This is a genomic window from Streptomyces sp. JLBG701 (genome assembly GCF_058544905.1).
This window is the reverse complement of sequence record NZ_CM178588.1, coordinates 9524723-9582393: the sequence shown is the minus strand read 5'-3', so window position 1 is coordinate 9582393 and position 57671 is coordinate 9524723. Positions and strand designations below refer to the sequence as shown.

General features: G+C 70.0%; 48 protein-coding genes and 1 pseudogene (2 of these 49 running past the window's edge). 23 read left to right on the top strand and 26 right to left on the bottom strand.

Annotated features, from left to right (window positions below):
* The 8 genes from AC5DRG_RS43840 to AC5DRG_RS43805 form a co-directional block, all read right to left on the bottom strand.
* On the bottom strand, positions 1-612 hold the 5' portion of the coding sequence (locus tag AC5DRG_RS43840; protein ID WP_491805484.1) for a carbohydrate ABC transporter permease. The gene continues 249 nt to the left of window position 1, outside the view; only the first 612 of its 861 coding nucleotides appear in the window; the start codon lies at positions 610-612; the stop codon falls past the left edge of the window.
* Positions 609-1562 (bottom strand): carbohydrate ABC transporter permease, encoded by a 954-nt coding sequence (locus AC5DRG_RS43835; protein WP_491805482.1) that lies wholly within the window; start codon positions 1560-1562, stop codon positions 609-611. The genes AC5DRG_RS43840 and AC5DRG_RS43835 overlap by 4 nt, the downstream gene beginning before the upstream one ends.
* A 6-nt stretch (positions 1563-1568) precedes the next feature.
* Positions 1569-2918, bottom strand: a complete 1350-nt coding sequence (locus AC5DRG_RS43830; RefSeq protein WP_491805480.1) for an ABC transporter substrate-binding protein — start codon at positions 2916-2918, stop codon at positions 1569-1571.
* Between the two features lie 137 nt (positions 2919-3055).
* Positions 3056-4054: a LacI family DNA-binding transcriptional regulator gene (locus AC5DRG_RS43825; RefSeq protein WP_491805478.1), complete on the bottom strand. Its 999-nt coding sequence runs from the start codon at positions 4052-4054 to the stop codon at positions 3056-3058.
* A 53-nt stretch (positions 4055-4107) separates the two neighbouring features.
* Positions 4108-4923, bottom strand: coding sequence for an ABC transporter permease (locus AC5DRG_RS43820; RefSeq protein WP_491805476.1), 816 nt, complete (start codon positions 4921-4923; stop codon positions 4108-4110).
* A gap of 10 nt (positions 4924-4933) precedes the next feature.
* Positions 4934-5797: an ABC transporter permease gene (locus tag AC5DRG_RS43815; RefSeq protein WP_491805475.1), complete on the bottom strand. Its 864-nt coding sequence runs from the start codon at positions 5795-5797 to the stop codon at positions 4934-4936.
* Between the two features lie 3 nt (positions 5798-5800).
* Positions 5801-7003, bottom strand: coding sequence for an ABC transporter substrate-binding protein (locus AC5DRG_RS43810; protein ID WP_491805473.1), 1203 nt, complete (start codon positions 7001-7003; stop codon positions 5801-5803).
* Between the two features lie 63 nt (positions 7004-7066).
* Positions 7067-8104: an ABC transporter ATP-binding protein gene (locus AC5DRG_RS43805; protein WP_491805471.1), complete on the bottom strand. Its 1038-nt coding sequence runs from the start codon at positions 8102-8104 to the stop codon at positions 7067-7069.
* Between the two features lie 125 nt (positions 8105-8229).
* On the opposite strand from AC5DRG_RS43805, the gene AC5DRG_RS43800 reads away from it, so the two are divergent.
* Positions 8230-8964, top strand: coding sequence for a FadR/GntR family transcriptional regulator (locus AC5DRG_RS43800; protein ID WP_491813320.1), 735 nt, complete (start codon positions 8230-8232; stop codon positions 8962-8964).
* Between the two features lie 40 nt (positions 8965-9004).
* On the top strand, positions 9005-9835 hold the full coding sequence (locus AC5DRG_RS43795) for a cache domain-containing protein (protein WP_491805470.1): 831 nt from the start codon (positions 9005-9007) through the stop codon (positions 9833-9835).
* 66 nt (positions 9836-9901) lie between these two features.
* On the opposite strand, the gene AC5DRG_RS43790 is transcribed toward AC5DRG_RS43795, so the two are convergent.
* Positions 9902-10582, bottom strand: coding sequence for an MmyB family transcriptional regulator (locus AC5DRG_RS43790; protein ID WP_491805468.1), 681 nt, complete (start codon positions 10580-10582; stop codon positions 9902-9904).
* 286 nt (positions 10583-10868) lie between these two features.
* Between AC5DRG_RS43790 and AC5DRG_RS43785 the strand changes: the two genes are divergently transcribed.
* On the top strand, positions 10869-11531 hold the full coding sequence (locus tag AC5DRG_RS43785) for a helix-turn-helix domain-containing protein (protein WP_491805466.1): 663 nt from the start codon (positions 10869-10871) through the stop codon (positions 11529-11531).
* Between the two features lie 334 nt (positions 11532-11865).
* Here AC5DRG_RS43785 and AC5DRG_RS43780 read toward each other — a convergent pair whose 3' ends face one another.
* On the bottom strand, positions 11866-12909 hold the full coding sequence (locus AC5DRG_RS43780; RefSeq protein ID WP_491805464.1) for an alpha/beta fold hydrolase: 1044 nt from the start codon (positions 12907-12909) through the stop codon (positions 11866-11868).
* Positions 12910-13139: 230 nt separating this feature from the next.
* On the opposite strand from AC5DRG_RS43780, the gene AC5DRG_RS43775 reads away from it, so the two are divergent.
* Positions 13140-13382 carry a hypothetical protein gene (locus AC5DRG_RS43775; RefSeq protein WP_491813319.1) on the top strand — a complete coding sequence of 81 codons (243 nt, stop codon included), beginning with the start codon at positions 13140-13142 and terminating at the stop codon, positions 13380-13382.
* A 37-nt stretch (positions 13383-13419) separates the two neighbouring features.
* Here AC5DRG_RS43775 and AC5DRG_RS43770 read toward each other — a convergent pair whose 3' ends face one another.
* Together AC5DRG_RS43770 and AC5DRG_RS43765 are read right to left on the bottom strand one after the other, a co-directional pair.
* Positions 13420-14121, bottom strand: coding sequence for a 4'-phosphopantetheinyl transferase family protein (locus AC5DRG_RS43770; protein ID WP_491805462.1), 702 nt, complete (start codon positions 14119-14121; stop codon positions 13420-13422).
* Positions 14118-14978 carry a metallophosphoesterase family protein gene (locus tag AC5DRG_RS43765; RefSeq protein ID WP_491805460.1) on the bottom strand — a complete coding sequence of 287 codons (861 nt, stop codon included), beginning with the start codon at positions 14976-14978 and terminating at the stop codon, positions 14118-14120. Before AC5DRG_RS43765 ends, AC5DRG_RS43770 begins: the two co-directional genes overlap by 4 nt.
* Before the next feature lie 312 nt (positions 14979-15290).
* Between AC5DRG_RS43765 and AC5DRG_RS43760 the strand changes: the two genes are divergently transcribed.
* Positions 15291-16457 (top strand): ATP-grasp domain-containing protein, encoded by a 1167-nt coding sequence (locus AC5DRG_RS43760; protein ID WP_491805458.1) that lies wholly within the window; start codon positions 15291-15293, stop codon positions 16455-16457.
* Between the two features lie 449 nt (positions 16458-16906).
* A pseudogene (locus AC5DRG_RS43755) lies at positions 16907-18250 on the top strand (fibronectin type III domain-containing protein); the annotation flags it as partial.
* Positions 18251-18280: 30 nt separating this feature from the next.
* Here the strand turns inward: AC5DRG_RS43755 and AC5DRG_RS43750 are convergent.
* The 5 genes from AC5DRG_RS43750 to AC5DRG_RS43730 all read right to left on the bottom strand — a co-directional run bounded on the left by AC5DRG_RS43750 (position 18281) and on the right by AC5DRG_RS43730 (position 25907).
* Positions 18281-19147: a sulfotransferase family protein gene (locus AC5DRG_RS43750; RefSeq protein ID WP_491805456.1), complete on the bottom strand. Its 867-nt coding sequence runs from the start codon at positions 19145-19147 to the stop codon at positions 18281-18283.
* A 170-nt stretch (positions 19148-19317) separates the two neighbouring features.
* Positions 19318-20568, bottom strand: coding sequence for an alpha-L-fucosidase (locus AC5DRG_RS43745; protein WP_491805454.1), 1251 nt, complete (start codon positions 20566-20568; stop codon positions 19318-19320).
* A 160-nt stretch (positions 20569-20728) separates the two neighbouring features.
* Positions 20729-23776: an alpha-mannosidase gene (locus AC5DRG_RS43740; RefSeq protein WP_491805452.1), complete on the bottom strand. Its 3048-nt coding sequence runs from the start codon at positions 23774-23776 to the stop codon at positions 20729-20731.
* Positions 23777-23808: 32 nt separating this feature from the next.
* On the bottom strand, positions 23809-25146 hold the full coding sequence (locus AC5DRG_RS43735) for a 6-phospho-beta-glucosidase (protein WP_491805450.1): 1338 nt from the start codon (positions 25144-25146) through the stop codon (positions 23809-23811).
* A complete protein-coding gene (locus tag AC5DRG_RS43730; RefSeq protein WP_491813318.1) occupies positions 25143-25907 on the bottom strand; it encodes a DeoR/GlpR family DNA-binding transcription regulator in 765 nt (254 codons plus the stop codon). The genes AC5DRG_RS43735 and AC5DRG_RS43730 overlap by 4 nt, the downstream gene beginning before the upstream one ends.
* Before the next feature lie 127 nt (positions 25908-26034).
* Between AC5DRG_RS43730 and AC5DRG_RS43725 the strand changes: the two genes are divergently transcribed.
* The 10 genes from AC5DRG_RS43725 to AC5DRG_RS43680 all read left to right on the top strand — a co-directional run bounded on the left by AC5DRG_RS43725 (position 26035) and on the right by AC5DRG_RS43680 (position 39518).
* Positions 26035-27054: a carbohydrate kinase family protein gene (locus tag AC5DRG_RS43725; protein ID WP_491813317.1), complete on the top strand. Its 1020-nt coding sequence runs from the start codon at positions 26035-26037 to the stop codon at positions 27052-27054.
* A gap of 55 nt (positions 27055-27109) precedes the next feature.
* On the top strand, positions 27110-28390 hold the full coding sequence (locus tag AC5DRG_RS43720) for an ABC transporter substrate-binding protein (RefSeq protein WP_491805448.1): 1281 nt from the start codon (positions 27110-27112) through the stop codon (positions 28388-28390).
* 124 nt (positions 28391-28514) lie between these two features.
* On the top strand, positions 28515-29399 hold the full coding sequence (locus tag AC5DRG_RS43715; RefSeq protein ID WP_491813316.1) for a carbohydrate ABC transporter permease: 885 nt from the start codon (positions 28515-28517) through the stop codon (positions 29397-29399).
* Positions 29396-30265 (top strand): carbohydrate ABC transporter permease, encoded by an 870-nt coding sequence (locus AC5DRG_RS43710; RefSeq protein WP_491805446.1) that lies wholly within the window; start codon positions 29396-29398, stop codon positions 30263-30265. The genes AC5DRG_RS43715 and AC5DRG_RS43710 overlap by 4 nt, the downstream gene beginning before the upstream one ends.
* 23 nt (positions 30266-30288) lie before the next feature.
* Complete coding sequence (locus AC5DRG_RS43705) at positions 30289-31275, top strand: alkaline phosphatase family protein (RefSeq protein WP_491805444.1); 987 nt, start codon at positions 30289-30291, stop codon at positions 31273-31275.
* A complete protein-coding gene (locus AC5DRG_RS43700) occupies positions 31272-34205 on the top strand; it encodes a glycoside hydrolase family 2 TIM barrel-domain containing protein (protein WP_491805442.1) in 2934 nt (977 codons plus the stop codon). The genes AC5DRG_RS43705 and AC5DRG_RS43700 overlap by 4 nt, the downstream gene beginning before the upstream one ends.
* Positions 34206-34273: 68 nt before the next feature.
* Entirely contained in the window at positions 34274-36118 is a 1845-nt protein-coding gene (locus AC5DRG_RS43695; protein WP_491805440.1) for a LamG-like jellyroll fold domain-containing protein, read from the top strand.
* Between the two features lie 17 nt (positions 36119-36135).
* On the top strand, positions 36136-37803 hold the full coding sequence (locus AC5DRG_RS43690) for a PHP domain-containing protein (RefSeq protein ID WP_491805438.1): 1668 nt from the start codon (positions 36136-36138) through the stop codon (positions 37801-37803).
* Entirely contained in the window at positions 37803-38654 is an 852-nt protein-coding gene (locus AC5DRG_RS43685; protein ID WP_491805436.1) for a hypothetical protein, read from the top strand. Before AC5DRG_RS43690 ends, AC5DRG_RS43685 begins: the two co-directional genes overlap by 1 nt.
* A gap of 33 nt (positions 38655-38687) precedes the next feature.
* Positions 38688-39518, top strand: a complete 831-nt coding sequence (locus tag AC5DRG_RS43680) for a PaaX family transcriptional regulator (RefSeq protein WP_491805434.1) — start codon at positions 38688-38690, stop codon at positions 39516-39518.
* Here the strand turns inward: AC5DRG_RS43680 and AC5DRG_RS43675 are convergent.
* The 4 genes from AC5DRG_RS43675 to AC5DRG_RS43660 are packed head-to-tail and all read right to left on the bottom strand — an operon-like array spanning position 39509 to position 43319.
* Positions 39509-39964: a MaoC family dehydratase gene (locus AC5DRG_RS43675; RefSeq protein ID WP_491805432.1), complete on the bottom strand. Its 456-nt coding sequence runs from the start codon at positions 39962-39964 to the stop codon at positions 39509-39511. The genes AC5DRG_RS43680 and AC5DRG_RS43675 overlap by 10 nt on opposite strands.
* Before the next feature lie 14 nt (positions 39965-39978).
* Positions 39979-41487 carry an o-succinylbenzoate--CoA ligase gene (gene menE, locus AC5DRG_RS43670; RefSeq protein WP_491805430.1) on the bottom strand — a complete coding sequence of 503 codons (1509 nt, stop codon included), beginning with the start codon at positions 41485-41487 and terminating at the stop codon, positions 39979-39981.
* A gap of 27 nt (positions 41488-41514) precedes the next feature.
* On the bottom strand, positions 41515-42390 hold the full coding sequence (locus AC5DRG_RS43665; protein WP_491813315.1) for an amidohydrolase family protein: 876 nt from the start codon (positions 42388-42390) through the stop codon (positions 41515-41517).
* 11 nt (positions 42391-42401) lie between these two features.
* Entirely contained in the window at positions 42402-43319 is a 918-nt protein-coding gene (locus AC5DRG_RS43660; protein WP_491805428.1) for an SDR family NAD(P)-dependent oxidoreductase, read from the bottom strand.
* Positions 43320-43437: 118 nt separating this feature from the next.
* On the opposite strand from AC5DRG_RS43660, the gene AC5DRG_RS43655 reads away from it, so the two are divergent.
* The 4 genes from AC5DRG_RS43655 to AC5DRG_RS43640 all read left to right on the top strand — a co-directional run bounded on the left by AC5DRG_RS43655 (position 43438) and on the right by AC5DRG_RS43640 (position 47520).
* Positions 43438-43956: a MarR family winged helix-turn-helix transcriptional regulator gene (locus tag AC5DRG_RS43655; protein ID WP_491805426.1), complete on the top strand. Its 519-nt coding sequence runs from the start codon at positions 43438-43440 to the stop codon at positions 43954-43956.
* Positions 43957-44036: 80 nt separating this feature from the next.
* Positions 44037-45392 carry an MFS transporter gene (locus AC5DRG_RS43650; protein WP_491805424.1) on the top strand — a complete coding sequence of 452 codons (1356 nt, stop codon included), beginning with the start codon at positions 44037-44039 and terminating at the stop codon, positions 45390-45392.
* Complete coding sequence (locus AC5DRG_RS43645) at positions 45389-46771, top strand: prolyl oligopeptidase family serine peptidase (RefSeq protein WP_491805422.1); 1383 nt, start codon at positions 45389-45391, stop codon at positions 46769-46771. Before AC5DRG_RS43650 ends, AC5DRG_RS43645 begins: the two co-directional genes overlap by 4 nt.
* Positions 46768-47520: an IclR family transcriptional regulator gene (locus AC5DRG_RS43640; RefSeq protein WP_491805421.1), complete on the top strand. Its 753-nt coding sequence runs from the start codon at positions 46768-46770 to the stop codon at positions 47518-47520. The genes AC5DRG_RS43645 and AC5DRG_RS43640 overlap by 4 nt, the downstream gene beginning before the upstream one ends.
* 93 nt (positions 47521-47613) lie before the next feature.
* Here AC5DRG_RS43640 and AC5DRG_RS43635 read toward each other — a convergent pair whose 3' ends face one another.
* Entirely contained in the window at positions 47614-49401 is a 1788-nt protein-coding gene (locus tag AC5DRG_RS43635; RefSeq protein WP_491805419.1) for a sulfatase-like hydrolase/transferase, read from the bottom strand.
* Positions 49402-49666: 265 nt separating this feature from the next.
* On the opposite strand from AC5DRG_RS43635, the gene AC5DRG_RS43630 reads away from it, so the two are divergent.
* The 3 genes from AC5DRG_RS43630 to AC5DRG_RS43620 all read left to right on the top strand — a co-directional run bounded on the left by AC5DRG_RS43630 (position 49667) and on the right by AC5DRG_RS43620 (position 53755).
* Complete coding sequence (locus AC5DRG_RS43630) at positions 49667-50860, top strand: sensor histidine kinase (RefSeq protein WP_491805417.1); 1194 nt, start codon at positions 49667-49669, stop codon at positions 50858-50860.
* Positions 50857-51525 (top strand): response regulator, encoded by a 669-nt coding sequence (locus AC5DRG_RS43625; RefSeq protein ID WP_491805415.1) that lies wholly within the window; start codon positions 50857-50859, stop codon positions 51523-51525. Before AC5DRG_RS43630 ends, AC5DRG_RS43625 begins: the two co-directional genes overlap by 4 nt.
* Before the next feature lie 133 nt (positions 51526-51658).
* Positions 51659-53755, top strand: coding sequence for an MMPL family transporter (locus AC5DRG_RS43620; protein WP_491805413.1), 2097 nt, complete (start codon positions 51659-51661; stop codon positions 53753-53755).
* Here AC5DRG_RS43620 and AC5DRG_RS43615 read toward each other — a convergent pair.
* From AC5DRG_RS43615 to AC5DRG_RS43600, 4 genes are all read right to left on the bottom strand, one after another.
* On the bottom strand, positions 53742-54632 hold the full coding sequence (locus AC5DRG_RS43615) for an RNA polymerase sigma-70 factor (protein WP_491805412.1): 891 nt from the start codon (positions 54630-54632) through the stop codon (positions 53742-53744). The genes AC5DRG_RS43620 and AC5DRG_RS43615 overlap by 14 nt on opposite strands.
* A 22-nt stretch (positions 54633-54654) precedes the next feature.
* Positions 54655-55038 (bottom strand): DoxX family protein, encoded by a 384-nt coding sequence (locus tag AC5DRG_RS43610; RefSeq protein ID WP_491805410.1) that lies wholly within the window; start codon positions 55036-55038, stop codon positions 54655-54657.
* Positions 55039-55056: 18 nt separating this feature from the next.
* Complete coding sequence (locus tag AC5DRG_RS43605; RefSeq protein ID WP_491805408.1) at positions 55057-56256, bottom strand: NAD(P)/FAD-dependent oxidoreductase; 1200 nt, start codon at positions 56254-56256, stop codon at positions 55057-55059.
* Between the two features lie 105 nt (positions 56257-56361).
* On the bottom strand, positions 56362-57671 hold the final stretch of the coding sequence (locus tag AC5DRG_RS43600) for an FAD/NAD(P)-binding protein (protein ID WP_491805406.1). The gene runs 1534 nt beyond the window's last position; 1310 of the gene's 2844 nt are visible here — the last part of the coding sequence; the start codon falls outside the window, past its right edge; the stop codon is at positions 56362-56364.

Sequence of the window (57671 nt, the reverse complement as noted above, 5' to 3'; positions counted from 1 at the left end):
CCGCGACATGGGCAGCACGATCGACCACAGGATCCGCAGTTTTCCGGCCCCGTCGATCTCGGCGGCCTCCAGCACATCGCGCGGTATCTGGTCGAAGAACCGCTTGAGCAGGTAGAGGTTGAAGGCGTTGGCGACGGCCGGCAGCCAGATCGCCAGGGGGTCGTTGAGCAGTCCCAGGTCGGCCACGGTCAGGTATTTCGGTACGACCAGGGCCTGGGCCGGGACCATCAGCGTGGCGAGGATCCCGCCGAGGATCACCTTGCCGAAGACGGGTTTCAGTCGGGACAGGGCGTAGGCGGCGGCCGTGCACAGAACCAGCTGGAACAGCCAGGCACCGGCCGCCTGGACCACCGTGTTCCACAGGTGCTGCGGCAGCTGCATCAGGTCCCAGGCGTCGGTGTAGCCGTCGAGGTGCCACTGCTCGGGGACCAGGGTCGGGGGTGTCCGCGTCACCTCGTCCGGCGACTTCATCGCGCCGGTCACCATCCAGTAGACCGGGAAGAGGAAGGCGAGGGCGAAGAGCACGACGACGGTGGTGAAGACGCTCCAGTAGACGGCCCTGCCGCGCGGGCGGGCGAGTGCCGCCGGGGAGAGAAGGGTGCGGGTGCTCACGCGAAGTCCTCTCCGGATCGGGTGAGGCGCAGATATACGGCGGAGAAGGCGCCCAGCAGCACCAGGAGCATCACGCTGAGCGCGCAGGCGCCGCCGAAGTCGTTGTAGAGGAAGGCGTATTTGTAGATCAGGTAGAGGACGGTGACCGTGGCGTTCTCGGGGCCGCCGCCCGTGATCACGAACGGTTCGGTGAAGACCTGCATGGTCGCGATGATCTGAAGGAGCATCAGCATGAGGATGACGAACCGGGTCTGAGGGATCGTCACATGTCGGACGCGCTGGAGCAGGTTCGCGCCGTCCAGTTCGGCGGCCTCGTAAAGCTCGCCCGGGATGGACTGGAGTGCGGCGAGATAGATCAGGACCGTGCCGCCCATGTTGGCCCAAGTCGCCACGATGACAAGGGAGATGAGTGCCGTGTCGGCGCCGTTGGACCAGTTCGAGGTGGGCAGGTGGAGGAAGCGGAGTGCCTCGTTGGCGAGGCCGGCGCCGGGGTCGTAGAACCACTTCCACAACAGGGCGGTGACCACCGGCGGGATCATCACCGGCAGGTAGACCACGACCCTGAAGAAGGCCTTGGCGTGCCGGAGTTCGTTGAGGACGAGGGCCATCACGAAGGGGATCGCGAAGCCGATGAGCAGGGCGAGCAGCGTGAACGTGAGGGTGTTGCGCCAGGCTGCGGTGAACTCGGGGTCGTGCCAGACGCGGGTGAAGTTGGCGGTGCCGACCCACTCGGGGTCCGAGCCCGGTGTGTACTTCTGGAAGGCGATCACGATCGCGCGGATCGCCGGGTACCAGGAGAACAGGGCGAAGCAGATCAGGCCGCCGAGGAGGAATCCGTAGGCGCGGGCCTGGTCGGTGAGGCGGCGCCGCCTCCGGTCCCCTTCCGGGGGCGGCGCCTGGACCGGGCGTACGTCGATGGTCTCGACGGGGCGCGCGGTGGTCTTCGTCATCTTCGGTCAGCCCCGGGCGAGGATGCCGTCGATCTTGCCGGAGGCGTCTTGAAGGAGCTGGTCGATGTCGGCGTCCTTCTTGGTGAGGACGGCGGAGACGGCCGAGTCTAGGACGGAGTAGATCTGCTGGGCGCTCGGCGGCTCGATCTTCATCTTCAGGCTCTGGTTGCCGTCGAGGAAGGCCTGGTAGTTCTCCACGGGCACATTGGCGTTGGCCTGCTTGACCTGCTGGTCCTTGGCGTCTGCGGCGCCGGTGAACAGGCGCGGTTCGGGCAGGCCGACGGGTGCGTCGTTCTTCTTGGCGCGGGCGTAGTCGCCGAGGAAGCCGTCACCGGGCGTGAGGAACATGGAGTCGAGCCACTTCAGTCCGGCGCGGATCTGCTCGGGGCTCGCCTTCTTGTTGAACATGTAGCCGTCGCCGCCGATGAGCGTGCCCTCGCCGCCGGGCATGGGGGCGAGCGCGAGGTCCTTGTAGTTGCCGCCCTTCTCCTTGACGAGGATCGGGATGTTGTCGGGGGCGGAGAGGTACATGCCGAGCTTGCCCGAACCCATCAGCTGCTGGACGTCGTTGATGACGAGGAGTTGCTTGCTGCCCATCGAGTTGTCACTCCAGCGCATGTCGTGCAGGTTCTGCAGGACGGCGTGGCCTTGCGGGGTGTCAATGGTGGCGTTCTTGCCGTCGGCGCTGACGACGTCGCCGCCCTGGGAGTAGAGCTCGGCGGTGAAGTGCCAACCTCCTTGGTTCTGGGCGCTGTAGTCGGCGTAGCCGATGGTGCCGTCGCCGAGTGCGGTGATCTTCTTGGCGGCGGCGCGGAGTTCGTCCCAGGTGGCCGGGGGCTGGTCGGGGTTCAGGCCCGCCTTCTCGAAGAGCGCGCGGTTGTAGATGAGGCCCATCGAGTAGCCGGTGCGCGGGATGCCGTAGATCTTGCCGTCCACGGTGTAGATGTCCCGAAGCTGCTGCTGGATGGTGTCGTAGCTCTTCAACTCCTTGACGTACGGGGTGAGATCGGCCGCCTGGTTGATGTCGACGACGTGCTTGGCGTCGGTGAAGTACGTGTAGAAGACGTCCTCCATCTGCCCGCCGGCGAGCTTGGCGTCGAAGGTCTTGGGGTCCTGGCAGGGGAAGGCGTCGTGCGCGACGACGTCGATGTCCGGGTTGGCCTTCTCGAAGGAGGCGATGTCCTGCTCGAAGAACGAGCGGTCGACCTTGGCGCTCTTGGGCGGCATGCAGTTGACGGTGATACGGGTCTTGCCACTCCCCGAGTCGTCGGAGTCGCCGTTCGACCCGCAGGCGGTGAGGGCAAGGGAGCAGGCGCTGAGCGCGACAAGGGTGCGGCGGAACCCGGTGCTTCTCATCGGTGGACCCCTCTGGGCAGGAGCGGTGGGCGCCGCACACTCAAGCACCGGCGATATGGGTCCGCAAGATGTCGCGCAGAGTTTGTAATTATTCGACAGCAGGATGGATCTACCGGATCTGCTGGACCTGCTGGACCTCAGGCGCGCGGCGCTTGCGCCGTCGACCCCCTCACCACCAGCTCCGGCTCGAACAGCAACTCGTCCGCGGGTACGGCCGAGCCCCCGATCTGCGCGTTCAGCAGCTCGACCGCCGCCCGTCCCATGGCCTCGATGGGCTGGCGGACGGTGGTGAGCGGGGGCTCGGTGCAGTTCATGAACGCCGAGTCGTCGTAGCCGACGACCGAGATCTGCGAGGGGACGCCGAGTCCCTTGCGGCGGGCCGCTCTGATCGCGCCCAGGGCCAGGGGGTCGCTGGCGCAGATGAAGCCGGTGACGCCCCGCTCGATCAGCCGGGAGGCCGCCGCGTGTCCGCCCTCGATCGAGAAGATGGCCCGGGCGACGAACTCGTCCGGCAACTCCCCCGCGACCGCCCGCGCGGCTGCCAGCTTGCGCGCCGACGGCATGTGGTCCGCGGGCCCGAGCACCAGCCCGATCCGCTCGTGCCCGAGGGAGGCGAGGTGCCGCCAGGCCTGCTCCACGGCCACGGCGTCGTCGCAGGAGACACCTGGGAAGCCCAGGTGCTCGATGGCCGCGTTGACGAGGACGACCGGGATGTTGCGGTCGGCGAGCAGCCGGTAGTGGTCGTGGGGTGCGTCGGCCTGCGCGTACAGCCCGCCGGCGAAGACGACCCCGGAGACCTGCTGTTGGAGCAGCAGTGCCACATAGTCGGCCTCGGAGACGCCGCCCTTGGTCTGCGTGCACAGCACGGGGGTCAGCCCGAGCTGTGCGAGCGCCCCGCCGATCACCTCGGCGAACGCCGGGAAGATGGGGTTCTGCAGTTCGGGGAGGACGAGCCCGACGAGCCGGGCCCGCTCACCGCGCAGCTGCGTGGGACGTTCGTAGCCGAGGACGTCCAGGGCGGACAGCACCGCCTGCCGGGTGGGTTCGGAGACTCCCGGCTTGCCGTTGAGCACCCGGCTGACCGTGGCCTCACTGACCCCGACCTTCTTCGCCACCTCGGCAAGCCGTCGCGTCATGCGCGCAAGAATAGCGCAAGTTATGCAAGCCGTTTGCGTAAATGGGGTCCGGCTTACACCCGGCTTCCGGTGGCCGTGTCGGCGGACAGTCGCTGGGCGGCGTAGATCGGCAGGACGGACAGCAGGACGAGTACCGCCGCCACCACGTTGACCACGGGCGCCTGTTGGGGGCGGGTCATGTTGTTGAAGATCCAGATGGGCAGGGTCTCGACGCCCGGTCCCGCCGTGAACGTCGTCACGACGATCTCGTCGAAGGAGAGCGCGAAGGCGAGCAGTCCGCCCGCGAGCAGGGCCGAGCGGATCAGTGGGAAGGTGACGTCCGCGAAGGCGCGGAAGGTGTTCGCGCCGAGGTCCATCGCGGCCTCCTCGTACGAGCCGGAGGTGCGGCGCAGCCGGGCGACGACGTTGTTGAAGACGATGACGATGCAGAAGGTGGCGTGTCCGACGACCACGGTGAACAGGCTCAGGCCCACGCCGAGCGGCTCAAGTACCGTGCTGAACGCCGAGTTGAGGGCGATGCCGGTGACGATGCCGGGCAGCGCGATCGGCAGGACGACCACGAAGGACACGGCGTCGCGGCCGAAGAAGCGGTGCCGGGCCACCGCGAACGCGATCAGCGTGCCGAGCACGAGCGCGATCGCGGTGGCGCCGAGGCCCGCCTTCACCGAGACCCACAGCGCCTCGCGGGCACCCTCGTTCTCCCAGGCCACCGACCACCAGTGGAGGGTCAGCCCGGGCGGCGGCCAGCTCGCGCTGCGCTCCGGGTTCAGCGAGTTGACGAGCACGAGCAGCAGCGGGACGTAGATCACCGCGAAGCCGAACCCGGCGGCGACACGCAGCGCGATGCGCGCGGAACGGGAGAGTTGCACGGCGGACTCCTCAGAGACTGCTCAACGCGCCGGTACGGCGCATCGCCAGCAGGTACAGCACGATGACGACGACCGGGACCGTGCCGAGCGCGGCGGCCATGGGCAGGTTGAGCTCGATGTTGGAGTAGACGAGGTTGCCGATCAGCTGGGTCTTGCCGCCGACGATCTGCACGGTGATGTAGTCGCCGAGACTGAGCGAGAAGGTGAAGACCGACCCGGCGGCGACGGACGGCAGCACCATCGGCAGCACGACAGCGCGGAAGGTGCGCCCGGCCCGCGCCCCCAAGTCGGCTGACGCGTCAAGGAGGTTGGCGGGCAGCTGCTCCAGCGCGGTGTGGATCGGCAGGATCATGTACGGCAGCCAGAGGTACGTCAGTGTGATGACCGCCGCCGGCAGTCCGAACCCCGGCCCGTCGAGCCCGAACGGCTTCAGCATCCAGTCGGCGAGCCCGCCCTCGGAGAGGATCAGCCGCCAGGCGTACACCTTGACCAGGTAACTCGCCCACAGCGGGGTGAGGATGGCGACCACGAGCAACGGGCGCCACGTCGGCTTCGCGATACGGGCCGTGTAGAAGGCGACCGGGAAGGCGATCACCGCGCACAGGGCGGTGACCGCCAGCGCGACACCGACGCTCCGCAGGATCACCTGCCGGAACACGGGTGTCGTGAACAGGGCGTGGAAGTTGTCGGTCGACCAGACCTTCACCACCTCGGAGGTGAACGAGTTCGTCGTCCAAAACGCCGAGACGAACAGCACGCTCAACGAACCGAGATACAGCACGGCCAGCCACAGCAGCGGTGCGGTCAGCAGCAGGGACAGCCGGAGGCGAGGGCGACGGTGCAGCGCCCCCGCGGTCCGGTTCAGTACGGTCACGCGTCAGCCCTTGATCTCGGTCCAGGCCTGGACCCACTTGGCGTACGGCACGCACTTGACGTCACTGCGGCCGTCCAGGCACTGCTCGATGGGCGTGTTCCAGAAGGCGATGTTCTTCCAGTAGCTCTCGTCGGCGGCGTGGTACGTGGTGCAGAAGTTCTTGTCGCTGGTCAGGTCACAGGCCTTGGCGTTGGCGGGTGCCTCGCCGAAGTACTCGGCGACCTGGGCGTTGACCTCCGGGGAGACGATCCAGTCGAGCCACTTGTAGGCACAGTTGGGGTGCTCGGCCTTCGCGGAGATCATCCAGGTGTCGGACCAGCCCGTCGAACCCTCCTTCGGCACAATGGCCTTGACCTTGGCGCCCTCGTCGGTGGCGAGGTTGGCGATGACCTGCCAGGTGGTGCCGACGACGGAGTCGCCGCTCTTGAAGGCGGAGATCTCCTTGAGATAGTCGCTCCAGTACTCGCCGATGTTGGCGTTCTGCTGCTTCAGCAGGTCCACGGCGGCGTCGAACTGCTCCTGGTCGAGCGCGTACGGATCCTCGATCTTCAACTCCGGCTTGGTCGCCTTGAGATACAGGGCGGCGTCGGCGATGTAGATCGGCGAGTCGTACGCGGTGACGTGCCCCTTGTAGGTGGACGCGTCGTCGAAGACGGCGGACCAGGACGTCGGAGCGGGCGTGACCTTCTCGGTGTCGTACATCAGGAGGTTGGCGCCCCGGCCGTGCGGGATGCCGTACATCTGGCCGTCCACGGAGTTCCAGTCGCCGTCCTTGAGGCCGCTGACGATGTTCTTGTAGTTGGGCACCAGGTCGGTGTTGACGGGGACCGCGTCGCCGGAGGCTATGAGGCGCAGGGACGCGTCGCCGGAGGCGGAGACGGCGTCGTACTGGCCGGTCTTCATCAGCTTGACCATCTCGTCGGAGCTGGCAGCGGTCTTGGAGTTGACCTGACAGCCCGTCTGCTTCTCGAAATCGCTGACCCAGTCGACGGACGGGTCGTTGGACCCGTCCTCGACATAGCCGGCCCAGGCGATCAGGTTGACCTCGCCCTCGGTCTTGCCGAGCTTCGACTGCGCCTTGAGATCAGGGGGGTTGAGGCCGGTGGCCGAGGAGCCGGTGGTCGAGTCGGAGGAGCCGCAGGCGGTGGCGGCGGCCAGCAGCAGGGCGGCGGCGGAGGCGGCCTGGAGGGTTCGGGTGAGGCGCACGACGTTCTCCAAGAGTGAGGGAGCTCTGGCGTGGGGGACGGGTTGTTCAGTGGGGCAGGTGGTTCAGCTGGTGGCGGGGACCTGGACCGTGTGGCGGTGGTGCCACTGAAGGCGGACCCTGGTGCCGCGGTAGGCGGCGACGTCCTCGGCGGAGGTCTCCAGGTTCTGCTGGAGCGCGGTGAGTCGGCCGCCCGCGTCGAGGTCGACCAGGAAGCGGGTCGCGTCCCCCAGGTAGACGACCTCGGCGACGGTGCCGACGGCGGTGGCGTGCTCGGGTTCGTCCGCGATGGCGGACTCCTTGAGGACGCGGATCTTCTCGGGGCGGATGCTGTAGACGCCGGCCGTGCCGACGACCCGCTGAGCCGACTCGCCCTCCAGCAGGTTGGAGGTGCCGACGAAGGACGCGACGAACGGGGTCGCGGGGCGTTCGTAGATCTCGGCCGGGGTGCCGACCTGTTCGATGCGGCCCTGGTTGAAGACGGCGATGCGGTCGCTCATCGTCAGGGCCTCCTCCTGGTCGTGGGTGACGAACACGAAGGTGATGCCGACCTCGCGCTGGAGCGCCTTGAGCTCGATCTGCATCTCCTCGCGGAGCTTGAGGTCGAGGGCGCCGAGCGGTTCGTCGAGCAGCAGGACGCGGGGCCTGCCGACCAGGGCCCGGGCGAGGGCGACGCGCTGACGCTGGCCGCCGGAGAGCTGGGCGGGTCGGCGCCCGCCGTAGCCGTCGAGGCGCACCTCGGAGAGCGCCTTGCGGGCTCGCACGAGGCGCTGCGCCTTCGGCACCTTGCGGACCTTCAGCGGGTAGGCGACGTTCTGCTCGACGGTCATGTGCGGGAACAGCGCGTAGTCCTGGAAGACGGTGTGGACGTCCCGCTCGAACGGGGCGAGGCCCGTGACGTCCTGCCCGGCGAGCTCGATCCGGCCTCCGGTGGGGCTCTCGAACCCGGCGATCATGCGGAGCACGGTCGTCTTGCCCGAGCCCGAGGGGCCGAGCATCGAGAAGAACTCCCCGTCCGCGATCTCCAGGTCGACCCCGGCCACGGCGGTCGTCTCCCCGAACGACTTCCGCAGATCCGCTAGCCGGATCGCAATTCCCTCCATGGACGGGAACCTTTCTGGCGTTCTCTTACGTTGGCCTGAAACATATGAAGTCATAGTTCAAATCTCAAGACCCCCTTAGGGTAAAGCTTGAGTCAACGTGCAAGGTGGTGGCCGTGAAGCAAGACATGCGAGACATGGACGGCGGCGCCCGCAAGGCCGTCTTCGCCCCGGTGGACAACCGGGCCCGCGTCGACGCGGTGGTCCGCAGACTCGGCGACGCCATCGAGCTGGGGCTGCTCGCCGACGGGGAGCAACTGCCGGGCGAGAGCGAGCTCGCCGGGCAGCTCGGCGTATCCACGGTGACCCTGCGGGAGGCGCTCATGGCGCTGCGCCAGCAGGGCCTGGTCACCACCCGCCGGGGCCGCGGCGGCGGCAGCTTCGTGTCACTCCCCGAGGCCCCCGGCGAGGACCGGCTCAAGGTCCGGCTGCGCGGCTGGAGCACCGAGGAACTGCGCGACCTCGGCGACCACTGGGCCGCATTGTCCGGCGCCTCGGCCCGGCTCGCGGCCCAGCGCACGGAGCCGGAGGACTTGGTCCAACTGCGTCGCACGACCGAGGAGTTGAGGCGAGCAGAGGATGTGGGTGCGCGTAGTCGTGTCTACGGCCGCTTCCACGTCGAGCTCGCCGCGGCGGCCCAGTCCGCCCGCCTCACCCGGGAACAGGTCGCCCTCCAGACCGAAGTCGGGGCGCTGCTCTGCCTCGTGCTCGGCGACGACGAATATCGTGAAGAAGTCGCAGACCGTCACCACTCCGTAATCTCGGCCGTGCAAGATGGGGCCCACGAATCGGCCGGAACGCTGGCCGAAAGGTGCGTCCGCGAGTCGACGGCACGGCTCATCGCCGTACGCCTCACGCTCTAGACGCAGACCTCGGTCCGGTCCCTGTCCGCTGGAGGGCGCCATGAGCAGAAGTCTCGTCGGCGCGGCGGCCGCGACGCTGGACGCGTCCGCCGAGGAGCGCGTCGCGGCACGGGTGGGCCGCGCGCTGGAGTCCGTCTTCGACGCGGTGGCGGAAACCCGTGACGATACGGCTGCGCTGCTGGCCCGGGTCACGGCGCAGGGCCGCCGGCCCGCCACCGCGGACCTCGCGGCGCTGCGTCCTGGACTGCATCTGCGGCTGGCCCGGCAGGAGTTGGTGTCCGGCGTCGGCTTCGTGGCCGCACCAGGGCTGCTGACGGACGTACCGGCCTGGCTGGAGTGGTGGCAGACCACCGCCGAGGGAGACGTACGGCCGCTGCTGCCGGCCCTCGATCCCGACCGCTCGGCCTACTCGGACTACACCCACTGGGACTGGTTCGCGCTGCCCCGGGACAGCGGGCAACGGGCTGTGGCCGGGCCGTATGTGGACTATCTGTGCTCCGACGAGTACAGCCTGACGCTTTCGGCGCCGGTGGAGTTGGCGGGGCGGTTCGTGGGGGTGGCTGCTGCTGATGTTTATCTGCGGCACTTCGAGGCTGCTGCGCTGCCGTTGCTGCGGCAACTGGACGGGCCTGCGCATCTGGTGAATGCGCGGGGGCGGGTTGCGGCTTCTGCGGATCCCGCGCACCTGGCGGGGTCGCTTACCAAGGGGCCGGACTTTGGGGGCGTGTTGGAGGGGGGCCGGGGCGGAGGCGGGGGCGGGGGTTCGGAAGGGGCCCGGCCCGGGGGTTTCGAGTACGGCGGGATGCGGCTCTTTCCGTGCCGTGGGATTCCGCTCGTTCTCGTTGTGTCCGGGGGGCCGGGCAGGCGTTGATCCGTCGTCTTGCTTACGTTCACTGACCGAGGCGCCGTCGGCGACCTGAACGCCGGCGGTGCCCGGTCAGGCCTCGGGGGTCGGCACCACGCTGAGATGGCTCGCGGTGCGCCTTGCCCGGCGCGGGCCGGGCAGGGCGGGTGCCGGGGGTACCGGGCGGCGGGTTTCGCGCAGGAGCAGCGTCAAGCGCGTATAACCCATGCCCTGAAGGGTCTTGGGGGTCTCACCGACGATACGGCAGTCGGTGGCACCCCAACGCGGGTCGGGGTGCAGCAGCGGGCGGATCGCACCGTCGTGCTCGACGGCCTCCTCGCCGACCGAGCTGATCCAGTGCGGCAGGCCCTGCCGGTAGGCGGCCTCCATGATCGGATCCAGGGCGATGTCACGCCGGATCGCCTGGAGCCCGTGGTCGTGCCCGTACCGCTCCACTGCGGCCGCGAAGTGCGCCAGCATCGGCAGACACCAGCTCGACTCGTGCTCCCCCAGGACCGTGCCCGCGTCCGGGTGGAACAGCACGAAACGGAGGAAGTTGTCGTAGGGCATGGCCGTCGGATGCGGGCTCATGCCGCGGAAGAGTGACTCGAAAGCGGTGTTGGAAAGGACGACGTCCCAGCGGTGGTCGAGGACGACGGACGGAAAGGGGACTGCCTCCAGGAGGGTGGCGTAGTCCTGCAGATACGCCTGGGCCTCGGGACTCTCGGGGATGGGCCGCGGCGCCGGCCGCTGCCCTCCTGCCTGAAATGCCATCGGGAGGTCACCCCTCTTGCCTATGCGGCCTTCACGCGGCGCCTTGATCCTGCTGCCCCGATGCGAGTCGTGTCAACTATCGTGGCATTTCATGCCTGTTGACGGCTGAAATTGGCCACAGTTGTGGCGAGACCTGGATGTGAGTTCGAACCAACCGCTACTCTCCGGGAAGTTCACGGCAACCGCTTGTGAGAAGCCTGTGCGTAGAGACACTTGCTTAGAGACGCATTCGTAGAGATACGTGCGTAGAGACACACAAGACGCAAGAGACGTAGGAGATCTGTCGGTGACGGATGGCTTCGAGGTTCCGGGCGCCGCGGCGACGGTTCTGCTGCCGGCCGTCGTCGCACGCGTTACCGCGCTCGCCGACCGGCTGGATGTGTCGCACGGTGAGGTCTTCGACACTGGGCGGTTGTCTGTCGCTTCCGGGGTTCCCGAGCCTGTCGTCAAGACGCTGTTGAGCGGCTGCCCCGCGGGCGAGCCTGATGTTCAGGCTCGGTTTCTGCAACGGCTCGATCTTCTGCGCCGTACCCGGGTCAAGCCCAACGGGCGCAAGTACACGCAGCAAGAGATCGCGGACGGTGCGGGTATGTCGCGGCAGCAGGCCGGTGCCCTTATCAATGGCGACCGGCGGCCCACCATGGAGCACTGCGACGCCATCCAGCGGTTCTTCCGTGTGCACGCCGGGTTTCTTACCGCGGAGGATCCGGAGGCGCTGGCGGGGGCCCTGCAGCGGACCGAGGGGGAGCTTCTGCAGAAGCTTGCCGATCGGGAGCGGGAAGCGGCTGCGGGGGGCGGGGATAGGGATCCGCTGGAGCGGCTGCTGATGGACCATGGGGTTCGGGGTATTGCTTGGCGGGCGGCGCAGTTGCCTACTGATCAGCATCGGGACAAGGTTGCTGAGTGGCTGGACATGTTGTTGGAGAGTGTTAAGCGGCCTGAGGATTGAGTGTGGGGGCTGGGCTTGGGGCTGGGGCTTGTTGAGTGGCTGGCCGCTCGCGTGACGCTTATTGGGAGGCTGGCCTCCCGTGTGGGCGCTTGTTGAGAAGGCACCCTCGCGCGCGTGTTTGATGGGTCGGTCGCCTTCGGGGGCGCTTTGTGCCGGTGTCGAGAGGCCGATCGTGCTCAGCGCTTCGCGCCTCCGCGCGTTCGGCCTCTCGACACCGGCGCGCCCCCTGCGGCTCCCTCCCGGCCGGCGCGTGGGGACAGGCCTCCTGGGACGGCCCGCAACCTCCGTCTGTGTGGGCAGGGATGGCTGTCAGGCGCTTGTTTGAGGCGTCAGATTACGTGGCGCTTCTTTCACTTGCTTCTCTTAGGTCTCTCTCCATCGCGCGGTTGCGGGTGCTGTCGGGGTGTTCCGGTGACGTTCCCGGGGTGCCCTCGCAGAGGAGGTCACGCCAGTGGTCCCGGCTCCAGTTCGCCGGTTGTGTTGTGCCGGTGAACTCCTCTACCAGGGACAGGAAGCGGGCCGGGTCTGTGTGGAACGGGAAGTGGCCGGCGCCCTTGAAGATCTCCAGGCGGCTGCCGGGCATTGCCTCGTGGGCGCCGTAGGCGTGGCGGACCGGGACTACGCTGTCGCGGTCGCCCCAGAGGAGCATCGTTGGCATGCCCTCGGTGAGGTAGCAGCGGTCGAGCATCGTCACTACCTGGCCGCGCCAGTCGACCACCGCGCGCAGGGTGCGGATGAAGGCGTTGCGTGACGTGTCGTCGGGCAAGGCATCGACCAGGTTCAGCAAGTCCGGGGCGTCCTGGCCCAGGTCCGTGTTCAGGAGCTTCATCAGCTGGACTGCCAGGCCTACTTGGAGGCGCATGCCTGGCAGGCGTAGGGCTGAGAGGGCTAGGTATGAGCCGGGGAGGGTGACGGCGCGGAGTACCGGGTTGACCTCGCGGCCAACGCCTCCCGCGCTGACCAGGATGAGTCGTTCGGTGCGCTCGGGGAACTGGTAGGCGAACTGCATCGCCACTCCCCCGCCCAGCGAGTGGCCGACCAGCGTCGCGGACTCGATGCCCAGGGTTGTCAGCAGGTCTCGTACGCCGTTCGCGTACGCGGCCACCGAGTAGTCGGCGCGCGGTTTGTCGGAGGCACCGTGGCCCAGGAGGTCGGGGGCGATGACGGTGTGGTTGCGGGCCAGGTCGGGGATCAGTTCGGCCCAGGTCGCCGAGGAGTCCCCGATGCCGTGGATGAGGACCAGCGCGGGTCCCTCGCCGGCCATGCGGAAGGCACGCCGGTAGCCGTGCACGACCCGGTACTGCACCTCCAGTTCGCCGTCGCCCACCGGACGCAGCCGTACCGCGCGCGCCGGGCGTCGGCGTGGAACGTCGACCACGCACTCGCCTCCCGTTCCCGTGGCCGCCATGTGACGGCCGAAAGCCCTTCACACCAGCGTAGAGCGGCTGTCTTACAGGGGATTTCCGCGACGTTTCGCCTCCGCTAAGCGGGCGAACCCGGGCGTAGCCGAAGTGGATTGTCAGTGGGGGGCGGCAAGCTGGGAGTGCGCACCGCTGTGGTGGGGCGCGTGACCTACGACGCCGACGCGGGGAGAGCCGACCGATGCCGATGCACACCGCTGTGATGACCGACCGCGAGCGCGCCGCCGTACAGGCTTATCTGCGGCTGCTGCATACGGTGCGTGCCGCCTTCGGGGACACAGACACAGACGGTCCTCCGGGCGGTGGGCGGCCAACCGTCGTTCCGCCCTCGGTACTCGCCGAGGCGGAGGAGGCTCTCGCGGCCGCGGGACTGGCCGGCAACGAGGAGGCGTTCTTCCGGCTCCTGCAGAGCTGGTGCCCAGACGTGTAGGGAGGGGAGGGGGATGGAGCGGGCAGTAGGGCGCGCGTCAGGGGTGCTCTACCGTCACCGCCGTTGCCACCAAACCCCGCTGGACCGTCCATCTGCCCTCGAAGTGGTCCAGCCGGTGGCCGTCCACCAGCGGGCCTGGTACGAGGAGTTCGGCTCGGAAGGCGCCATGCAGGGGGGTGTCGGGGTTCACGGAGATCTCGATGTCGGCCTCCGTGAAGTCCAGCCATAGGCCAGTCAGCGGGAACCACGCCTTGTAGACCGACTCCTTGGCGCTGAACAGGAGGCGGTCCCAGTGGATCGTGGGGTGGTCGGTGGACAGGCGGCGCAGGCGTTCCGCCTCCGTGGGGAGGGAGACTGCGGCGAGGACGCCCTCGGGGAGCGGGAGGTGGGGTTCGGCGTCGATGCCGATCGACGCCAGGTCGGTCGCGCGGACCAGGGCGGCGGCGCTGTAGCCGTCGCAGTGGGTCATGCTGCCGACCAGGCCGGACGGCCAGCGGGGGGCGCCGCGCTCGCCGGGGAGGATGGGCTGCGGGGGCACGCCCAGCTTCTCCATGGCGCGGCGGGCGCAGGCGCGTACCGTGGCGAACTCGCGGCGGCGCTTGGCCACCGCCTGGGCCACGATCACCTCTTCCTCCGGGTACAGATCCGGGTAGAGGGAAGTGTCCCCCTCGCCCTCGACGCCCTCGGTGCCGTGGGCCTCCACGGCCACCACCGAGGCGGGGAGCAGCTCCTCGATCAAAGGATTCCGACCTCCATCGGCAGAATGCGCCGCAGTCTTCCCGGCGGCCCGGGGCGCTTGCTCCACTCGCGGGGGTATCCCACCGACACCTCTTCGAAGCGGACGCCCTCGTGCCAGGTGGTCCGCGGGATGTGCAGGTGCCCGTAGACCATGGTGGCGACGCGGAAGCGGCGGTGCCAGTCGGCGGTCAGGGTCGTGCCGCACCACATGGCGAACTCGGGGTGCCACAGGACGTCCGTGGGGTGGCGGTCCAGGGGGTAGTGGTTGACGAGGATCGTGGGCAGGTTGGTGGGGAGTGCGGTGAGGCGGCGCTCTGTTTCGGCTACCCGGGCCCTGCACCAGGCCTCGCGGGTCGGGTACGGGTCGGGGTGGAGGAGGTACTCGTCGTTGCAGACGATGCCCGTTTTGTACGCGTACTCCAGGCCCTGTTCCTTGGTGGTGCAGCCCGTGGGGAGGAATGAGTAGTCGTAGAGGACGAAGAGGGGCGCGACCGCTACCGGGCCTCCTTGGCCCTCCCATACGGGGTACGGGTCCTCCGGCGTCGTGACGTCCAGCTCTCGGCACATCTCGACCAGGTGCTCGTAGCGGGCTACGCCTCGCAGGGTGACCGGGTCCCTGGGGTGTGTCCACAGTTCGTGGTTGCCGGGGGACCAGATCAGCTTGCGGAAGCGGGCCGCGAGTGTCTTCAGGGTCCAGTGGATGTCGGCCACGGACTCCGAGACGTCGCCGGCCACCAGGAGCCAGTCCTCGTCCGTTTCGGGGTGCATCCGCTCGACCAGGGCGCGGTTCTCGGCGTAGCCGATGTGCAGGTCGCTGATGGCCAGCAGCTGTCCGGGTCCGCCGGCCCTCGAGTCCACCCGTTGCCCCCTCCGAGCGCGCGAATGGCACCACAAGAGCACACCCGGGGTTCGCGGGACAAGGGCGCGCCTCACAGGGGGGCAGGGGGTGTCACGCAGGTGGGCTGGCAGGCTCCGGCGAGGCGGGTGGGCGCGGTCGGAAAATCCGTAACATGCATGTTGCACGCCGGGCCCATGGAAAGCCGTATGATCGCCCCAACACCACCGCCACGAACTTCCCTTCACGCAGGGCAGTTTGGTGTTCCCTCCCATAACCCTGCCCGGGCACGGCTTGCTCCGCCGTGCCTGTGAACCGTGAAAGGACGGCCCTGCATGGTCTCTCGCGTACGCGTCTGGCTCAACCGCACGTACGCGGAGAACGTGTTCTTCATGGATCAGCTGCGGAGAAATCCCAGCGACCGCGCGGTCGAGATCCATGCGACGCACGGTGACGCCGACTCCCCCGTGCTGGCCGCCGCCGACACCGCCGACCTGGAGCCCGAGGGCCTGTCCCCGGCCGCCTACGTCGAGTTCGCCCTCGACCAGTGCGCTCGTCGCAACATCGACGTGTTCGTGCCGCGCCTGCACCAGACCGCGATCGTCGCGCACCGCGCCGACTTCGAGGCCGTCGGTACGGCGCTCCTCGCGCCCCCTCCCGAGGCCGTGGCCGTCTTCCACGACAAGGTGATCGCCTACGAGGCGGTCCAGGCGATCGGCGTACCGGTGCCACCGTGGTGGCGGGTGCGTACGGCCGATGAACTCGTCGCGGCTGTCGAGGAGTTGGAGGCTGGCGGGCATAAAGCGTGCTTCAAGCCCGCGTCGGGTGCGGGTGGGGTGGGCTTCCGTGTCATCACTCGTACTCCCTTCTCGCTCATGCACCTGAACGGCTTCCCGAGCCCGTATGTGCCGCTGGATGTCGTCGTCGAGGCGGTGCAGAAGGCCGATCATCCAGTCGACTGGCTGGTGATGCCGCGGCTGGAGCAGCCGGAGGTGTCCGTCGACTGCCTCACCGGACCCGACAACCGGATCCGGATGGCCGTGGGGCGCACGAAGAACGGCCGTCGTCGGGGCTTCACGCTGCAGGAGCAGTGGCTGGAGCCGGCGCGGATGATCGCTGAGGGCTTCGGGCTGCACTATCTGTCCAACATCCAGTTCCGGATGTTCGGCGACAAGCCGGTCCTGATGGACGTCAACACGCGTCCGGCGGGCGGCCTGCACCAGCTGTCGCTGTGCGGCGTCAACGCCCCTTGGGCGGCAGTGCAGTTGGCGCTCGGCGAGGACCCGGGCGAGGTGCACCCGCCGTTCCTGGGCCAGGACTACACGGTGGTTTCCGGGCCTCGTCCTCTACGCGCGGTGTCCCTCCCCCACCAGCGGCTCGACGAGACCGAGCAGCCCCTGCTGCCGACCGTTCCGGCGGCCGCGCCCGAGACAGTCGACTCCGTCGAGACTGTCGACACGGTCTCTTCGGAGAGTGGGGCCACCGCCACCGCTCCGGCCTAGACCCGCAGCTTTCCTGCCGGTGTGGACCAATCATGGCTGCGGCCCTGGCACCCATGATTGGTCCACACCGGCGCGGTTGCGCATCTCTGCACTCCCGAACAACCGTTCCTGAGCAGTTGGCGAGACCGAACCCGTCCACTGGCACGCCCCGAACGGTCTTGGGCGCACTGGTCACCGGCGTACTCGACCCCGGGGCGGCGACACGGATCCTGTCCGTGGTCCGAGCCCGGGAGGCCAGCTCCCTGTACGACCTGGCCATGTGAGCGCGGCCAAAGGCGACAGGGAGGCCCTGAACCATCACTCTGGCGGAGCAGGGGCCCTGCACGCTGGCACCGCACTCGGCGTCCCAGATCGCACGGCAACGTTAACCCGAACAGCCCAACATACGGCAAGCCCCAACGCCGACGATCACACGATCGAGCTAACCGCCGGCACCAGCCGAGCCCTGCGGTGCCTCGACCTGGACGACGTCGCCGTCGGCGTACAGCCAGCTGACCGTGGGCTTCACGACCGGCGCCGCCCAGACCAGCGCCACCATCTACGTCCACGGCTGGTACGCCCAGGGCACCTACTACGCCGACGACATCAGCCTCGACGGCCCCGGCGGTGGCGGCGGCTCGGACACCCAGGCGCCGACCGCGCCTACGGGGCTGACCTCCACGGGCAAGACCTCGTCGAGCGTGTCGCTGTCGTGGGGTGCCTCCAGCGACAACGTGGGCGTGAGCGCGTACGACGTCTACAGCGGCGCGACCCAGGTGCTCAGCGTCTCCGGTACGTCCGCCACGGTGAGCGGGCTGTCGGCGAGTACCGCCTACACGTTCACCGTGAAGGCGCGGGACGCGGCCGGGAACACCTCGGCGGCCTCCAACGCCGTGACCGTCACGACGGACGCGGGCAGCGGTGGCGGCACCGGCTTCAAGCAGGCCGCGCCGTACCTGTACGAGGGCTGGGGCGACCCGCCGAGCCCGACCACCGTGATGAGCGCGACCGGGATCAAGTGGTTCACGATGGCGTTCATGCTGGACGGTGGCGGCTGCAACCCGATGTGGGACAGCGCCCGGCCGCTCACTGGCGGGGTCGACCAGACCGCCATCAACCAGATCCGCGCCGCGGGCGGTGACATCGTCCCGTCGTTCGGCGGTTGGTCGGGCAGCAAGCTCGGCGCCAACTGCTCCTCCGCGAGCGCACTCGCCGGGGCCCTGCAGAAGGTGATCGACGCCTACTCGCTCAAGGCCATCGACATGGACATCGAGAACTCGGACGAGTTCGAGAACGAGGCTGTCCAGGCGAGGATCCTCACCGCGCTGAAGACGGTCAAGGCCAACAACCCCGGCCTGAAGACCATCGTCACCTTCGGCACCTCGACGACCGGCCCGACGTACTACGGCAACCGGCTCATCGAGCAGGCCAATTCGCTCGGCGCCGACATCGACGTCTTCACGATCATGCCGTTCGACTTCGGTGGCGGCGCCGACATGTACGGCAACACCGTGGGCGCGACCGAGGGGCTGAAGACCAAGCTGAAGTCCACCTTCGGCTGGGACGACGCCACGGCCCACGCCCACATCGGCATCTCCGGCATGAACGGTCTCAGCGACCAGCAGGAGCTCACCAGTCCGGCGATCTGGACCCAGGTCCGCGACTGGGCGAACTCGCACCACATCGCCCGCCTCGCGTTCTGGTCGGTCAACCGCGACCGGCCGTGCGCGGGTGGCGGCGTGGTGAGCAACTGCTCCGGCATCAGCCAGAACAACTGGCAGTTCACGTCCATCACGGCCGGCTTCACCGGCTGAGCGTCACCGTGGGGGTGCCGGTCCCTGCTCCTAGACCTGGTACCCCCACGCCCTGGCGATCTCCGCGAGCCGGGGCGGCAGTTCCACCGTCGGGTCGGCCGTGCGGGCGGGCTGGATCTGGCCCGACTTGATGGTCTCGCTCCAGTCGCCGAGCTGGGGGCGGAAGTTGCCGTGGTTCTGGCTGCCGTAGTCGAGCATGCCGCTCTCCCACGGGACGCCGAGGTAGTCGCACAGGCCGCGGGTCGTCTTCTCCGGGTCGGCCGTGAGGTCCTCGTACTTGATCACATGGACTTCGAGGTTCTGCCGCGCCTCTTCCAGCTTCTCGGTGTAGCTGGTGACCTCGGCCAGGATCGCCTCGTGGTCGGGCACCTTGCGGCGGTCGGTCAGGGACGCGATGATCGCGCCCGGGTGACGCAGCAGGAGGATGTAGCGGGCGTTGGGCCAACATCGGTCCATACGCGGCCAGATGAGGGTGTTGGGCGGCGTCTTGTCGACGATGATGTCCTTGCCGCTGCGCTCCAGCTCCAGGTGCAGGATCCGGTCCCAGAGCAGGTGCTCCAGCTCGACCTTGTCCAGCTCCAGCGCCTTCATGGCGGCCGGGGTGAAGGTGCGGGTCATCTGGACGTGCACCGTCCGCAGGTGCATCTCGTGCGGGGCGCGGATCCGGCTGTGGCTGTTCAGCAGGACGCGCAGCAGCGTCGAGCCCGAGCGCACGGAGGACAGCACGAAGACCGGGGAGTCCACCAGGCGCGGGGTGGGCGGAGCGACGTACGCGGGCTTCTTCGGCTTCGGCTTGGCCGGCTGCGCCGGCACCGCGTTCAGGGTGCGGCGGGGCGGGGTCACCGCCTCGACCATCAGCCTGCCGCGGCGCCTCAGTCCCTTGCTTATCGCGGACATGCGTGGGTCTCGCACGGTGACACCTTTCTCTGTCGTTGCCTCCGTATAACACGGTTGGAAAGCAAACACCAGGTGGCGCGGAGGCGACAGGCAGTGGTCACGGCACCCTGAAAACCGGCCATGACCTGCCCATTTACCCCTCTCTTAATTATTCATGGGAATGCAACAAATCAGAAGCGGCCCGAGCCGCGGTACAGCTCCAGCTCCCCGTCCAACTCGACGGCGAGCACCGTGGCGTAGGGGTCCAGGTCCGCCTCCGCCGGCGGGTCGATCCACAGCACGCCCGGTGCCTCGTGCAGGCCGCCGATGATGCGGTGGGGCAGTTCGGTGCCGGTGCCCAGGACCGTGACCCGGCGTACCCCGCTGACGATGCCGCGTACGCCGATCTCGGCGCGCGGGATGTCGAAGAGGGTCAGATAGAGGGTGCGGCCGTCCGCCGAGATCGTGCTCGGCCCGTAGTGGTGGCCGGCGGGCAGTCCGCGCACGGTGCCGTACACGGCGTCCGCGTGCCTGGCGATCCAGTCGCCGAGCCCTTCGAGGCGCTCCACCTGCTCGGCCGGGATGGTGCCGTCCTCCATCGGGCCGACGTCGAGGAGGAGGTTGCCGCCCCCGCCGATCGTCTCGGTGAAGTAGCGGATCAGCTGGCCGACCGACTTGTGGTTGTGGTCGTGGTGCTGGTAGCCCCAGGAGTCGTTGATGGTGAGGCACAGCTCCCAGGGGCCCTCCGGCGGTATGACGGGGGCACCCTGCTCGGGGGTCGCGTAGTCGCCCTCGCTGAGCATGCGGGCGTTGAAGACGACGTGCGGCGAGTACGAGCGGATGAGCGCGGCGAGTTCCGGGATGCGCCACTGCTCCTCGCTGCGGTCCCACTCGCCGTCGAACCACATCAGGTCGGGCTTGTAGCGGCTGGACAGCTCGCGGATCTGACCGTCCCGGTAGGCGATGAACCGCTCCCAGGCATCCAGATCCTCGAACTCGGCCGCGACCTCCGAGTAGCGGTTGTCCTCCTGCTCCGGCGGGCGGCCCGGCTTGCGTGTGGAGGCGTAGTCGGGGTGGTTCCAGTCGGAGTGCGAGTAGTAGAAGCCGACCTTGAGGCCCTCCTCGCGCAGGGCGTCGGCGTAGCCGGTCAGGTAGTCCCGCCCCAGGTTGAGATCGCCGTACGCGGTGTCCCACAGGGCGACCCCGTCGTGGTGGCGGCTGGTCAGGACAGCGTACTTGGCCCCGGCCCGCGCGAAGAGCTTCGCCCAGGAGCGCGGGTCGTACTTCGCGCCGGTGAACCGGTCGAGCTGAGACATGTACTGGTCGTGCGGCACGATGTCGTCGTAGAACGACCAGGACTCCTGGACGCCGTCGACGGCATAGATCCCCCAGTGGACGAAGATCCCCAACTTGGCGTCGGTGAACCACGGCTGCATGGGCACGGCTGAACTCCTCGGCGGAATAGGGAACTTCAAGGACTGCGTGAAGAAGGGGCGGGGACCGCGAAGTCCGGTGCGGCAGTGCTGCCAAGGGGCGCGGGGAACTGCGCGACCAGCCACGACGGGCCCGCAGTCGACGACGCACCGGACTCCAGCGATGCGCTCAGCCGCGCGTCAGACGCAACGTCAGTACCTGGAACGGCCGCAGTTCGACCGCGACCCCACCATCGATAACCTCGACGTACTCGTCCGGGAGCGGCCGCTCCAGGAGGTCCGTCGCCTTGACCCCGGCCAGCGGGAACCCGGTCCGCAGCACACCCTGCCCACGACCACCGCGCGACTCGTAAAGCCGGACAACGACGTCACCGGACCGATCGTCGGCGAGCTTGACCGCCTCGACGGTCACCCCCTCGCCGACCACCGACACGACCGGCTCCGGAGCAGCCGCCGCATCAGCCACCCGCAGGGGCAAGTTGAGGGAGTACCCCTCAGCCACGGCGTCCTCGATGCTCGCCCCAGGCAGCAGCGCATAGGTGAACCGGTGCCGCCCCTGATCCGCCCCCGGGTCCGGGATCCGCGGGGCGCGAACCAGGCTGAGCCGCACCGTGGTCGTCGTACCCCCGTCCTCGCGAACCGTACGGGAGACGTCGTGACCGTAGGTCGAGTCGTTGATGACCGCGACCCCGTAGCCGGGTTCCCCGATGTGCACCCAGCGATGGCCGGAGACCTCGAAACGGGCCGCCTCCCAGCTGGTGTTGGTGTGCGTGGGCCGCTGCACGTGGCCGTAGGCGATCTCGGCGGACGAGTGCGGCGCCCTGATGTCCACCGGGAAGGCCGCCTTGAGGATCTTCTCGGCCTCGTGCCAGTCGATGTCGGTCTCGATGTCGATGCGCGGGCTGCCCGCGCGGACCGTGATCGTCTGAGTGACCGTCGAGCCCTTGCCGAAGGACCGCGTGACACGGATCGCGCCGACGAGCGGGTCCTCCTCGACGACCGCGACGGAGTCGGCGTCGAGGAGGTCCGTGTAGCGGTTCTTGTAGTGCTTGTCGATGTCCCAGGCGTCCCAGTAGTTCGGGAGGTCGGTGTGCAGGCGCAGCAAGTTGCCCTTGTCGGCGAGGACTTCACGACCGGCGCGAAGGTCGCGTACGGAGGCCAGCGTGCCGTCCTCCGCCAACTCGACGCGCACCAGGCCGTTGTCGAGGACGCGGCCGGTGACGGTAACGGGCTGCGCGGGCTCGGCGGCGGCCAGCGGCACGGTGCCGCTCGCGGGGACCTCCACGAACACCGGAGCGCCCTCCGCCGTACGGACGACCTCGGCGCGGTCGTACGGGCTGGTGTTGAAGACGTGGGAGGAGCCACTTCCCAGCGCGGCGACCGCCTCGGCCGTGAGGGCCTCCAACTCCTGTGCCACGCGGGCGTATTCGGCCTCGGCCTCGCGGTGCACCCAGGCGATCGACGAGCCCGGCAGGATGTCGTGGAACTGGTGGAGCAGGACCGTCTTCCAGAGGCGGTCGAGCTTCTCGTACGGGTAGGCGTAGCCCGGCGCGTGCAGCGCGGCGGTCGTCGCCCACAACTCGGCCTCGCGGAGCTTGTGTTCGCTGCGCCGGTTGCCCTGCTTGGTGCGGGCCTGGGAGGTGTAGGTGGCGCGGTGGAGTTCGAGGTAGAGCTCGCCGACCCAGACCGGCGCGTCCGGGTACTCCTCACGCGCCTTCGCGAAGAATTCGTCGGGATGCTCGACGACGACCTTCGGGGAGCCCTCCAAGTCGGCGAGCCTGCGCGCCCGTTCCATGATCTCGCGGGTGGGGCCGCCGCCGCCGTCGCCCCAGCCGAAGGGGGCCAGGGAGCGGGTGGCGCCGCCCTTCTCCTGGTAGTTGCGGACCGCGCGGGACATCTCCTCGCCGCTGAAGCGGGCGTTGTAGGTGTCGACCGGCGGGAAGTGGGTGAAGATGCGGGTGCCGTCGATGCCCTCCCACCAGAACGTGTGGTGGGGGAACTTGTTGGTCTGGTTCCAGGAGATCTTCTGGGTGAGGAACCACTCGTTGCCGGCGAGCTTGGCGAGCTGCGGGTAGGCCGCGTTGTAGCCGAAGGAGTCCGGCAGCCACACGCCCTTGGTCTCGACGCCGAAGTGCTCCATGAAGAACCGCTTGCCGTGGATGAACTGGCGGGCGACCGCCTCGCCGCCCGGCAGGTTGCCGTCGGCCTCCACCCACATACCGCCGACCGGCGCCCACTGGCCCTTCTTGACGGACTCCTGGATGCGGGCCCACACCTGCGGGTAGTTGTCGCGCACCCACTCGTACTGCTGGGCCTGCGAGCAGGCGAAGATGAAGTCCTCGTACTCGTCGGCCAGCGAGGTGACGTTGGAGAAGGTGCGGGACGTCTTGCGCTTGGTCTCGCGGATCGGCCACAGCCAGGCGGAGTCGATGTGGGCGTGGCCGACGCCGGAGATCACGTGGGCGCTCGCGTTCGCGGGCTTCGACAACACGGGCACCAGGGCTTCGCGCACGGCCGTCGCCGAGCCGGCCACGTCGTCCAGGTCCAGGAGGTCCATCGCGCGGTCCAGCGCGTGCATGATCTCGTGCCGGCGCGGGTCGTGCTCGCCCAGCTCCAGCATCAGCTCGCGCAGCACCTGCACGTCGAGGTCGAGGTGGAAGACCTCCTCGTCGAGGACGGCGAGGTCGGCGCGCTGGAAGGTGTAGATCGGCTTGTCGCCGGCGGTGAGGATGTCGCCCATCGGCGTGATCTTCGAGAAGTTGTCGGCGAGGATGTCCGGGTTGGAGGCCGCCTCGACCAGGTAGTCGATCTGCTCGCCGCCGGTGGCCGGGTTGGCGATCGCCACGTACTGGTTGAGCGGGTTGACCGCCTTCAGCGGTGTTCCGTCGGCGAGGTGGACGAGGGCCTCGGCCTGGTTGCCGGGCCAGTCCCCGATGAAGCCGAGGTCGATGACCGCCTCGACGCGCTTCCCGGCCCACTCGGCGGGCACCTGCCCGCGCATCCGGAACCAGGTCGTGCCCCACGGCGGACCCCACGGGGTGTCCATCGCGAAGGGGACGTAAGGAGCGGCTGCCGCCTCCTCGAAGGAGACCGGCTCGCCCGGTGCCTGCCAGGCCTCGACCTCGAAGGGCGCGGTCGCGGCGTAGATCGCGGGCTTGATGCGCTGGTCGTGGAGGCGCTGGACGCGCTCCTCGATCCTCCGGCGTTCGTCGTGCATGAAAGTCTCCAGACAGCGTGCGGGGAAAGCGCTTACTTAAGGTACGCCAGGCCGGGGTGGACCGCGGTGTATCCGTCGACCAGTCTGCGGGCCACGTTCACGGAGTCGACCAGCGGGTGCAGCGCGAACGCCTTCACCGCGGTCGTACGGGATCCGGACTCGGCGGCTGCCAGGACCTCACGCTCGACGCCCTTGACCGCGCACACCAGGCCGGTGGCGTGGTCGGGCAGCGGGGCGACGGCGACCGGGTGCGCGCCGTTGGCGTCGACGAGGCACGGGACCTCGATGACGGCATCGTTGTCAAGGACGGAGAGGCTGCCCTGGTTGCGCACGTTGAGGATCAGGGTGGTGCGCTCGTCGCGGGCGATGGCCCGCATCAGCGCCAGTGCCACCTTCTCGTAGCCGCCGGAGAGGTCGTCGGCGTCGCGCTCGCCGGCGCCCGCCGTCTCCCGGTTCTCCGACATGTAGGTCGCCTCGCGCTCGGCCCGGGTGCGGTCCCAGGCGGTGAGCGCGGCGGCGTCCGGGCGCTTCATCTCGTCGTAGAAGTGCGCCTGCTGGTCGCGCAGGAAGGCGCCGCGGGTCTTCTCGGCCTGCTGGTAGGAGCGGACGGCCTCGCGGTTGAAGTAGTAGTAGTGCAGGTACTCGTTGGGGATCGCGCCCAGGGACTGGAGCCACTCCACACCGAAGAGCTTGCCCTCCTCGAAGGAGCCGAGCAGGTCGGGGTCGGCGAGCAGGCGCGGGAGTTCGTCGCGGCCGGCGACGCGCAGGCCGCGGACCCAGCCGAGGTGGTTGAGGCCGACGTAGTCGATCCAGGCCTCGTTCGGGTTGGCGCCCAGGACGCGGGCGATACGGCGGCCGAGGCCGACCGGCGAGTCGCAGATGCCGATGACGCGGTCGCCGAGGTGGCGGGACATGGCCTCGGTGACCAGGCCCGCCGGGTTGGTGAAGTTGATGACCCAGGCGTCGGGTGCGAGTCGGGCCACCCGCTGGGCGATGTCGACGGCGACGGGGACCGTGCGCAGGCCGTAGGCGATGCCGCCCGCGCCGACCGTCTCCTGGCCGAGGACACCCTCCGCCAGGGCCACCCGTTCGTCGTCGGCACGGCCTTCGAGGCCGCCGACACGGATCGCGGAGAAGACGAAGTCGGCGCCGCGCAGGGCCTCGTCGAGGTCGGTGGTGGCGACCACCTCGGGGGCGTCGGGCACGCCGGCCGCCTGCTCGGCCAGGACGCGGGTCACGGCGGAGAGCCGGTCCGCGTCGAGGTCGTGCAGCACGACCCGGGTGACCCGGCCCTCGGCCTGGTCGCCCAGGAGCGCCCCGTACACGAGGGGCACCCGGAATCCTCCGCCGCCCAGAATCGTCAGCTTCACGCTCGCACCTTTCCTGCCACGATCACCTCGACGCCCGCTTCCTCCAGGGAGGACCGCGTCGCCGCGTTCACCGGGGCGTCCGTCACCACCACGTCCAGGTCCTCGGGACCGCAGACCTTCGCCATGCCCGTACCCGGGAACTTCGCCGAGTCCGCCAGCAGGACGATCTTGTCGCTCGCCTTGATCATGGCCCGCTTGACCGGCACCTCCACAACGGTTGTGTCCATCACCTGCCCGCCCGGGCGCAGTCCACTGGTGCCGAGGAAGAGCCAGTCGGCGTGCAACTGGCTCAGGTTGTCCTCTGTGAGGAAACCGACCAGGGAGCGATAGTCGCGGCGGACCACGCCGCCGAGCAGCACCAGCTCGATGTCCTCGTCGTCGGCGAGCTCCTCGTAGACCACCAGGTTGCTGGTGATCACGGTGAGCCGGCGGCCGTGCAGCTGGCGGGCCAGCCGGTAGGCGGTGGTGCCGATGTCGAGCAGCACCGACTGACCGTCCTTGATCAGCGCCGCGGCCCGGGCCGCTATGGCGTCTTTCTCGGATACGCGCACCTCGGCGACCTCGGCGAAGGGCTGGTCGCCGTTCTCCACCACCGCGCCCCCGTGCACCCGCGAGAGCAGGCCGTCCTCCTCCAGTTTCAGCAGGTCACGCCGGATGGTGGCGGGGCTCACACCCAGCTGCTCGGAGAGATCGGTCACGGCCGCGGGGCCACCCGAGCGCAGGGCCCGCAGGATGAGTTGGTGTCGTCGTTCTGCCAGCACGTTGTGAACACTACTCGTCATTCGCAATCATTTCTATGCTCAGTTCTGCTCGACTCTTGCCAAACCTTCGGGATGGGCGCACGATTCCGTGCACCGAAGTGAAAGGTTTTGACGAGTGGACGCATCCGTGGATGACGACCGGCCCGATGTGCTGCTGACCGGGCTGCTCTTCTACGACGTCGTCCTCACCGGACTGGGCAGGCCCCCGACACCCGGTGAGGAGATCTGGACGGCGGGCATGGGCAGCAGCCCCGGCGGCATCGCCAACCTGGCGGTGGCCGCGGCCCGGTTCGGTCTGCGGACCTCCCTGGCGACGGTCTTCGGCGACGACTTCTACGGCGAGTACTGCCGTGACGTCCTCGCCGACCAGGAAGGCGTCGACCTCTCGCTCTCCCGTACCGCGGACGGCTGGCACACCCCGGTCACCGTCTCCATCGCCCACGGTCACGACCGTGCCCTGGTCACCCACGGCCAGGAGCCCCCGTACTCGCAGGACGTGCTGATGGGCGACCCGCCCGAGGCGCGCACCGCCCTCGTGCACATCGAGGCGCAGCCCCGCGCATGGCTCGGCAAGGCGGCCGCGAACGGCACGCTGATCTACGCGGACGTCGGCTGGGACCCCACCCAGCAGTGGTCCACGGACCTCCTCGACCAGCTCTCCCTGTGCCACGCCTTCCTCCCCAACGAGGCCGAGGCGATGGCGTACACCCGCACCGACAGCGCGGTCGCGGCGCTCGGCACGCTCACCGAGCTGGTGCCGGTGGCCGTGGTCACGCGCGGCGGGGACGGCGCGATCGCGGCGGACCAGACGACCGGCGAGTACGCGGAGGTTCCGGCCCTCGACATCGATGTCCTCGACGCGACGGGCGCCGGCGACGTCTTCGGCGCGAGCTTCGTCGCGGCCTCACTCGGCGGCTGGCCGCTGGAGGAGCGGCTGAAGTTCGCGGTGCTGGCCGCGGGTCTCTCCGTACGGCACCACACGGGAGCGCTGGCCGCACCCGGCTGGTACGGCGTCGACCGCTGGTGGCGCTCGCTGACCGACCCCGGCCTGAAGAAGGCATACGGATTCCTCGCGGACCGCATCCCGGCGGACGTCGGCCCGCCGGTGCACCACGCCCCGGTCACCCCACCCGCACCGCTGCCCTGATCCCTCCAGAAAAACGACCTTCAGTACCACGAACAGGAACAAACAGGAGTGACTCGTGGACCTTACTCGTAGAGGCTTCCTCCAGGCCGCCGTACTCACCGCGGCTGCCTCCGGCCTGACCGTCGCCTGTGGCGGCGACTCGGGATCCGGCGGTACCAAGAACGGCAAGAACCTCACCATGTGGTACTGGGGCGGCGCCCTCAGCGACAAGGTGGTCGCCGAGGCCAAGACGCACTTCAGCAGTCAGATCAAGCTGACCAGCTCCTCCATCGGCGGCGACTTCAAGCAGAAGCTCACCACCACACTCGCGGCGGGCGGCTCCTCCGTGCCGGACATCACCGGCATCAAGGGGGAGGACATCGCCTCCTTCCTGCCCAATGCCGACCGCTTCCTCGACCTGAACGACCTGGGCTTCAAGAAGATCTCCTCCCAGTACCTGGAGTGGAAGACCAAGCTCGCCCAGACCGAGGACGGCAAGCAGATCGGATTCCCGATCGACATCGGTCCCACCGCGCTCTTCTACCGCGCGGACCAGTTCGAGAAGGCGGGGCTGCCCAGCGACCCGGCCAAGGTCGCCGCCGAGGCCAAGACCTGGGACGACTACTTCGCGCTCGGCACCGAGCTGAAGAAGGCGCTGCCCGGCACCTTCCTGCTCAACAACATGGGCTCGGTGTTCAGCATCATGGTCGGCCAGGGCACCACGCGGTTCATCGACCAGGACAACCACTTCATCGGCGACCAGGACCACATCCGCGCCGCGTGGGACACCGCGGTCCGCGCCTACACGCTCGGCCTCGACGCCAAGATCAACGACAACAGCTGGAACGCCGCCGTCGGCAAGAGCCTGACCACCGAAGTCGGCGCCGCCTGGCACGCGCTGGACATCGAGTCGGCGGCCCCGGCCACCAAGGGCAAGTGGCGGGTCTGCGCGACGCCGGGCGGGCCGGCCAACCAGGGCGGCTCCTATCTGACCCTGCCCAAGCAGTGCCGGAACCCCGAAGAGGCATTCAAGATCATCAGCTGGATCCTCAGCCCGGACAACAACGCCAAGAGCTTCACCGACGCCGTCATCTTCCCCGCCTCCCCGGCCACGTACTCGATGGCGGCCATGACGGGCCCCGACGCCTTCTTCGGCGGACAGAAGATCATCGAGGTCTTCGGCCCGGCCGCCGAGGCCATCCCCGTCAGCTACGAGGCACCCGCCGACTCCGCGGTCATGGCTCCCTTCATGGCCGAACTGACCAGCATCGAGGCCAAGGGCAAGAAGCCCGACGACGCCTGGAACGACGCGGTCAGCCAGGCCAAGCAGATCGCCCGGCGACAGGGGGTGAACTGAGGTGTCGTCACCTCCGGTCACCGGACCCGCCACGGTGCCAGAGCACCGTGGCGGGCCGGGCCCGGCCCGCTTCCGCCCGCGGCGCACCCCGCCCGCGGGCGTCGCGCGGCCCGAACGTCGCGGAGTGCTGTCGTACTGGCGGCAGTACCTGGCGATCTCGCCCTTCTACCTGATCTTCATCGCCTTCTCGTTCGTCCCCGTCTTCTATTCGCTGTATCTGGCCTTCCAGCGCTACGACGGCCTGGGCGCCAAGCAGTTCGTGGGCCTGCAGCAGTTCGAGTTCCTCTGGAGCGACCCGGTCTTCTGGCTGTCGATCCGCAACACCCTGGCGATCTGGGTCCTGTCGACCGTGCCCACGCTCTTCGGCGCCCTGGTCCTGGCGACCGTGCTGCATTCGGTGCGCCGCTTCAAGGGCTTCTACCGCATCGCCCTCTACGTGCCGAACGTGACGTCGATCGTCGCCGTGGCGATCTTCTTCGGCGCGGTGTTCAGCAACGACTTCGGCCTGGTCAACGCGATCCTGGGCATGGTCGGCATCTCACCTGTCCCATGGCTGAGCAACCCATGGCTGATCAAGGTGGTCATCGCGCTGCTGATGACCTGGATGTGGACCGGCTACAACATGATCATCTACCTGGCGGGCCTCCAGGCCATCCCGCAGTCGGTCTACGAGGCGGCCAAGATGGACGGCGCGGGCCCCATCCGCACGTTCTTCCAGATCACCATCCCGATCATGCGGCCGATCATCCTGTTCACCGTCGTCATCTCGACCATCAACGGTCTGCAGAGCTTCAGCGAACCCCAGGTCCTCTTCGCCAGCAACGCCGCCAACCAGAACCTCGGCGGCCCGGGCCAGGCGGGCCTGACCACGCTGCTGTACTTCTACCAGTCGGCCTTCCTCGACAACGACTACGGCTACGGCGCGGCCATCGTGTGGGCCTTCTTCGTACTGATCATCGTGCTCGTCGTCATCAACTGGCGCATCGTGCAACGAGGGAGGAAGTCATGACGACAGCCGCCACGCCACGGCCGGCCACGGGCACGAAACGGCCGCGCCGCCCCAAGGGCCTGTCCGCGCACGCCTTCCTCATCCTGGCCGTCCTGATCTCGGTCTTCCCGTTCGTGTGGACGATCGTCATGGCGACCAACACCACCCGGGACATCTACAAGAGCCCACCGAAGCTGACCTTCGGCTCCCATCTGCTGGAGAACATCCGGGGTGTGCTCGACACAGTCGACTTCTTCGGGTCGATGCTCAACACGGTCGTCGTCGCGTGCGTCACCACGGTCCTGGTGCTGTTCGTCGACTCCCTGGCGGCCTTCGCCTTCGCCAAGTTCGAGTTCCCCGGGCGCAAGATACTGTTCGGCACGCTGCTGGTGTTCATGATGCTGCCACTCCAGCTGGCCGTCCTGCCGCAGTTCATCCTGATGTCCGAGATCGGCTGGGTCGGCATGCTCAAGGCGCTGGTCTGGCCCGCCCTCTCCAACGCCTTCGGCATCTTCTGGCTGCGCCAGTACATCGAGAACGGTGTGCCCGACGAACTGCTCGACGCGGCGCGCATCGACGGCGCCGGGTTCTTTCGTCAGTACTGGAACGTCGCGCTGCCGATGATCAAGCCCGCGATGTCCTTCCTCGCCATCTACGCCTTCGTCGGTGCCTGGAACGACTACGTCTGGCCCCTCATCGTGCTCACCAACCCCGAACACGTCACGCTCCAGGTGGAGCTGGCCCAGCTCAACGTCGGCCACAACACCGACTACAGCATGGTCATGGCCGGTGTGCTCATGGCGTCCATCCCGCTGGTCGCGGTCTTCGCGATCTTCGCGCGCGGGTTCATCGCCGGCGCCACCGAAGGCGCGGTACAGGGCAGCTGAACCGCTCACGAGAAAGGTGCGCGATGGTGGACGGCGGCGTACGGCGGGGGCGCGGCAAGGTGCTCGTGGTGGGTATGGACGGGTTGCGCTTCGACCGGCTGCCCCTCCCCCGGCCCCCGGCCGGGGGGACCCCCTTCCCGCTTCGCCCGCCGACCACGGCCCCCGTGCTGCACGGCCTGATAGCCGAGGGCGCCCACGGCAGCAGCCTGCTCCCCTACGGCGAGGTGGACGGTCAGGCGGAGAACGGTCCGTCCACCAGCATGGCCTACACCGACTCCGGCCCCGGCTGGTCGAGCGTGCTGACCGGGGTGTGGCCCGACCGCCACGGGGTGACCGGCAACGACTTCACGGGCGCCGACTACACCCGATTCCCCGACTTCCTCAGCCGCGCCGCCACCGCGCGGCCGGGTCTACGCACGGCGGCGGTGGTGTCCTGGCCCGAACTGGTCGACCGCGGCACCCTGGGCCCCGCCATCGACGAGCGCGTGCGGTACGACGGCGAGTCCGACGGCTACGAGGGCGCGGACCGCCTCGTCGCCGACACCGCCGTGCGCTGGCTCACCGAGGACGACCCGGACATCGTGTTCGTGTACTTCGGCGCCACCGACGAGGCCGGCCACGCGACGGGCCCCCTCACCCTCGCCTACGACCAGGCCCTCCTCGCCCAGGACACCCACCTCGGGCGGCTGCTTGACGCCATCGACGCCCGGCGCTCCGACCCCGCCCGTGGAGACGAGCACTGGACGGTGCTGGTCACCACGGACCACGGGCATCTCGACACCGGCGGCCACGGAGGCGACACGCATGCCGAGCGCGAGGTCTTCGTCGTCCTCGCCGAGCCCGGAACGCCCGGCGGCACCCGGCTGGACACACCCCGCCTCATCGACATCGCCCCCACCGTCCTGGACCGTCTCGGCATCCCCGCCGACCCCGCCTGGGGTCTGCGGGGCCGCGTCCTGCCCCGACCCACCACGTCCCCCCTGTCACCACCGACTTCGGAACGGTCATGACCATCGATCCCCTGATCGCCCTGCGCCCCTGGGAGTCACCCGAGGTGACCTCCTGGGGGCGCATGCCCATGAACGCCGTCGACCGGCGCTCCGGAGCACTCCCCCTGGACGGCGACTGGAGGTTCCAGCTGCTGCCAGCCCCGGACGCGCCGGTCGGCAGTGCCTGGTCCTCGACGCACGTCCCCGGCGCCTGGACCCTCCAGGGCACCGACGACCTCCCTCAGTACACCAACGTCCAGATGCCGTTCCCCGAGTTCCCGCCGTCCTCCCCCGCGGCCAACCCGACGGGTGTGTACGAGCGTGAGGTGGACGTGCCCGCCGAGTGGGCCGGGCGGCGGATCGTGCTGCAGGTCGGCGCGGCCGAGAGCGTGCTGCTGGTGCACGTGGACGGGCGGCCCGTCGGCATCTCCAAGGACTCGCACCTGGCCGCCGAGTTCGATCTGACGGCCGCGGTGCGTCCCGGCGAGCGGGCCACCGTACGGCTGACCGTGGTGAAGTGGTCGGACGCCACGCACGTCGAGGACCAGGACCAGTGGTGGCACGGCGGGATCACCCGCTCGGTGCTGCTGTACGCGACGGACCCGCTGTATCTCGCGGACGTAACCGTACGCGCGCGTGCCGACGGGGAGTTGCGGGTCGACTGCCAGGTGCGGGACACGGGCGGCGCGCTGCCGGAGGGCTGGTACGTCACCGGTGAGCTGGACGGTGAACACCTCGCGCAGGACGCCGAGTTCGACCGGTTCAACACCGAGGACGACCGCGTCTCCGACTTCCTCGGCGAGCCCCGGATCCTGGCCACCGTGCCCGAGGTGCGCGCCTGGAACGCCGAAACCCCCGAGCTGTACGGCCTGACCGTGCGCCTGCACCGCGCCGACGGGTCAGTCGCCGACACTTCGCAGCACCGGATCGGCTTCCGGGACGTCGAGATCGTCGGCCGGGACCTGCTGGTCAACGGCGAGCGGATCTTCATCCGCGGCGTCAACCGGCACGACTTCCATCCGCTGACGGGCAGGACGGTGTCGTACGACGACATGCGCGCCGATCTCGTCTTGCTGAAGCGCTTCGGCTTCAACGCGATCCGCACCGCGCACTACCCGAACGACCCGACGCTGTACGACCTCGCGGACGAGCTCGGCTTCTACGTCGTCGACGAGGCGGACATCGAGTCCCACGACCACGCCCACGAGATCGCCGACGACCCGCGCTATCTCGGCGCCTTCGTGGACCGGGTCTCGCGGATGGTGCTGCGGGACAAGAACCATCCGTCGGTCATCATCTGGTCGCTGGGCAACGAGTCCGACTACGGGGCCAATCACGACGCGGCGGCGGGCTGGGTACGCCGGCACGACCCGACGCGGCCGCTCCAGTACGAGGGCGCGGCCAAGCGCGGCTGGGCCGACCCGGACCTGGCCTCCGACATCGCGTGCCCCATGTACGCCCCGCTGGAGGACTGCGTCGCCCACGCGCTCTCCGGGGAGCAGACCAAGCCGCTCATCCAGTGCGAGTACTCGCACGCGATGGGCAACAGCAACGGCACGCTGGCCGACCACTGGGTCGCCATCGAGGCCACCCCAGGTCTTCAGGGCGGCTTCATCTGGGAGTTCTGGGACCACGGCATTCTCCAAAGCGTGAGCGATGGCAGACCGGTCGGGCGCGGTGGCGCCGGCCTGTACGACAACGGTGTCGCCGCGCCCGGCCATCGCTGGGCGTACGGCGGCGACTTCGGCGAGGCGATCCACGACGGCGCGTTCATCGCCGACGGGGTCGTCTTCCCCGACCGCACGCCCAAGCCCGTGATGTACGAGCACCGGGAGCTCGCGGCGCCGGTGCGCATGGAGTGCTTCCGGCACGAGGGCATCGTCCTCGGCAACCACCAGCACTTCCGCGGCCTGGACTGGCTGTCCGCCCGGTGGGAGCTGTCCCTCGCGGACGGCCGCACCCTGACCGCCGACGCCGAGCTGCCCAAGCTCTGCCCGGGCGAGACGGCGGCGGTGCCGCTGCCGTTCGCGCTGCCCGAGGACGGCGGCGAGGCCTGGCTGACGCTGCGGGTGACGACGGCGGACGACGAGCCGTGGGCGCCGCGCGGCACGGAGGTGTGCGCACCCCAGCTGCGGCTGCGCGCGGCACCGACGCCGGTCTCGACGGACGTTCCCGTGGCGGGCCCGCCCGTCGAGGTCGACGACGAGGGCCTCCTCGTCCACCCCCTCCTGGCGGTCGCCCCCACGCTGTCCCTGTGGCGGGCGCCCACCGACAACGACGAGCTCGGCGGCATCGCGCTGCGCTGGCGGGTCTGGGGGCTCGACTCGCTCGTCCGCAAGGTCGTCTCCGTGCAGCAGGACGACAGTGGGAGTGTGACCGTGCACGCCGAGTACGCCGGGACCGTCGGCGTCGTCCGCCACCTCCAGGTGTTCACGCCCGTCGCGGGCGGTGTCCAGGTCGAGGAGTCGGCCGAGCTGCCCGAGGAGTTCGACGACGTGGCGCGGGTCGGCTCGGTGTTCGAGACAGGGCCGGGCCTTGACCTGCTGGAGTGGTTCGGGCAGGGCCCCTGGGAGTCGTACCCGGACCGCAGCGCGGGTGCGCCCGTCGGGCACCACTCCCTCTCCGTGGACGAGCTGTTCACCCCGTATCTGCGGCCGCAGGAGAGCGGCGGCCGGCACGGCGTACGGCACTTCACGCTGTCGGCGCCGGACGCCACCGGCCTCGCGGTAGAGCTGGACGAGCCGCGCCAGGTGTCCGTGACCCGCTTCCGCGCCGCGGACCTGACCGCCGCCGCACACCATGACGAGCTGGTCCCGCGCCCCGGGTGCGTGGTCCACGTCGACGCCTCCCACCGGGGCCTGGGCACCGCGTCCTGCGGCCCCGACACCTCACCGTCCTACCTCGTCCCGTCGGGCGTCCACCGCTGGAGCTGGACCCTGCGCACCCTCTGATCCAACCCCCCGCAGCTCTCAACACGCCCAACTCCTCAGCTTTGCCACGCCCTTTCACTGGAGACGATGTGTGCACTTCGCACGAGCCCGGGCAGGAGTCTGCCTGCGCCCACGCCGGGAGACGCAACTTTCTTCGGGCCACCGCGCTGATCGGCGCGGCGGCCACCACCGCGGTCACGCTGCCGGCCGTCGCCGAGGCGGCCCCGCAAGAACAGCAGCAATGGCGGCCCGACTCCGAGAGCCGTCGCTTCACGCTCGCCGTGATGCCCGACACGCAGTACCTCTTCGACGGGCCGAGCATCAACCCGGCGCCGATCGAGGCCTCCCTGCAGTATCTCCTGGAGCACGGCCAGGACGAGAACATCGTCTTCCTGTCCCACCTGGGCGACCTCACGGAGAACGGCGCCCAGGCCGAAGTCGCCGCGATCAGCGAGGCGTTCGGGCTGCTGGACGAGCGCGGCGTCGGCTACAGCGTCGTGGCCGGCAACCACGACGTGAGGTCCTCCACGGACGACCAGCGCGGCTCGACGCCGTACTTGGACGCCTTCGGGCCGCAGCGGTTCCAGGGCAAGCCGACGTTCGGCGGCGCCTCCCCGGACGGCTACAACACCTTCCACCTCTTCGGGGCCGCAGGCAGGAAGTGGATGGTGCTCGCGCTGGACTGGCGGCTGTCGGCCAAGGGTTACGCATGGGCCAAGGAGGTCATCGCCCAGCACCCGAAGACGCCGGTGATCCTCACGACGCACGAGCTGGTCGTCGAGGACGACACCCTCTCCACGTACGGGCAGCAGCTGTGGGACCAGCTGATCGAGGACCACGACCAGATCTTCCTCACCCTCAACGGGCACTACTGGCCCGCCGGCCGGACAACCCGCAAGAACGCGGCCGGACATGAGGTCCACCTGCACCTGACGAACTACCAGAACCGCTACTTCGGCGGCGCGGCGATGATCCGCCTCTACCACTTCGACCTGGACCGGAACGTCATCGACGTGGAGACGGTCTCCCCGTGGATCCTGGGCCGGGCCGCGCAGGGGCTCAACGAGCTGGAGCGGGAGGAGATCGAGCTGAGCGGCGACGCCGACCGTTTCTCGGTCGAGATCGACTTCGCCTCCCGCTTCTCCGGCTTCGATCCGGTGCCGCCGCGCCCGGCGCGCCCCGCCTCGCAGATGCTCGTCCCCGGCACGGTCGCCTACTGGCGCTTCGACGGACACGCTGACCGTACGACGGTCAGCGGCACCGTCCGCGACCTCTCCGGACGCGGCAACGACCTCACCCTGGTCACGGTGGACGGCGGAAAGCTCACCTGGTCGTCGGACCACCACCCCGACCAGCCCGGCCACGGCAGCCTGGAGTTCCACGGCTACAAGCCCCCGGTGAGGGGCGCGTACCTGCGCACAGTCCCCGGCGCTCCGCTCAACGCGGCGACGTTCAAGGACGGTTACACCATCGAGGCCTTCTACCGCCTCCCCGCCGACTGGGACGCCGCGCACAACAAGTGGGCGGGGCTCGTCAGCCGCACCGGCACGGGCGGCGCCGCGGGCAAGACCGAGGACGACCCGGACGAGCCGCTGGCCACGCTCTCCCTGTCCGACGGTCCCGGCCCGCAGTGGGCGGTCCGCCCGCTCAACCAGGAGGGCATAGCGACGAACTGGGGCGACGAAACGGCGCGGGAGGTGTGGTGGCATCTCGCCGTCGTCAACGACGGCTCCCACACGACGCTGTACGTCCAGGGCTGCCCCGTCGCCCGCAATCCCCACGCCCCGGCCGTCGGGCTCACCTCTGTCGGGCTGCCGTGGCTGCTCGGCGGCTACGAGTACGCCGGGCAGATCGACCAGATCCTGTACGGACGGCTGGGCGACGTCCGGATCGTCGCACGGGCGCTGCCCGTCACATCGTTCATGAACCACTGAACTGTCTGAGGAACGCCATGACCGAGCAGCAGCTGCCCGCCTGGGCAGACCCGTCCGTCTCCCCCTCCTCCCTCGACGCCCAGGGTGTCTCCAGACGCGGGCTCCTGCGCGGCGCGGGCCTGTTCGGCGCCGCCTTCGCCCTCGGCTCGGCGGCCGTGCCCGCCGCGGCCTCCGAGCCGCGCTTCGGCGGCGACGACCCCCGCCTCGCCTACCTCGTCGGCGACCACCACATCCACACCGTCTACAGCCACGACGCGAAGTACACGTTCTCCCAACTGGCCGCCGCGGGCGCCGAGTACGGCCTCGACTGGATGGTGTTCACCGAGCACTCCAACTTCGGGCACGCCAAGTACGGCGCCCCGCTGGAGCACGACGAGATCCTCAAGGCCCGCGCCGAGAACCCGCGTCAGCTGATCTTCCAGGGCCTGGAGTGGTACATCCCGGCCGCCGAGCACTGCACGGTGTTCGCCGCCCCCGGCCCTCATGAGGTGGACGTCCTCACGCAGTTCGAGAGCGCCTACGACGGCAAGCTGCTCGGCTACACCGACGGCTCCGCCGGCGGCGCGGACACCGCCCGCAACGAGGCGCACGCAGTCAAGGGCATCCAGTGGTTGGCCGAGCAGCGCCGCACCGGCTACGTCGACGACGTGCTGGTCCTCGCCAACCACCCCATGCGTCTGGGCATCGACTCCCCGCACGAGATACGGGCTTGGCGGGACGCGGCCCCCGACATCATGATCGGCATGGAGGGAGCACCGGGCGCCCAGGGCGCGGCCATCCCCGGCTGGCGCAGCTCGACGTCGATCCGCGGCGAGTACGAGAACAAGCCGTCCGCACAGTCCTGGGCCGGTTACCCGGCGGACGGCTACCTCACGTACGGCGGCTTCGACTGGGCGACGGCGACCGTCGGCGGGCTGTGGGACGCGATGCTCTCCGAGGGCAGGCTGTTCTCCGTCACCACCAACTCCGACGCCCACCGGATCGTCTTCGACACCTGGAAGAACGGCGACTGGCCGGCCGGGCAGAACTTCGACAACACCGGCAAGCTGCCCGACCCGGTCAACACCGACACCCCGCAGCCGGGCAGCGACTTCTGGCCCGGCCAGTTCAGCCGCACCCACGTCGGCGTCACCCGCTACGGCTACCGCGCGGTGATGGCGGGCCTGCGCGCGGGCCGCGTCTGGCTGGATCACGGGCATCTGCTCGACGGGCTCGACGTGCGGCTGCGGCGCGACTGCGACTTCGGCACGGGTGTCACCCTGGGCGGCCGGCTGCGCGTCCGCAAGGGCGAGAAGCTCACCCTGTCGGTCACCGTGACGAGCGCCTCGCGCCCCAACACCCAGGGAATCCTCCCCGAGTTGGCGCACGTGGACGTCATCCGGGGCGCAGTGACCGGTCCCGTGTCCGACCGCGACACCTGGCGGGCGCCGGACACCAAGGTCGTACGCACGGTGGACGTGTCGGGCCGCAAGGGGACGTACACCCTGCGCATCCCGCTGACCGCCGGTGACGAATCCTTCTACGTCCGGCTGCGCGGCAGCGACGGCAAGCGCAATGGCGCGGGCTACCTCGGCGCCTCGGTCGACCCGCACGGGCCGATCCCCCACGAGCCCGGAAACGGTGACCCGTGGGCCGATACATGGTTCTATGCCAACCCCATCTTCGTCGACGTGGCAGGTGCCTGATGAAGCGTCAACTCCTTGCTCTCGCCTCCTTATTAGGTGCCCTCACGCTCACCGCTCCGGCGGCGTTCGCGGCCGACGCGACGCACTGGGCGGAGACCGGCACCGCCTACACCGACACGCTGGGCGGCGGCCAGGGGCTCGCGAGCCTCGCGGATGGCTCACTGCTGTACCGCGGGCTCACGGACATCCCCCTCGACCTGCGCATCGCGGGCTGGAACCACGTCGGTGACCCGGACATCTCGAACGGCTATGTCTTCGACGCCTACCAGGGCGCCGACACGGCCGCCTCCAAGATGTACGCGGTCACCACACCGGCCGGGCAGCGCTACCAGTACCTGCACACGCTCAACACGGGCGAGAAGGTGAACAACTCCTTCGCCACCGTCTCGCCCGACGGGCAGTGGATGGTGTCGGGCGAGTGGGGCGACATGAACCGGCTCCAGGTCTTCCCCACCCCCCTGCTCAACCCGTCGACGCCGGCGACGGGCGGGGCGCTCGGCGAGGCCTGGCAGATCACCCTGGACAAGACCGTGCGCGACATCCAGGGCTGCGACTTCGTGACCGACACCCGGCTGGTGTGCTCCTCCGACGACGACTCGGCCACGCTGTTCCCCGAGGTCCGGCCCCTCCTCCAGGTCGACCTGCCGCGCAAGCTGGACGGGCAGCCGATCACCGGTGCGGTGACGAGCCTGTTCGCGCTGCCGCAGCGCAGCCTGTGCACCGAGACGACGTACGAGGCGGAGGGCGTCGACTACGACGTGAACAGCGGCACCCTGCGCGCGGAGGTGATCCAGCCCGGCGTCTGCGCCCTGTCGACGACCGTCTACTCGTATCAGCAGGTCACGGGCTGACCAACTGATCGATCCAGGCGTACCGTGGGCCGCGTGACCGGTGAAGAGGTGGTGCGGCCCCAGTCGCTCATGCTGACGTTCCTGGGCGACCAGGTGCTCGGGCGTGACGTGTGCGTGTACTCGGGCAGTGTCATCGACGTCTTCGCCCGTGCGGGCGTCGGCGAGCAGGCGACGCGCTCGACGCTGACCCGCATGGTGAACCGCGGTCTGCTGCGCCGCCAGCGCGAGGGCCGCCGGATGTACTTCGGTCTGACCGGGCGTTCGGCGGCCGTCCTGCGCGACGGCGAGCTGCGCATCTGGCGGACCGGTGCCGTCAACCGGCAGTGGGACGGCACCTGGACGCTGCTCGGCTTCTCGCTGCCCGAGTCCTGGCAGCGCCAGCGCCACGACCTGCGCTCCCAGCTCACCTGGAGCGGCTTCGGCCCCCTGTTCAGCGGGCTGTGGATCGCGCCCGGCGAGGTCGACGTGACGGAACTGGTCGCCGAACTCGGCCTGTCCGCCCACGTCAAGGTCTTCCGCGCGCACGCCGACTCCGGGATGGACATCGGCGCGATGATCGAGGAGACCTGGGAGCTGAGCGAACTGGCCGCGGGCTACGAGGCGTTCGTGCGGCGCTGGCAGGCGTGGGAGACGCAACTCCCGGAGCCCGACGACGCGTTGACCCTGCGGCTGCGCCTCCAGACGGAGTGGCTGCGGATCATCCGGCGCGATCCGCGCCTGCCGGTGCGGCATCTGCCGGAGGACTGGCCGGCGGAACAGGCCGAGAAGACGTTCCGGACGGTGCACGAGCGGCTCACCCCGCTCGCCCGGGACGCCTCGGAGCGCCTTCTCGACCTCGTGCCGGTCCGCCCCGATCAGGCGTAGAAGCGCGACAGGCTCTGCAGCACCGCCGCCGGCTTGGCGCCGCCCTCGATCTCGACCGTGCCGTCGACGGTGATCTGCACCCCGCCCGGCACGTCCTCGACGTCCGCCAGCTTCCCGATGAGCCGTATCCGCGAGCCGACCTTCACCGGCGAGGGGAAACGCACCTTGTTCAGGCCGTAGTTGACCTTCGTCGTCACGCCCTGGACGTCCAGCAGCTCGGTGAACAGAGGGATGAAGAGGGAGAGGGTGAGATAACCGTGGGCGATCGGCGCGCCGAAGGGACCCTCGGCGGCCTTCTCCGGGTCGACGTGGATCCACTGGTGGTCGCCCGTGGCGTCGGCGAAGGTGTCGATGCGCTCCTGGGTGATCTCGATCCACTCGCTGGTGCCCAGGTCGCTGCCGGCCAGCTTCTTGAGTTCGTCGAGGCCGTTCACGGTGATGCTCATAAGTAGCCTGTTCCTTAAGGGAGTTGGTTGCCGAAGCGCTTGCGCACCCGGGACTTCAGGAGCTTGCCGGAGGCGGTGCGCGGGAGTTCGTCCGCGACCACGACCGACTTCGGGATCTTGTACTTGGCGAGCCGGCCGGACAGCGAGGCGAGCACCTCGTCCGGGTCCAGTTCGGCGCCCTCCCGGGGCACGACGACCGCGCGCGGCACCTCGCCCCACTTGTCGTCCGACACGCCGATCACCGCGCACTCGACGATGTCGGGGTGGGCCAGGAGCAGGTCCTCGATCTCGGCGGGGTAGATGTTCTCCCCACCGGAGATGATCATGTCCTTGATGCGGTCGACGATGAAGACATAGCCGTCCTCGTCTACCCGGGCCGCGTCCCCGCTGCGGAACCAGCCGTCCGTGAAGGAGGCGGCCGTCTCCTCGGGCAGCCCCCAGTAGCCGGGCATGACATGCGGGCCGCGGACCACGACCTCGCCGGTCTCGCCGACGTCGACCGGCACGAGGTCCGGCCGTACGACCCGTACGTCGCTGAAGAAGTGCGGCACACCCGCCGAACCGGCCTTGCTCTGCGCGTGCTCGGCGTCCAGGAACAGCGTCCCGGGCGCGGCCTCCGTCATGCCGTAGCCCTGGAGGAAGGTGAGCCCGCGCTCCTGGTAGGCGGCGATCAGCGGAGTCGGCACCGGGGAGCCGCCGCAGGTGAGGATCCGCAGCGAGGACAGGTCGGCCTCCGCCCAGCGCGGATGCCGGGCCACCTGGTCGAACATCGTCGGCACACCGAACATGAAGGTGATCCGGTGCCGGGCGATCAGGTCGAAGGTGGCGTCCGGGTCGAAGGCCTCGACCAGGACACAGGTGCCGCCCTTGAGCAGCACCGGCAGGGTGAGCATGTTCAGGCCGGCCGTGTGGAACAACGGGGCGGAGACCAGGGCGCGTTCGTCGGCGATCAGGTCGTGGTCGACCAGGACGTTGACGGCGTTCCAGATCAGGTTGCCGTGCGTGAGCATCGCGCCCTTGGGACGCCCTGTCGTCCCCGAGGTGTACATGATGATGCAGGTGTCGTCGGCGGTGACCGGTGCGTCGATCGGCTCGGCGGAGGCGGTGGCCAGCGCCTCCTCGTACTCGGCGCCGACCTCGACGTACGTACGGACATCCGTACTGCCCGGCAGTCCGGCTACGAGTCCGGCGTGCGAGGGGCCGTAGACGAGGGCCTTGGCGCCGGAGTCGGCGAGCTGGTAGGCGATCTCGGGGCCGGCCAGGCGGGTGTTGAGCGGGACGAAGACCGCGCCGAGCGTGCCGGCCGCGAACAGTGTCTCCAGGTAGGAGGGGTGGTTCGCGCCGAGGTAGGCGATCCGGTCGCCGCGGCGCACGCCCCGGGCGCGCAGGGCGTGCGCGAGGCGGGTGGTGCGTTCGTACAGGTCGGCGTAGGTGAAGGTGGCGTCGCCGTGGATCAGGGCGGTGCGGTGCGGGGTCTTGCGGGCCCGGCGTGCGGGCCACGACCCCAGTCCCTCGTTGCGCATCGTTGCGCCCCTCTACGAGTTACGGAGTTACGGTTTCGTCAGCCCGAGCAGCCGGGCCGCGTTCTCCTTGAGGATCTTCGGTCTGACCTCGTCCTTGATCGGCAGCTTCGCGAAGTCGGCGAGCCAGCGGTCGGGGGTGAGGACGGGGTAGTCGGAGCCGAAGAGGACCTTGTCCTTCAGCAGGGTGTTGGCGTACTGCACCAGCTGCGGCGGGAAGTACTTCGGCGACCAGCCGGACAGGTCGATGTGCACGCCCGGCTTGTGTGTGGCGACGGCGAGGGCCTCGTCCTGCCAGGGGAAGGACGGATGCGCCAGGATGATCTTCAGGTGCGGGAAGTCGGCGGCCACGTCGTCCACGTGGAGCGGGTTGGAGTACTTGAGGCGGATGCCGCCCCCGCCGGGCACTCCGGCGCCGATTCCCGTCTGGCCCGTGTGGAACAGGGCGATGGTGCCGGTCTCCTCGATCACCTCGTACAGGTCGTACGCCACCGACCGGTCGTTGGGGAAGAAGCCCTGGACGCTGGGGTGGAACTTGAAGCCCTTCACCCCGTACTCCTCGACCAGGCGGCGGGCCCGCTTGACCCCGGCCTTGCCGCGGAAGGGGTCGATCGAGGCGAAGGGGATCAGCACGTCCGGGTTGGCGGCGGCGGCCTCGGCGACCTCCTCGTTGGGGACGGGCTCGGTGCCGGTCGCGGACTCGGCGTCGACCGTGAAGATCACGGCGGCCATCTTCCGCTCTCGGTAGTAGGCGGCCGTCTCCTCCAAGGTCGGCTTCCGCTTGCCCTCGACCTTGAAGTAGGCGGAGGAGGCGTCGTGCAGGTCGTCGTCCAGGGAGGAGTGGCCTTTGGAGGACACCTCCGCATGGGTGTGGACGTCGATCGCGACGAGTTCGTCGAGGTTCATGGGGGGTGCCATCACGCCTCCGGCAGCTTGGGCGCGGGAATGCCCACCGACTGGAGCTCGGCGCCGACGGAGGTCGGGAAGGCGTCGGCCAGGGTGTCGGGGGTCCAGCCGCCGTCGGCGTACGCCGCGCTGATCTCCTGCGGATGCGACCAGAGTGCCACCTTGTCGCCGCCGATGCCGATGGCCTGGCCGGTGATGCCACGGGCGGCCTCGGAGGCGAGGAAGGGGACGAGGGCCGCGCAGTCCTCGGGGGTGCCGAAGCCCTCGCCCTTGCGCAGGAAGTCCGGAAGCGGTTCGCCGTTCCTCATGGCCTCGATGTACGGGGCGAAGGCGGGGATGGTCTCGGTCATCGCGGTCGCCGCGACCGGCACGATCGCGTTGACGGTGATACCGGCCCGGCCCAGCTCCATCGACCAGGTGCGGGCCATGGCGGCGATGCCGGCCTTCGCGGCGGCGTAGTTCGTCTGCCCGAAGTTGCCGCGCTGACCGGCCGGCGAGCCGACCAGGATCAGGCTGCCGCCCTCGCCCTGCTCGCGCATGCGGACGGCGGCGGCGCGGGCGCAGGTGAAGGTGCCCTTGAGGTGGATGGTGATCACCGCGTCGAAGTCCTCGTCGGTCATCTTCCACAGGACCTTGTCGCGCAGGATGCCCGCGTTGGTGACCAGGATGTCCAGCCGCCCGAACTCCTCGACCGCCCGGTTGACCAGCCGCTCGGCGGCCTCGGCCGTGCCGACCGGGACGACCTCGGCGACGGCGGTGCCGCCCGCCTCGGCGATGGACTTGACGGCCTGCTCGGCCACGGCCTCGTCGACGTCGTTGACGACCACGGAGGCTCCGTGGGCGGCGAGAGCGTGCGCGTAGGCGAGGCCGAGGCCCCGGCCACTGCCGGTGACGACGGCGACCTTGCCGGTCAGATCGATGCTGGGCACGGGTGAGTCCCTTCACAAGGCGATGCGGCTGCGAGACGCACCTGGGTGCGGCTTCGAGATCGAAGCTAAGAGCAATAATTGTCGACGTCAATAGTTGTTGATGACCTACGGGTGAGACATGCTGGAATCTCCAGGACGCATCGAGCCCAAGGAGTCCGCCATCACACGCCAGCACGTCACCCCGGAGCCCATCGACGCGGCCGAACCCTGGATGCGTGGACTGCACGCGGACACGGGCTACCTGCTGTACCGGCTGGGCCTGCGCTCGGGTCAGCTCTTCAACTCCTTCCTCCAGGAGTCGGGGCTGCGCCTGCGCCACTACGCGGTGCTGCGTTTCCTCGCCACCACCGAGGGGGCGCTGCAGCGCGAGCTGAGCGTCCGGCTCGGCTACGACCCGAGCGCGATCGTGGGCCTGGTCGACGACCTGGAGAAGCTGGGCTTCGCCGAGCGCCGCCCCGCCCCGGACGACCGCCGCAGCCGGATCGTGGTCCTCACCGAGGAAGGCCGCGCCTTCCTGCGCGGCACCGACGAGGCCGGCCTGCGGGTGACCAACGACCTGCTCGGCCCGCTCGACGCGGCCGAGCGGGAGACGCTGCAGGCGCTTCTGCTGCGGATCGCGGAGGACGAGTCCAACTGATGTTGTGCAAATGATTGACGACCGCACGGGATATGCCTAACTTCACGGTGCAAGCGCGCCCCGTCCCCAGGGAGCTCACCGTGCAGTCATCCCCCTCCACCGCTCAACCGTCCCCCGACACCCGGCAGTTGCGCCGCGTCGCACTGTCCGGCCTGCTCGGCACCGCCGTCGAGTTCTACGACTTCCTCGTGTACGGCACCGTCGCCGCCCTTGTCTTCGGCGAACTGTTCTTCCCCCAGGCCGACCCCGCGGTCGGCACCGTCGCCGCCTTCGGCACCTTCGCCGCGGGCTATGTGGCCCGCCCCCTGGGCGGCATCGTCTTCGGGCACTTCGGCGACCGGCTCGGCCGCAAGTCGATGATGCTGCTGACCATGGTCCTGATGGGCTGCGGCAGCTTCCTCATCGGCGTGCTGCCGACCTACGACGCGATCGGCGTCTGGGCGCCCGTCCTCCTGGTCACCCTGCGTGTGGTGCAGGGTCTCGCGATCGGCGGCGAGTGGGGCGGCGCGACCCTGATGGTCGTCGAGCACGCCGAACACGCGCAGAGCGGCCGCCGCGGCATGTGGTCCAGCTTCACCATGCTGGGCGCTCCGGTCGGCTCCGTGCTGTCCGCCGGAGTGGTCACCCTGGTCTCCACGCTCCCCGACGAGCAGTTCCGCACCTGGGGCTGGCGGGTGCCGTTCCTGCTGAGCGTCGTACTGCTGGCCGTCGGCATGTTCGTGCGGCTCAGGGTCGTGGAGAGCCCGCTGTTCACGCAGGTCAAGCGGGAGCCCCTGGACAGGCCGCCGGTCCTGGAGGTGCTGCGCCGGCCCAAGCCCGTACTGCTCGCCTGCTGTGTCGGCATCGGCGCGTTCACCGCGCAGTCGCTGCTGACCGGCTTCATGATCTCGTACGCGGTCGGGCACGGCTACAGCCGCTCGCAGGTGCTCACCGCCGTGACCATCGCCTCCTGCGTGGCGCTGGTCGTGCTGCCCGCCGCGTCCGCCCTGTCCGACCGGGTGGGCCGCCGCCCGGTGGTCCTGGCCGGCGCGATCGCCTCGGCCGCGCTCGCCTTCCCCGTGCTGGCGCTGGTCGACTCGGGCTCCCCCGGCCTGCTGATCCTCGCCCTCGCCCTGGGCCACGGCGTCGCCCAGTCCACGATGTACGGCCCGCTCGGCGCCCTGCTCACCGAGATGTTCGGCACCCGGGTCCGCTACACGGGCGCCTCGCTCGGCTACCAGGCCGCGACCCTGGTCGGCGCCGGTTTCTCCCCACTGATCGCGAGCAGCCTGCTGGCCTCGTCCGGCGGCAGCAGCACCCCCGTCTCGCTGCTGCTGTGCGGCGGCGCGGCCATCACGGCGCTCACCGTGTGGCGGCTGCGCGAGACGCACACCGACACCCTCGACGCCTCCCCTTCCCGCATCACCACCCCCACACCGGAAGGCACGCCCCGATGAGAACCCGCACCGCCTTACTCACCCTCGGCATGCTCCTGTGCACGGCGACCGCCGTGCCCGCACACGCCGCCACGGACGCCCACATCGAAGGCCAACTCCCCTCGGGAGCCGCCTACTTGATGGACGTACCCGCCGACTGGAACGGCACCGTCCTGCTCTACAGCCACGGCTACCGCGCGGGCGGCTGGCCCAACCCGGCCCAGAACTCCCCCGACTCGGACACCCGGACCGGGACGACGGCCAAACTCCTCGCCGAGGGGTACGCGTTGATCGGCTCCTCGTACGCGACGACCGGCTGGGCCGTCACGGACGCCGTGCCCGACCAGCTGGCCACGCTGGACCTGTTCACGGAGAAGTTCGGCGCGGCCCGGCGGACGGTCGCCTGGGGCACCTCGTACGGCGGGCTCGTCACGACGACGCTGGCCGAGCGGCACGCCGACCGCTTCGACGGGTCGCTGTCGATGTGCGGGCTGGTGCACGGCGGTGTCGCCAACTGGAACAGCACGCTGGATCCGGTGTTCGCGCTGAAGACCCTGCTCACCCCGGACTCCGACATCCCGCTCACCGGTTTCACCGACCAGGCGGAGGCGCAGAGCGCGGCGACGACCCTGGCCACCGAGGTCGCCTCGGCCCAGCAGACCGCCGAGGGCCGCGCCCGGATCGCCCTGGCCGCCGCCCTGCACAACATCCCCGGCTACAACGACCCCGCGCAGCCCGAGCCCGGCCCCACCGACTGGGACGCCCAGCAGGCCAACCAGTACACCGCCGTCACGGGCCTGATCCGGCTGCCCGCCTTCAGCTGGCGGCAGGAGGCCGAGACCCGGGCCGGCGGGAACCCGTCCTGGAACACGGGTGTCGACTACACGCGGATGCTCCGGCACTCCTCGGTGTACAAGGAGGTGACGGAGCTCTACAAGGAGGCGGACCTGTCCTTGCAGAACGACCTCGCGGCCCTCGACCGCGCACCCCGCATCTCCGCCGACCCCGCGGCCGTACAGTGGACGCGGAGCACCAGCGTCTTCACCGGCCGGCTCACCGATCCGCAGCTCGACATCCACACCACGGGTGACGCGCTGATCCCGGTCCAGTCCGAGAGCGCCTACCGGCGCGCCGCCACCGCCGCGGGCTCGGGAGCCCTGCTCAGCCAGGCCTACGTCGACGGGCCCGGCCACTGCACCTTCACCTCGGGCGAGATGCTCGGCGCCCTGCACACCCTGGAACACCGTCTGGACTCGGGCCGCTGGGACACCTCGGCCGCCACCCTCAACGCCCGTGCCGAGCAGGAGGACCCGACGACCGAGGCCCGCTACGTGACCTACGCCCCGGGCCCCTACCCGCGCCCGTACGACCTCGCACACCCCGGAGACACCCGGCAATGACCACCCGCTCCGCACCCGACCGGCTGCTGTCCGTCCTCGCCGCGTTCGACCACGAACACCCGGCGCTGGGCCTCACGGACATCAGCCGGCGGGCCGGGCTGACCCTCACCACCGCGCACCGACTCGTGGGCGCGCTGACCGAGTGGGGCGCCCTGGAGCGGGACGAGTCCGGGGTGTATCACGTCGGGCTGCGGCTGTGGGAGGTGGCGGCACTCGCGCCGCGCGGGCTGGCGCTGCGGCAGGTCGCGCTGCCGTATCTGGAGGACCTGTACGAGGCGACGCACGAGAACGTGCAGTTGGCGGTGCGGGACGGGTCGGAGGTCGTCTACATCGAGTGGATCTCCGGGCGTTCGGCGGTCGGCGTGCACATCCGGATCGGCGCGCGCTGGCCCCTGCACGCCACCGGGGTCGGCCTCGCCCTGCTGGCCAACGGGGAAGCCGACCTCCAGGAGAAGTACTGCGAGGGCCCGTTGGCGTCCTTCACCCCGTACACCCTCACCGACCCGGCACGACTACGGCGCGTACTGGCCGAGGTGCGGCGCACGGGCGTCGCGGTGAGCAGCCGCCAGGTCACCGATGACGCACTGTCGGTGGCGGCGCCGGTGCGCGGGGCGGGCGGGTCAGTGGTAGCCGCCGTCTCCGTCGTAGTCCCGCAGGCGGACGCCCAGGTACCGGCACTGATCCCGGCGGTACGACTGGCGGCACGAGGCATTTCAAGGGCACTGGGCTGGCAACCAGACCCACGCTGACGGAACCCCGCCAGGGGCGCGGGGAACTGCGCGACCAGCCCCCACGGACCCGCGGAAAACGAACAACGCAGAACAACGGAGCGCAAAGACACGTCAGCGAACCGTCGCACGGCCCGCGTAAGTCACGGTGTCCCCCGCATGCTTCGCGTTGCCCCGGCACACGAGCGTCGCCGCACCCGCGTTCTTCGGCCGGGTGACAGTCCAGCGGGCGGTGATGCGATCGCCCGCGCCGAGCCGTACCGCGGTGACCCGGCCGATCGAGCTGATGGTCCAGCCCTTCGGCGCGAAGAGGTCGAGCTTGGGCTCGGTCCAGGGCCGCCCGGAACCGTTGGCGAACGTGGCGGACACCGTCAACTCCGTTCCCTCGCCGCTCACTTGGAGCGTGACCCCGAACGGCTTTCGGATGTACGGCTCCGCCCACGAACCCCGCATCAACTTGACCATCGCATCGGCCTGGCCGGGCCGCGCGGCGGCCAGGTCATGCTGCTCGCCGGGATCCTTCGCGAGGTCGTACAGCTCGACCTCCCAACGCCGGTCGGGCGCCCGGCGGTTCTGCCCGGGGGCGAACCGCACCGCCTTCATGTCGCCGCGCCGCAGCGCCTCCGCGAGGCGGCGGCCCCGGCCGTGGTCGACGGCGTCGGCGCGCGGGGTGGTGCCGGCGTGGTTGCGATAGAAGTACAGGTGGTCGTGGCGGGCCGCGTCCTTGGAGCCGCTCAGCAGCGGGGCGAGGGAGAGGCCGTCGATGTCCGTGGGGGAGGGCGCGCCCGCGAGTTCGGCGAGGGTGGGCAGCAGGTCGGTCAGCGGGGTGGGCCGGTCCGTGGTGCCGGACGGCACGCTCTTCGGCGACCAGGCGATGAGCGGGACGCGAATGCCGCCCTCGTACAGGTTGCGCTTGAAGCCGCGCAACGGGCCGTTCCCGTCGAAGAGTTCGGGATCGGTGCCACCCTCCTCGTGCGGTCCGTTGTCGCTGGTGACCAGGACGATGGTGCGCTGCGCGAGGCCCAGGTCGGTCAGCCGGTCGGTGACCGCGCCGACGAGCGTGTCGAAGGAGGTGACCTGGGCGGCGTGCCGCTTGTTGGGCCCGGTCCAGGGCTCGTCCGCGTAGTCGCCGAGGTGCGGGTCCTGGCTGGGGGCGTGCGGGACGGTGGGGGCGAGGTAGAGCAGGAACGGCTGGTTCTTGCGCGAGTCGAGGAAGTCGAGGGCGCGTTCCTGGATGAGGTCGGGCGCGTAGACCTTGCGGGCGCCGCCCTTGTTGGCGGGGATCTCCTGCTTGGTGCCGTTGTGCCAGAGGTACTCGGGGAAGTAGTCGTGCGCGTGGCCGTGGGTGATGTAGCCGTAGAACTCCTCGAAACCACGGGAGTTGGGGTGGCTCGGCTGGTCCGGTTCCTCGGGGCCGAAGCCCCATTTGCCGATGACGCCGGTCCGGTAGCCGAGGGCCCGCAGCGCCTCGGCGAAGGTGAAGTCCCGGTCGGTGAGGGCGCCTTGGCCGCCCGCACCCCACGGGTTCTCGCGCACGGTGGCATGTCCGCTGTGCAGCCCGGTGAGCAGGGAGCAGCGCGAGGGGGCGCAGACCGGGGCGGCGGAGTAGGCGTCGGTGAAGCGCAGCCCCTGGGCGGCGAGGGCGTCCAGGCGCGGAGTGTGGATCAGTTTCTGGCCGTAGGAGCCGAGTTCGCCGTAGCCGAGGTCGTCGGCGAGGATGACGACGAAGTTGAGCCGGTTGGACGGCGCCTGAACGACGGGCACGGCGGAGGCCTGCGCGGGCTCCGCGACCGGTCCCTGGGCCGGCTGCGCCCCGTCGTCGCCGGCCTCGCATGCCGTGACCGCGGCGGTCGCGCCCAGCACAGCGGCGGATCCGGCGAGGAAGCGGCGGCGGCTCGTCATTCGGTGAGTCTCCTGTACGGCAGTTGTGCGCGGTGGTGAACCGATGATGAACGGGACACTCGGTGCAAGACCATGCACAGGGTGTGAACGCTCTGTTTCAACCCGTGAGAGGGAATTCCGCGGCTGTCGGTTCCCTGTCCGGGGCATCGGAAAGATCACGAACAGAATCCCTCACGAACGGAACCTCGAAATCCCTCCGACCGGCGAGGCGGGGACCCAGGCGCCGTCGCGATACTGGAACCGCCCTTGCCCCGAGGAGCCGCTCATGTCCCCCCTGTCCTGGTTCACGCGGGTCGTCGCCCAGTTGCGCACGGCGAACCCGTACGTCGTCGACGCGGCACTGGCCGCGCTGGTGCTGTTCGCCGCCTCGCTCCAGTGGATCTTCCCAGACGACGGGGACGTCCGGTTGACCTGGCAGGGCTTCCTGCTCGGCGCCGGTACGGCGGTGCCGCTGGTGTGGCGGCGCCGGGCACCGTTCCTGACGGCGTGTCTGGTGTCGGTGGCCACACCGACCATGGCGATCCATCACGCGCCGCCGCCGGAGGTGATGTACGGCGGTCTGGTCGTCCTCTACACCGTGGCCGCCGCGTGTCCGCCCGGTCAGCGGCGCATCATGCTGGTGGGCTGGCTGATCGGCGTCTCGGTCACCATGCAGCACAAGTTCGACCCGCAGCCCTTCGAGTACGCCTTCCATCTGCTGAGCGTCGTCTGCGCCTACGGGTTCGGGATGCTCGCCCGTGTCCAGCGCGCCTACACGGCCGAACTGGAGGCCCGGGCCCGGCGCCTGGAGCGGGAGCGGGCCGCCGACACCGCGCGTGCGCTGGCCCAGGAACGGGCCCGGATCGCCCGGGACATGCACGACATCCTGGCCCACGCGGTGAGCCTGATGGTGGTGCAGGCCGAGGCGGGACCGGTCGTCGTGCGCAGCGACCCGGCGCGGGCGGAGGCCGCGTTCGAGGCGATCGCGGAGGCCGGACGGGACGCGATGACGCAACTGCGGCGGATTCTCGGCGTGCTCAAGGAGGAGCGGACGGGCGGCAGTTCACGCCCTCTGCCGCAGCCGGGCGTAGCCGCGCTGCCCGCGCTGGTCCACCAGGTCGCCGAATCCGCCGGGCTGCGCGTCGAGTTGCGGACGTCGGGCGAGCCGCGCCCGCTGCACCCGGACACGGAGATCGCCGCCTACCGCGTGGCCCAGGAGGCGCTCACCAATACCGTCAAGCATGCGTACGCTTCCTCGGCGACCGTCGAACTCGACTGGGGGGAGGCCGAATTGACGCTCACGGTGACGGACGACGGCAACGGCCCGGCGGGCCCGGGCGGCGGTCACGGGCTCATCGGCATCCGGGAGCGGGCCGCCGCCTGCGGGGGCGGCGCGGATGCCGGGCGCGGGGCGGAGGGCGGCTTCCGGGTCGTCGTACGGCTGCCCGTGGCCGTGGACCGGCAGGCGGCCCTGGGGTGAGCATCCGGGTGGTCGTCGCCGACGACCAGGAGCTGGTCCGCAGCGGCTTCAGCATGATCCTGGAGGCGCAGCGGGACATCGAGGTGGTCGCCGAGGCCGGGGACGGCGCCGAGGCGGTCGCCGCGGTGCGCCGGCACGCCCCCGACGTACTGCTCCTCGACATCCGGATGCCGGTCGTGGACGGCCTGGAGGCGGCCCGGCAGGTGTGTGCGCAGTCCAGCTGCAAGGTCGTCATGCTGACCACCTTCGACCTGGACGAGTACGTGTACGAGGCGCTGTACGCCGGCGCCAGCGGCTTTCTCCTCAAGGACGTGCGGCGCGATGACCTCGTCCACGCCGTGCGGGTGGTCGCGGCCGGCGACTCGCTGCTCGCGCCGACGGTGACGCGCCGACTGGTCGCGGACATCGTGCGGCGCCGCCGCGAGGAGGCCGTCGCCGAGATCACGCCGCGCCGCCTGGAGGTGCTCACCTCGCGCGAGGAGGAGACCCTCCGGCTGCTGGCCCGCGGGCTGTCCAACGCGGAGATCGCCACGACCCTGTTCGTCAGCGAACACACCGTCAAGACCCATGTCAGCAATGTGCTGGGCAAGTTGGGCCTCAGGGACCGGGTACAGGCCGTCATCTGCGCGTACGAGACGGGCCTGGTGACCCCCGGCTCCCCCTAGCGAGTGAGATGCGGGCCCCTCTCCCCCGTACGACGGAGGCCGGGAAACCGCTCCCTCCGGCGATCCGCCGGCGCACCCTCCCGCACGAGCCTGAGTGACACGTTGCCAGACGTCGAACTCGCCGGGAGTGACCGTGCTGTCCACACTCGCCCGGGCGGCGACCCGCCGCCCGCTGACCGTCATCCTCTTGTGGGTGCTCTTCCTGTTGCTCGGCTTCGGGCTCGGGACGGGCGTCTTCGCGCGGCTCTCCGACAACGTGCCCGAAGTCCCGGGCACCGAGTCGGAACGGGCCGCCCAGTATCTCGACGGCGCCGACCCGACCGGTGAGTCCTTCACCGCCGTCGTCTCCGGCGTCGCCGTCTCCGACCCCGCGCTGCGCGGCCAGGTCGAGCGGGCCGTGGCGGACGTACGGAATCTCGCCGGGGTCGCGGCGGTGCCGGACCCGTACGAGACGCGCGGTCTGGTCGCCGAGGACGGGCGGGCGCTGCTCGTCTCCGTCACGCTCAAGGGCGGCCTGGACGACGACGCCGAGGAACGGGCGGTGGACGACGCGGCGGCCCGTATCCAGCGGATCGACGCGCCCGAAGTGCACGTCAGCGGCGGCCCGTTGCTCGGCGAGCAGCTCGGCGAACGGGCCCAGGAGGACGTCAGGAACGCCGAGTTGATCTCACTGCCGGTCGTACTCGCCCTGCTGCTCGTGGTGTTCGGCGGACTGCGTGCCGCCGCGCTGCCGCTGGTGATCGCGGTCAGTGGGATCGCGGGAGCGTTCCTGGCGCTGTTCCTGTTCAGCGAGGTCACCGACATCTCCGTGTACGCGATCCAGGTCACCACGATGCTGGGGCTCGGACTCGCCGTGGACTACGCCCTGTTGCTGCTGGTCCGCTTCCGCGAGGAACGACGCGACACCGCGGACGTCGTCGAGGCGGTCCATCGCACGGTCGCACGGGCGGGCAGGACCGTGCTGTTCTCCGGGCTCACGGTCGCCGTCAGCCTGACCGGCCTGTTGGTCTTCCCGAGTGTCTTCCTGCGCAGCATGGGCCTGGCGGTGGCCGCGGTCGTGGTCATCGACATGCTGGCCGCGCTCACCCTGCTGCCCGCGCTGCTGACGCGCTTCGGCGGCAGGATCCCGCCCGCGAAGACCCTCCCGGAGGGCGAGGAGGGCCGCCTCTTCGCGCGTCTGGCCCGGTTCGCGACCCGTCGCCGGGTCGCCGTCGTGGCCGTGGTCGTGCCGGTGCTCCTCGTCCTTGCGCTGCCCGTCACCGGCATGCGGATCAACATCGGGGGCGCCGACCAGCTGCCGTCGAGCACCGAGGCACGGCAGTTGTACGACACCGTGGACGCGCACTTCCCGCCGGGCACCGGGATCTCTCCGGTGACGGTCGTCCTGAGGCCGGGCACGGACGCGGCGACCGCCGACAACATCCGTGCGCTGTCCGCGGGTTCGGAATCCCGTGACCTCCCGGGTGGCGCCACCGTGGTCGAACTCCGGCCGCCCGGCAGCGCTGACGGCGAGGGCGCCACCGACCTGGTGCAGCGGGTGCGGGACCTGCGCGGCGACGAGCCGGTCGAGGTGACCGGTGTGGCCGCCCGCCTCGTCGACTTCCGGGACATGCTCGCCGACCGTGCGCCCTGGGCGGCCGTGACCGTCCTGGCCGGCATCTTCGCCCTGCTGTTCGCCTTCACCGGCTCGGTGCTGATCCCCCTGCGCACCATCGCGACGACGCTGCTCAGTCTGGGCGCCGCGCTCGGAGTGGTGGCCTGGGTCTTCCAGGACGGGCATCTGGCCGGCCTCCTCGGCTCCCAGGAGCTTGGCGCGCTGAGCCTGACCGCCCCGCCACTGATCATCGCGATCGCCTTCGGACTCGCCATGGACTACGAGCTGTTCATCCTGGCCCGGATGCGCGAGGCCCGGCGCCTCGGCGCCGACGACCAGGAGGCCGTGGTGACCGGCCTGCGCCGCTCCGGCCGCGTGGTCACCTGCGCCGCCCTTCTCCTCGCCGTCGTCTTCGGCGCCTTCATGACGGGCGGCTTCGCCCCCATCCTCCAGATCGGACTCGGCCTCACCCTCGCGGTACTCATCGACGCCACGGTCGTACGCATGCTGCTCGTCCCGGCGACGATGGCCCTCCTCGGCCACCGCGCCTGGTGGGCACCGACTCCACTGCGCCGGGCGCACGAGCGGATCGGACTGCGGGAGGAGGAAGAGACGCTCGAGGTCATCGCAAGGTGAGTGTGGTTTCGGATTCGACGCGGGTCAGCTTCTCGGGGTTGCGGACGTAGTAGAGCCCGGTGATGCGGGCGTCCTCGACCCGGATCGCGATGACGCCGTCGAGTTCGCCGTCCAGGTGTACGACCAGTGCCGGGCTGCCGTTGACCACGGTGGGGCCGACGATGACGGGGAGCTGGTTCTTGCCGAAACCGCCGATGATGAGGCGGCCCACCTTGTCGGCGCCGATGATCGGCCGCAGCGCGGCCTGCTTGACTCCGCCACCGTCGCCCATCAGGACGACCTCAGGGGCGAGCACGTCGAGCAGGCCCTGCAGGTCACCGGTTTCGAGCGCCCGCTGGAACGACTCCAGCGCCGCCCGGGTCGCACTCGCGGAGACCACCTCGCGAGGGCGGCGGGCGTCGACGTGCAGACGGGCCCGGTGGGCGATCTGGCGGACGGCCGCCGGGGTCTTGTCGACGGCGGCCGCGATCTCGTCGTAGCCGACGTCGAAGACCTCGCGCAGCACGAAGACGGCACGCTCCGTCGGCGACAGCGTCTCCAGGACGAGCATCAGCGCCATCGACACACTCTCCGCGAGCTCGACGTCCTCGGCCACGTCCGGCGTGGTGAGCAGCGGCTCGGGCAGCCAGGGACCGACGTACGCCTCCTTGCGGCGCTTCATCGTGCGCAGCCGGTTGAGCGCCTGCCGGGTCGTGATCCGGACGAGGTAGGCGCGCTGGTCGCGCACCTGCTCCAAGTCGACACCGACCCACCGCAGCCAGGTCTCCTGGAGGACGTCCTCCGCGTCGGCGGCCGATCCGAGCATCTCGTACGCGACGGTGAAGAGCAGGTTGCGGTGGGCGACGAACGTCTCGGTCGTCGGGTCGGTGGCGTCCACGGCGTGGTCCCTTTCGTCTTCGTCAGCCGGTGAAGGGCTCGATGCCGAAGCGGCCCCACGCGACGAAGGCCGCGAGCGCGAGATAGACCGCGTTGAGCATCACGAGCTTGAACTGGCCCAGGCGGCCATGGGTGATCATCGCGCCGACCATGAGCAGAGTCCAGCAGACGGCGGTCACCGGCACCATGAGCGGCGCGATGTCGAGCACGGCGGGCAGGATCAGGCCGGCCGCGGCCAGGAGTTCAAGGACCCCGAGGCGCTTGACGAAGCCGGCGCCGACGCTTTCGGTCCATTCCCCGCCGTGCTGCGCGGCCAGTCTCTCCCTGGGGACGAACGCCTTGGTGGTGCCTCCGGCCAGGGCGACCGCGGCCAGCAGTCCGGCGGCGATCCAGAGGGTGAGGTTCATAGTGGTCTCCGTAAGTCGTCAGGCGGCCTGTTCAGCGGTGACCGGTACCTCGCCGCGCTTGGTCCGCAGCAGCTCCCGGCGCTTGTCGTCCTTGGTCCACCACTTGTGCGCACCGGGCTTGCGCGCCTCGTACGACAGCTGCCAGGGGATGCCCTTGCAGATGAACTCCTTGATCCGCGCGCCCAGTCGGCCGCCCGCGTAATACCTCTTGGCGGTGTCGTCCCGACCCGTGAGCTGAAGGAGGCCGGCCCGACGGCCCAGGCTGATGCACTGGCTGACGAACCCCACGTCGACGGGTGCGGGCAGCTCACCCGCGAGCCGGCTGAGCACCGTCGCGGCGGCCTGCGGGCCCAGTTGGACGGCGGCCTGGCAGCTCATCCGGTACGGCAGGTCCGAGGGCGCCGCCGAATCGCCGGCCGCGACGATGCGTACGTCGTCCACGCTCGTCAACGTCTCGTCCGTGAGCAGCCGGCCGAGGGCGTCGGTGCTCAGCCCGCTGCGTGCGGCCAGGTCCGGGACCCCGAACCCGGCGGTCCAGACAGTCACCTCGCTCGGCAGCTCGCGGCCGTCGGCGAGCCGCACGGCCTCGCCTGTCACGGCGGTCACCTTCGTGTCGGGGCCGTCGAGCACGCTCACCCCGAGCTTGGCCAGCCGCCTGGCCACCGCGCGCCGGCCCCGAGGGTGCAGGGACGGGCCGAGCGCACCGCCGCACACCAGGGTCACGGTGCGGCCCAGTTCCGCCAGTTCGGCGGCGGTCTCGATGCCGGTCGCACCGGCACCGACCACCGTCACCGCGGCCGTAGCGGGCATGGCGTCGAGTACGGGCCGCAGCCGCTGCGCCTCCTCCAGACTGCCGATCGGGTAGGCGAACTCGGCCGCTCCGGGCACGCGCGGGTCGGCGCTGCCACTGCCGACCGCGTAGATCAGGTAGTCGTAGCCGACCGTGTCTCCGGTCGCGAGAGTGACGGCTCGCTCGGGGGCGTCGATCCGGGTCACGGTGTCGACGACCAGCCGGACGCCCTCGGCCAGGACCTTGCGGTAGTCGAGGACCGCGTCGTGGGATCCGCCCACAAGCTGGTGCAGGCGGATCCGCTCGACGAAGTTCGGGCGCGGGTTGATGAGGGTCACTGTCACGTCGTCGCGCCGGGTCAGGCGGTTGGCGGCCATGACGCCGGCGTATCCGCCGCCGATCACAACGACATCGGTGTTCTCGCTCACGGTGTCTCCTCCGTTTCCCCTCCTCTTCGAAGGGGTTCGGCCTCAAGACACCGCATGACCGATCGGTGTGACAGCAAGTGAGCCAGATCACTCCAAAGGCGCGGCTCAGGCAGGTAGGCCTGCCAGCATCCGGCGGTCCCGGGGTGCGGGCTTACGGTCCAGGCGGGCGTCCAGCAGGCGGCGGGCGGCGTCGCAGCGGCCCGCCGCCACCAAGGCATACAGCAGCGTCTCCTCGACGACCTCGCGCTGGGCCGCGCTGCCGCCGACCTTGCGCAGCACGGGCAGCAGCGCGTCGAGGCCGTGGGCCGCCTCGTGGAAGCGCTCCTCGACGAGTGCGGCGAACGCCTCGCACAGCGGGGCGATGACCTCCCGTTGTACGTCGTCGGCGCCGGCGGCGTGGTCGCGCAGGCGCCGCAGGGCGGCCAGGTCTCCGGCGGCGGTGAGGGCGACGGCCGCGTGCAGGGCGGTGAACGCGGTCGCGGGCCGTTCCAGGACCTCGTTGGTCACCGACGCCAGGATGTCCGCCGTGGGCAGCTCGCCCTCCCAGGTGCCGCTGAGCCGGGCCCGCCACAGCAGCGACCCCGAGTCGACGAGGGCGCGCACGCCCGTCACCCGGCCCGGCGCGAGCTGGGTGAACCAGCGCTTGCGGACGGCGGCCGGGTCGTCGAGGGCGAGTTCGTGCAGGGCGATGTGCCAGGAGAAGTGCGCCCGGTGGACGGCGCCCCGGCCCTGTCCGGAGACCCAGCGGTCCAGCCAGTCCCGGCCCTTCTCATGGGCGCCGGTCTCGTAGTGGACGTGGGCGAGCGCGTGCACGGCGTGCCCGGAGGCGGGCTGGATCGCCAGGGCGCGGTGGGCGAGTTCGCCGGCCTCGTGCCACCGGCCCTCCTCCTGGCGGAGGAAGGCGAGCAGCGAGGTGTGGAACCAGTGGCCGTCGTAGGCCGGGGAGGTGCGCTCGACCAGGCGCAGGGCGAAGTCGTCGTCGAGGTCGTTGACGCCGGAGAAGGCGATGGTGGGCACAGCCGTGGCGAGGGCGAGCGCGTCGGCGGGGTGGGAGTCGAGGTGGCGTAGGAGAGCCGCGTCGCCGCCGTCGCCGTGGACGCGGCGGGTGACCACGTCGACGAAGGAGCGCTCGCGCTCGTCGGCCCGTTCGCGGGCGGAGCGCTGGGCATCGGCGAGGGCCCGGGGTACGTCGACGTCGGCGCCGCACTCGTGGCCGAGCAGGGCGAGGGCCGCGTGGCCGAGGGCGAAGCCGGGGTCGAGGGCGACCGCGCGGGCGAAGGCGTCCTCGGCACCGGCGCGGACCTTGAGGACCCGGTCGAGGCCGGTGCGGTGGGCGGCGGCCGCCTCGGCGTGGGTGGAGAGGGGGAGGCCGTTGCCGTCGACGGGGCGGCGGGTGGTGCGGGGCTTGCGGGTGA

What these genes read in the sequence shown, in the direction of transcription:
- AC5DRG_RS43835 (WP_491805482.1), bottom strand. Translation starts at nt 1,562, where the DNA reads ATGACGAAGACCACCGCGCGCCCCGTCGAGACCATCGACGTACGCCCG.
- AC5DRG_RS43830 (WP_491805480.1), bottom strand. Translation starts at nt 2,918, where the DNA reads ATGAGAAGCACCGGGTTCCGCCGCACCCTTGTCGCGCTCAGCGCCTGC.
- AC5DRG_RS43825 (WP_491805478.1), bottom strand. Translation starts at nt 4,054, where the DNA reads ATGACGCGACGGCTTGCCGAGGTGGCGAAGAAGGTCGGGGTCAGTGAG.
- AC5DRG_RS43805 (WP_491805471.1), bottom strand. Translation starts at nt 8,104, where the DNA reads ATGGAGGGAATTGCGATCCGGCTAGCGGATCTGCGGAAGTCGTTCGGG.
- AC5DRG_RS43800 (WP_491813320.1), top strand. Translation starts at nt 8,230, where the DNA reads ATGCGAGACATGGACGGCGGCGCCCGCAAGGCCGTCTTCGCCCCGGTG.
- AC5DRG_RS43795 (WP_491805470.1), top strand. Translation starts at nt 9,005, where the DNA reads ATGAGCAGAAGTCTCGTCGGCGCGGCGGCCGCGACGCTGGACGCGTCC.
- AC5DRG_RS43790 (WP_491805468.1), bottom strand. Translation starts at nt 10,582, where the DNA reads ATGGCATTTCAGGCAGGAGGGCAGCGGCCGGCGCCGCGGCCCATCCCC.
- AC5DRG_RS43775 (WP_491813319.1), top strand. Translation starts at nt 13,140, where the DNA reads ATGCACACCGCTGTGATGACCGACCGCGAGCGCGCCGCCGTACAGGCT.
- AC5DRG_RS43760 (WP_491805458.1), top strand. Translation starts at nt 15,291, where the DNA reads ATGGTCTCTCGCGTACGCGTCTGGCTCAACCGCACGTACGCGGAGAAC.
- AC5DRG_RS43750 (WP_491805456.1), bottom strand. Translation starts at nt 19,147, where the DNA reads ATGTCCGCGATAAGCAAGGGACTGAGGCGCCGCGGCAGGCTGATGGTC.
- AC5DRG_RS43740 (WP_491805452.1), bottom strand. Translation starts at nt 23,776, where the DNA reads ATGCACGACGAACGCCGGAGGATCGAGGAGCGCGTCCAGCGCCTCCAC.
- AC5DRG_RS43710 (WP_491805446.1), top strand. Translation starts at nt 29,396, where the DNA reads ATGACGACAGCCGCCACGCCACGGCCGGCCACGGGCACGAAACGGCCG.
- AC5DRG_RS43705 (WP_491805444.1), top strand. Translation starts at nt 30,289, where the DNA reads ATGGTGGACGGCGGCGTACGGCGGGGGCGCGGCAAGGTGCTCGTGGTG.
- AC5DRG_RS43700 (WP_491805442.1), top strand. Translation starts at nt 31,272, where the DNA reads ATGACCATCGATCCCCTGATCGCCCTGCGCCCCTGGGAGTCACCCGAG.
- AC5DRG_RS43690 (WP_491805438.1), top strand. Translation starts at nt 36,136, where the DNA reads ATGACCGAGCAGCAGCTGCCCGCCTGGGCAGACCCGTCCGTCTCCCCC.
- AC5DRG_RS43685 (WP_491805436.1), top strand. Translation starts at nt 37,803, where the DNA reads ATGAAGCGTCAACTCCTTGCTCTCGCCTCCTTATTAGGTGCCCTCACG.
- AC5DRG_RS43675 (WP_491805432.1), bottom strand. Translation starts at nt 39,964, where the DNA reads ATGAGCATCACCGTGAACGGCCTCGACGAACTCAAGAAGCTGGCCGGC.
- menE (WP_491805430.1), bottom strand. Translation starts at nt 41,487, where the DNA reads ATGCGCAACGAGGGACTGGGGTCGTGGCCCGCACGCCGGGCCCGCAAG.
- AC5DRG_RS43665 (WP_491813315.1), bottom strand. Translation starts at nt 42,390, where the DNA reads ATGAACCTCGACGAACTCGTCGCGATCGACGTCCACACCCATGCGGAG.
- AC5DRG_RS43655 (WP_491805426.1), top strand. Translation starts at nt 43,438, where the DNA reads ATGCTGGAATCTCCAGGACGCATCGAGCCCAAGGAGTCCGCCATCACA.
- AC5DRG_RS43645 (WP_491805422.1), top strand. Translation starts at nt 45,389, where the DNA reads ATGAGAACCCGCACCGCCTTACTCACCCTCGGCATGCTCCTGTGCACG.
- AC5DRG_RS43640 (WP_491805421.1), top strand. Translation starts at nt 46,768, where the DNA reads ATGACCACCCGCTCCGCACCCGACCGGCTGCTGTCCGTCCTCGCCGCG.
- AC5DRG_RS43635 (WP_491805419.1), bottom strand. Translation starts at nt 49,401, where the DNA reads ATGACGAGCCGCCGCCGCTTCCTCGCCGGATCCGCCGCTGTGCTGGGC.
- AC5DRG_RS43630 (WP_491805417.1), top strand. Translation starts at nt 49,667, where the DNA reads ATGTCCCCCCTGTCCTGGTTCACGCGGGTCGTCGCCCAGTTGCGCACG.
- AC5DRG_RS43610 (WP_491805410.1), bottom strand. Translation starts at nt 55,038, where the DNA reads ATGAACCTCACCCTCTGGATCGCCGCCGGACTGCTGGCCGCGGTCGCC.